Source organism: Saccharothrix sp. ALI-22-I (assembly GCF_001984175.1).
Taxonomy (GTDB): domain Bacteria; phylum Actinomycetota; class Actinomycetes; order Mycobacteriales; family Pseudonocardiaceae; genus Actinosynnema.
This window is the reverse complement of sequence record NZ_MTQP01000028.1, coordinates 1-45,869: the sequence shown is the minus strand read 5'-3', so window position 1 is coordinate 45,869 and position 45,869 is coordinate 1. Positions and strand designations below refer to the sequence as shown.

General features: G+C 70.8%; 33 protein-coding genes and 3 pseudogenes. 23 read left to right on the top strand and 13 right to left on the bottom strand.

What is annotated here, in order from left to right:
* The first annotated feature begins 2 nt into the window (after positions 1–2).
* The 4 genes and pseudogenes from ALI22I_RS02110 to ALI22I_RS52795 all read left to right on the top strand — a co-directional run bounded on the left by ALI22I_RS02110 (position 3) and on the right by ALI22I_RS52795 (position 12,855).
* Positions 3–485, top strand: coding sequence for an integrase core domain-containing protein (locus ALI22I_RS02110; protein WP_143531897.1), 483 nt, complete (start codon positions 3–5; stop codon positions 483–485).
* Between the two features lie 718 nt (positions 486–1,203).
* Positions 1,204–11,694: a calcium-binding protein gene (locus ALI22I_RS02105; protein WP_083751349.1), complete on the top strand. Its 10,491-nt coding sequence runs from the start codon at positions 1,204–1,206 to the stop codon at positions 11,692–11,694.
* A 490-nt stretch (positions 11,695–12,184) separates the two neighbouring features.
* Positions 12,185–12,403: pseudogene (locus ALI22I_RS55280) on the top strand (transposase); the annotation flags it as partial.
* A gap of 62 nt (positions 12,404–12,465) precedes the next feature.
* Entirely contained in the window at positions 12,466–12,855 is a 390-nt protein-coding gene (locus tag ALI22I_RS52795; protein ID WP_238598017.1) for a transposase, read from the top strand.
* A 624-nt stretch (positions 12,856–13,479) separates the two neighbouring features.
* On the opposite strand, the gene ALI22I_RS02095 is transcribed toward ALI22I_RS52795, so the two are convergent.
* Both ALI22I_RS02095 and ALI22I_RS02090 read right to left on the bottom strand, forming a co-directional pair.
* Positions 13,480–13,671 (bottom strand): hypothetical protein, encoded by a 192-nt coding sequence (locus ALI22I_RS02095; protein WP_238598016.1) that lies wholly within the window; start codon positions 13,669–13,671, stop codon positions 13,480–13,482.
* Positions 13,672–13,807: 136 nt separating this feature from the next.
* The gene (locus tag ALI22I_RS02090; protein WP_077003875.1) at positions 13,808–14,035 is read right to left on the bottom strand and encodes a hypothetical protein; all 228 of its coding nucleotides are present in this window, start codon (positions 14,033–14,035) and stop codon (positions 13,808–13,810) included.
* A 206-nt stretch (positions 14,036–14,241) separates the two neighbouring features.
* Here ALI22I_RS02090 and ALI22I_RS02085 point away from each other — a divergent pair, with 206 nt between their 5' ends.
* Together ALI22I_RS02085 and ALI22I_RS02080 are read left to right on the top strand one after the other, a co-directional pair.
* A complete protein-coding gene (locus tag ALI22I_RS02085; RefSeq protein WP_077003874.1) occupies positions 14,242–14,622 on the top strand; it encodes a cupin domain-containing protein in 381 nt (126 codons plus the stop codon).
* 17 nt (positions 14,623–14,639) lie between these two features.
* Positions 14,640–15,374, top strand: a complete 735-nt coding sequence (locus tag ALI22I_RS02080) for an SDR family oxidoreductase (protein WP_077003873.1) — start codon at positions 14,640–14,642, stop codon at positions 15,372–15,374.
* A gap of 42 nt (positions 15,375–15,416) precedes the next feature.
* Here ALI22I_RS02080 and ALI22I_RS02075 read toward each other — a convergent pair whose 3' ends face one another.
* Both ALI22I_RS02075 and ALI22I_RS02070 read right to left on the bottom strand, forming a co-directional pair.
* Positions 15,417–15,773, bottom strand: a complete 357-nt coding sequence (locus ALI22I_RS02075; RefSeq protein ID WP_077003872.1) for a siderophore-interacting protein — start codon at positions 15,771–15,773, stop codon at positions 15,417–15,419.
* Between the two features lie 2 nt (positions 15,774–15,775).
* Entirely contained in the window at positions 15,776–16,729 is a 954-nt protein-coding gene (locus tag ALI22I_RS02070; RefSeq protein ID WP_077003871.1) for an RNA polymerase sigma-70 factor, read from the bottom strand.
* Positions 16,730–16,921: 192 nt separating this feature from the next.
* Between ALI22I_RS02070 and ALI22I_RS02065 the strand changes: the two genes are divergently transcribed.
* Entirely contained in the window at positions 16,922–18,094 is a 1,173-nt protein-coding gene (locus tag ALI22I_RS02065) for a low temperature requirement protein A (RefSeq protein WP_083751347.1), read from the top strand.
* A gap of 3 nt (positions 18,095–18,097) precedes the next feature.
* Here ALI22I_RS02065 and ALI22I_RS47205 read toward each other — a convergent pair whose 3' ends face one another.
* Positions 18,098–19,846, bottom strand: a complete 1,749-nt coding sequence (locus ALI22I_RS47205) for a ferritin-like domain-containing protein (protein ID WP_083751346.1) — start codon at positions 19,844–19,846, stop codon at positions 18,098–18,100.
* A gap of 156 nt (positions 19,847–20,002) precedes the next feature.
* Between ALI22I_RS47205 and ALI22I_RS02045 the strand changes: the two genes are divergently transcribed.
* The 5 genes from ALI22I_RS02045 to ALI22I_RS02025 all read left to right on the top strand — a co-directional run bounded on the left by ALI22I_RS02045 (position 20,003) and on the right by ALI22I_RS02025 (position 28,016).
* Complete coding sequence (locus ALI22I_RS02045; RefSeq protein WP_077003869.1) at positions 20,003–20,761, top strand: SDR family oxidoreductase; 759 nt, start codon at positions 20,003–20,005, stop codon at positions 20,759–20,761.
* Positions 20,762–20,768: 7 nt separating this feature from the next.
* Positions 20,769–22,499, top strand: a complete 1,731-nt coding sequence (locus ALI22I_RS02040; protein WP_077003868.1) for an L-aspartate oxidase — start codon at positions 20,769–20,771, stop codon at positions 22,497–22,499.
* Positions 22,500–23,030: 531 nt separating this feature from the next.
* Positions 23,031–23,918 (top strand): IS5 family transposase, encoded by an 888-nt coding sequence (locus ALI22I_RS02035; RefSeq protein WP_274522734.1) that lies wholly within the window; start codon positions 23,031–23,033, stop codon positions 23,916–23,918.
* Between the two features lie 450 nt (positions 23,919–24,368).
* Complete coding sequence (locus ALI22I_RS02030) at positions 24,369–27,107, top strand: AAA family ATPase (protein WP_077003867.1); 2,739 nt, start codon at positions 24,369–24,371, stop codon at positions 27,105–27,107.
* A 126-nt stretch (positions 27,108–27,233) separates the two neighbouring features.
* A complete protein-coding gene (locus ALI22I_RS02025) occupies positions 27,234–28,016 on the top strand; it encodes an SDR family oxidoreductase (RefSeq protein ID WP_077003866.1) in 783 nt (260 codons plus the stop codon).
* A gap of 134 nt (positions 28,017–28,150) precedes the next feature.
* Here ALI22I_RS02025 and ALI22I_RS02020 read toward each other — a convergent pair whose 3' ends face one another.
* The 3 genes from ALI22I_RS02020 to ALI22I_RS02010 all read right to left on the bottom strand — a co-directional run bounded on the left by ALI22I_RS02020 (position 28,151) and on the right by ALI22I_RS02010 (position 33,040).
* Positions 28,151–29,194, bottom strand: coding sequence for a ferritin-like domain-containing protein (locus tag ALI22I_RS02020; protein ID WP_077003865.1), 1,044 nt, complete (start codon positions 29,192–29,194; stop codon positions 28,151–28,153).
* A 95-nt stretch (positions 29,195–29,289) separates the two neighbouring features.
* Positions 29,290–30,192: a universal stress protein gene (locus tag ALI22I_RS02015; protein ID WP_077003864.1), complete on the bottom strand. Its 903-nt coding sequence runs from the start codon at positions 30,190–30,192 to the stop codon at positions 29,290–29,292.
* A gap of 88 nt (positions 30,193–30,280) precedes the next feature.
* Positions 30,281–33,040 (bottom strand): helix-turn-helix transcriptional regulator, encoded by a 2,760-nt coding sequence (locus ALI22I_RS02010; protein ID WP_083751351.1) that lies wholly within the window; start codon positions 33,038–33,040, stop codon positions 30,281–30,283.
* A gap of 385 nt (positions 33,041–33,425) precedes the next feature.
* On the opposite strand from ALI22I_RS02010, the gene ALI22I_RS02005 reads away from it, so the two are divergent.
* The 3 genes from ALI22I_RS02005 (at position 33,426) to ALI22I_RS01995 (ending at position 35,858) form a co-directional block, all read left to right on the top strand.
* Positions 33,426–34,091, top strand: coding sequence for a sigma-70 family RNA polymerase sigma factor (locus ALI22I_RS02005; RefSeq protein ID WP_077003863.1), 666 nt, complete (start codon positions 33,426–33,428; stop codon positions 34,089–34,091).
* 75 nt (positions 34,092–34,166) lie between these two features.
* Positions 34,167–35,114 carry an alpha/beta hydrolase gene (locus tag ALI22I_RS02000; protein WP_077003862.1) on the top strand — a complete coding sequence of 316 codons (948 nt, stop codon included), beginning with the start codon at positions 34,167–34,169 and terminating at the stop codon, positions 35,112–35,114.
* A 21-nt stretch (positions 35,115–35,135) separates the two neighbouring features.
* Complete coding sequence (locus ALI22I_RS01995; protein ID WP_077003861.1) at positions 35,136–35,858, top strand: alpha/beta fold hydrolase; 723 nt, start codon at positions 35,136–35,138, stop codon at positions 35,856–35,858.
* Between the two features lie 125 nt (positions 35,859–35,983).
* Here the strand turns inward: ALI22I_RS01995 and ALI22I_RS01990 are convergent, their stop codons facing one another.
* Positions 35,984–36,709, bottom strand: coding sequence for an SDR family NAD(P)-dependent oxidoreductase (locus ALI22I_RS01990; RefSeq protein ID WP_077003860.1), 726 nt, complete (start codon positions 36,707–36,709; stop codon positions 35,984–35,986).
* A gap of 86 nt (positions 36,710–36,795) precedes the next feature.
* On the opposite strand from ALI22I_RS01990, the gene ALI22I_RS01985 reads away from it, so the two are divergent.
* From ALI22I_RS01985 to ALI22I_RS01970, 4 genes are all read left to right on the top strand, one after another.
* Entirely contained in the window at positions 36,796–37,347 is a 552-nt protein-coding gene (locus tag ALI22I_RS01985) for a TetR/AcrR family transcriptional regulator (protein ID WP_077003859.1), read from the top strand.
* Between the two features lie 468 nt (positions 37,348–37,815).
* Positions 37,816–38,124 (top strand): type VII secretion target, encoded by a 309-nt coding sequence (locus ALI22I_RS01980; protein ID WP_077003858.1) that lies wholly within the window; start codon positions 37,816–37,818, stop codon positions 38,122–38,124.
* Positions 38,125–38,129: 5 nt separating this feature from the next.
* Positions 38,130–38,603, top strand: a complete 474-nt coding sequence (locus ALI22I_RS01975) for a YbaB/EbfC family nucleoid-associated protein (protein WP_238598018.1) — start codon at positions 38,130–38,132, stop codon at positions 38,601–38,603.
* Positions 38,597–43,033 carry a putative adhesin gene (locus tag ALI22I_RS01970; protein WP_077003856.1) on the top strand — a complete coding sequence of 1,479 codons (4,437 nt, stop codon included), beginning with the start codon at positions 38,597–38,599 and terminating at the stop codon, positions 43,031–43,033. Before ALI22I_RS01975 ends, ALI22I_RS01970 begins: the two co-directional genes overlap by 7 nt.
* Positions 43,034–43,103: 70 nt before the next feature.
* Here the strand turns inward: ALI22I_RS01970 and ALI22I_RS01965 are convergent, their stop codons facing one another.
* On the bottom strand, positions 43,104–43,487 hold the full coding sequence (locus ALI22I_RS01965; protein WP_077003855.1) for an SDR family NAD(P)-dependent oxidoreductase: 384 nt from the start codon (positions 43,485–43,487) through the stop codon (positions 43,104–43,106).
* Here ALI22I_RS01965 and ALI22I_RS55275 point away from each other — a divergent pair.
* Together ALI22I_RS55275 and ALI22I_RS55270 are read left to right on the top strand one after the other, a co-directional pair.
* Positions 43,484–43,567: pseudogene (locus ALI22I_RS55275) on the top strand (IS5/IS1182 family transposase); the annotation flags it as partial. The gene ALI22I_RS01965 and the pseudogene ALI22I_RS55275 overlap by 4 nt on opposite strands.
* On the top strand, positions 43,559–43,741 hold the full coding sequence (locus ALI22I_RS55270) for a hypothetical protein (protein WP_179118060.1): 183 nt from the start codon (positions 43,559–43,561) through the stop codon (positions 43,739–43,741). The pseudogene ALI22I_RS55275 and the gene ALI22I_RS55270, both read left to right, overlap by 9 nt.
* 56 nt (positions 43,742–43,797) lie before the next feature.
* On the opposite strand, the gene ALI22I_RS52785 is transcribed toward ALI22I_RS55270, so the two are convergent.
* Together ALI22I_RS52785 and ALI22I_RS55265 are read right to left on the bottom strand one after the other, a co-directional pair.
* The gene (locus tag ALI22I_RS52785) at positions 43,798–44,178 is read right to left on the bottom strand and encodes a VOC family protein (protein WP_077003877.1); all 381 of its coding nucleotides are present in this window, start codon (positions 44,176–44,178) and stop codon (positions 43,798–43,800) included.
* A gap of 401 nt (positions 44,179–44,579) precedes the next feature.
* Positions 44,580–45,452: a zinc ribbon domain-containing protein gene (locus tag ALI22I_RS55265; protein ID WP_077003854.1), complete on the bottom strand. Its 873-nt coding sequence runs from the start codon at positions 45,450–45,452 to the stop codon at positions 44,580–44,582.
* Between ALI22I_RS55265 and ALI22I_RS50280 the strand changes: the two genes are divergently transcribed.
* Positions 45,430–45,585, top strand: a complete 156-nt coding sequence (locus ALI22I_RS50280) for a hypothetical protein (RefSeq protein WP_179118059.1) — start codon at positions 45,430–45,432, stop codon at positions 45,583–45,585. The two genes, ALI22I_RS55265 and ALI22I_RS50280, sit on opposite strands and share 23 nt — an antisense overlap.
* A gap of 58 nt (positions 45,586–45,643) precedes the next feature.
* Here the strand turns inward: ALI22I_RS50280 and ALI22I_RS55260 are convergent.
* Positions 45,644–45,757 (bottom strand): annotated as a pseudogene (locus tag ALI22I_RS55260) (recombinase family protein); the annotation flags it as partial.
* Between ALI22I_RS55260 and ALI22I_RS50275 the strand changes: the two are divergent.
* Positions 45,708–45,857 carry a hypothetical protein gene (locus ALI22I_RS50275; protein WP_179118058.1) on the top strand — a complete coding sequence of 50 codons (150 nt, stop codon included), beginning with the start codon at positions 45,708–45,710 and terminating at the stop codon, positions 45,855–45,857. The pseudogene ALI22I_RS55260 and the gene ALI22I_RS50275 sit on opposite strands and share 50 nt — an antisense overlap.
* Positions 45,858–45,869 lie beyond the last annotated feature (12 nt).

The window sequence follows — 45,869 nt, the reverse complement described above, 5'->3', positions numbered from 1 at the left end:
TGATGGAGGTCGCCACCCGCTACGTCCACATCCTCGGCACCACCACCAACCCCGACGCAGCATGGACCACCCAACAAGCCCGCAACCCGCTCACGGACCCCGGCGACCGGGCAGGCGACTTCCGGTTCCCCATCCGCGACCGGGCCGGCCAGTTCACCGCATCCTTCGACGCCGTCCTCGCCGACACCGACATCCAGATCGTGAAGATCCCACCACGGTGTCCGCGAGCCAACTGCTACGCCGAGCGGTTCGTCGGAACCGTCAGACGCGAAGCCACCGACCGCCTGCTCATCATCAACGAACACCACCTTCGGGCGGTACTCGACCGCTATGTGACGCACTACAACCACCGCCGACCCCACCGGGCGCTACAGCTCGCACCACCGCGACCGGATCATCCGGTCCCACAGCCAGCCCACACGTCGATACGACGCCGACCAGTCCTCGACGGCCTAATCAACGAGTACGAACCCACCGCCGCCTAACCGCAGGTCAGACCACGTGGCCGACTTCTGGCACCCCACAGGGGACGGCAGCGGCGAAACCGATCGGCGCCTGCTGGACGGGCACGTCACAACCGACGAGCCGGGTGAACGATGTCGTGAACCTCACGGCGCGGTTCCTCACGTCGGATCGTCCCGGGGCTGGTGACAGTGTCCGTCCCCCGGACCGGCTCAGCGCGTCGAACCCGGCAGTGGTGCACGACCGGGTGTGCACACCCGGTCGGCGGTGCCCTGACACCCGTGGTGCTCGTGCCGGTTCGGCGTGGTCGAGTCACGGACGGAGTTCACCGACCGCTTCGACCACCACGACCACTGCGGGATGACCGCGTCCATCTCCCCCGGTGGTGCGGGTGCGGGCCAGCGCCCGCGTCGAGCACCGCAAGCAGGGTCCGGGTGCCCCAAGAGGGGGATGTCCGCATGTGAACTGGTCCCCGAACAGGCCCTACACCGGCAGACCAGATCAAATCGTCTTTTCGGGTGAAAGCGCCAACCCGGCTTCACAGGGACGTAACGCGGGCCGCAACGGCGTCGACTCTCCCGTTGTCGGTGCGACCCCCTGCGGGCCGGGCCGTGCTCCACGGACATCACACCCGTTCCGGCGCATGGCATCGGGGGCCATCCGCCGTCGAGAGGCGGTCTGGTCATGGGGTCGTACCCTTCAATCCGACGCTGCGCGCGTACAGGTCGGCGGATCACCGCCGTGTTCACCAGCCTGGCGCTGGCCCTGGTCGGGCTCGTGGTGGTCACGCCGCCCGCGAGCGCCCAGGACCCCGACGTGCAGAAGATCGTCGCGGGGCTGGGCTCGTTCGCCGACTTCAGCAGGTCGTTGGGCACGGTGGGCAGGCTCGGCGAGGCCGTGCCGCTGCTCGGTGTCAGCCCCGGCTCGGCACTGGGCTTCCAGGACCTCATCGCCACGACGGTACGAGATCCGTTGAAGGACAAGAACTCCTTCGCCGACCTCGCCGGCACCTACCCCCTCGGCGGCGACCGGCCGGGCACCCTCACCGTGCAGACCAGCCAGAACGGCAGCGTGCAGCGGGTCGACGCGACCCTGCACGTCACGAAGGTCGCCGACCAGCAGCCGGTGAGCGTTGCGAGCTCCTCGCCCGCGATCACGTTCACCACCTCCGGCGCGGTCGACGCCACCCTCACCCTCGACGCCACCCTGCGCTTCGCCTACGACTCCGCCAAGGACTGGTTCTACCTGGTCAAGGACGACGCCTCGCCGAGGATGACGGTGGGTGTCAAGGCGGAGCTGGACCAGGGCGCGAGCCCGACCGCGGGCTTCGGCATCCTCGGCGTGAACCTGGACAAGGCGGGCTCGCACGTCACCGTCGAGGCGAACATCGCCGCGACCGCCGACGACCCCGACGGTGACGGCCGGCTCGCCGTCACCCCGCCCGGTTCGGGCGCAGGCACGGCCGAACTGGCCGCGTCCGGCGCGGCGGCCGGGCTGTTCCACATCGGGCTCGCCTCCCCCGCCGGCGAGGTGGACGCCGAGCTGACCTTCACCGCGCAACCGCTGGCCGGGACCGCCGTCGGCGGCATCACCGGCAAGGTGAAGGTGCAGTGGCCGGACATCGCCACCGGCTCGCCCGCGGTCGACGTCGACGCGACCGACCTCCAGCAGCTCACCCGGTTCACCACGCTCACCCCGCGCGACCTCGTCGAAGGGCTGAGCCACCTGGTCAACTCAATCGAGGCCGTGCAGCGCGCCCAGTGGGGCGACCCGGCCAAGCCGCTGGGCAACGTGAACCTGCCGTTCATGCGCGGCACGCTGGCCGACGCCGTGAAGGCGGGCTCCGTGCTGGCGAAGTTCGTGGACGACAACGTGCACAACCCCGACAAGGGCGACGACCCGGCCAAGGCGGGCCTGCCGAAGTTCAGCTCCGTGCAGGAGATGTTCGGCAAGCTCAACACCGGCCCGATCGCCGTGTCCGGCGTGGATTTCGACAACACCAGCAAGAAGCTCGCGTTCACGCTGACGATGACGCAGAACGCGCCGAACACCGGCACCGCGCTGGACGTGGTCGCCGAGCTGACCTCGGGCCAGGGCGAGGACGTCGAATACGAGGCCACGAAGCTGACGCACACCGACAAGACCACGCCGTGGGAGCCCAACGCCTTCAAGGGCCGCCTGGTGTCCGCGGGCACCTCCCAGGGCGTGGTGAAAGAGAACACCGCCGACGTGATCACGTTGGAGGAGCCCTGGAGCGGCGGCGTCCCCGCCTCCGGCGCCGCCTACAAGGTGAACTCGCCCGACCCGATGACCGGCCAGGTCACGTTCGGCGACACGTTCGTGTCGAAGGGCTTGCGCGACGCCAACGCCCTCAACGCGACCGCGACCGTCAAGCCGGGCTACGTCGCCACCGCGACGCTCGTGCTCGACCTGCGCGACCCGATCACCGGTGACGCCTGCAAGCCGCTGGACCCCGACGCCGCCGCCACCGGCTGCCCGTTCGCGGACAAGAACCCCGACGGCACCACGACCCTCGTGACGAGCCTGCCCCGCACGCCCGACCGGTTCCTGCTGCGCACCGGCGGCGACCTGGTGAAGGCCGACGCGCCGGTGGACACGAAGGTGGACGTCAACGGCAGCGTGGGCTACCTGAAGGTCCACCTGTCCGGCGACCTGACGATGTCCAAGAAGGACGGCTCGGCGAACATGCTGTCCGTGGGGCTCAAGAAGGTCGGTGACGCCGACGGGGACCTGCCGCTGTCGCAGGTGTTCGCGAAGGTCGTCGACGACCTGGGCACGCCGGCCAAGGAGCCCGAGGACCTGCTCACCGTCTCGGTCGGCGCGAAGGCCACCGCGACGGTGAAGCTCGACGTCCCGGGCATCACCGACTTCTTCGGCGGACCGGTGAGCGTGGGCGCGACCATGCCCGACATCACCGACCCGTCGAACGTGCAGTTCACCGGGCTCGACGCGCTGGACAAGGCCAAGGCGTTCGACTTCGACCCGGACAACCCGCGCGCCATGTTCGGCCAGATCCTCAAGGCGCTCCAGGTGCTCAACGCCTCGCTGAAGACCGTGGACGGCGACGGCGAGGTGAAGTCCGCGCTCACCACCCCGCTGCCCGTGGTCGGCAAGTCGCTGAGCGACCTGCTCGGCAGCGCCGACGCCGGTTCCGGCCCGAGCGTCGAGTACGGCAACGTCGACATCAACGGTCGGACGTTCGGCTACATCAAGGACGGCAACCGGACCGGGGACACCGCGTTCGGCGACGACCACGAGCGCCGCGCCGTGCTGGTCGGCACGCAGGTCGTCATCGTGGAACTCGCCGACCCGAACGAAAAGCGGCTGCTGCTGACCGAGCCGTGGGCGCAGGCGCCCGCGAAGGGTACGGCGTACGCGTTCCGCAGCCCGCTGGAGGACGCGGTCGACAAGCTCACCGCCGCGCCGCCGGACTACCTCCAGGACATGGTGGCCACGCTCAACGACGCGCTGCCCGACGGCAGCGGGATCTCCTTCGCCTACAAGGAGGTCGACGGCAAGCCGTCCATCGTGCTCAACGTCGACATGAACCGCAGGGTCGCCACCGCTCAGCCGGTCCGGTTCTCCTTCACCGACGAGAAGGGCACCGGGCGCTCGCTGGTCGCCGCCGAGGGCGAGGCCACCGCGAACCTCGCCCTGACCGGGTCCACCAAGGTCGGGTTCGTGCTGCCGCTCGCGGCGGGCGAGGGCCCGGCGGACGCCGCCGCGCTCAAGGTGCTGCCGACGTCCACCGTGGACATCACGGCGCACGGCGGCGTCACCGGTGTGGTGAAGTCGTCGATCGGTCCGCTGTCCATCGCGCTGGGCAACCCCGGCGGGGCCGAGCGGGCCGTGGTGAACGCGCACTACAACGCCCACCTCGGCTACGGCCCCGGCGGCACCGCCCCGGTCCCGCTGTCCGACTTCGTCAAGAACGTCTCGCTCTCGCTCAACGGCGACAACCAGCCCGTGACGTGCCCCGGCGACCCGGTGGCCGGCACGGACCTGGCGCTGTGCGCGGTCATGCCGGTGTTCGTCAGCTCCGACAACGCCAACTGGTCCAAGCTCGCCGCGCCGGACGACTCGTTCGTCGTGCGCCTGCCGCGCGAGGTGTCGGACCTCGGTCAGGCGTTCTCGTTCAGCCCCGACCTGCCGGGCGGCGTCAAGCGGTTCGAGATGCCGTCCGACATCGGCCAGAAGATCCTCGACGCGCTGCTGGACTTCTCCCAGTTCGGCGACGGCATCGAGAAGTACCTGGCGATGATCGAGCGGGCGCTGCGCACCGCCGCGTTCGACGGCAAGCTACCGCTGGTCGGCGACGACCTCCAGCAGGGAGCCGACAGGTTCGGCCAGCTGCGCGCCAAGATCCAGCAGGCGATGGCGCAGATGCCCGGCGGCGGTCGGGTGAACAACACCGGCGAGCTGACCGACTGGGTCAACAACCACCTCAAGCCCGCCGTTGGCAGCGCCGTCACCGTCGGCTTCGCCTGTGAAGCCACGCTCCAGCCCGCGACGTCGCCGACCGCGGCGGCCCAGGGCGCCAAGGGCACGACCAAGTACGTCTACGGCATCGTGGCCTCGGCGCAGGGCAAGGACGCACCGCCCGCGATCGTCGAGGTGGCCGACGGCAACGCCGCCCTCGACGGCGACAACTTCAACCAGCTCGGCTGGACGAAGTCGGCTTACGCCACCAGCTACAAGATCATCCGCAAGACCCACCCCGACGATCCCGACGACAACGAGTGGAAGGTGCTCGTCGAGGGCCTCGGCGCGGACACCGTGGCGTACCCGGACGACGGCGCCGCCCTCGGCGCGGTCTACGTGCCGAAGGACACCAACCCGAAGCTGTCGGACTGCCCGGACTCGGCGGCGTTGCAGGACATCACCGGGGCCACGTTCAGCTTCGACCTGTGCGACGGCAAGGTCGACCCGAGCGACACCTGCGCCACGAACGAGCTGAGCCTGAACCGCCCGTTGGACCTGGGCATCCCCGGCCTGTCGCTGCGCGAGGCCGCGGACCCGGCCAAGCGCAAGGGCGTCACGGCGGGACTGTCCTACCGGCTGCACGTCAAGGTCGGCGTCGACAAGAGCACCGGCTTCTACGTGGCCACGCAGGACATCGACCGCCCGGAGCTTGGCCTGAAGCTCGGCTTCAAGCTCCCCGACAACATGAAGGCGCAGCTGGCCTTCCTGGAGGTCGGCCTCAAGCCGACCGAGGGCGGTGCGACCGACCTGTTCGCGGGCACGTTCTACGTGGACCTGCACAAGAAGGGCCAGGACGCCTGCTTCACCGGCTGCGCGGTCGACAACGACGCCCGCATCGCGTTGGCCGACCTCGCCGACGTGGACCAGGTCGCGGACGTGTCGCTGTCGGCCAAGGTCGGCATCGACTGGGACTTCGAGGTCACCGCCGGTCCGCTGCCGGGCATCTCCGGCTCGTTCCACCTGAAGTGGGAGTGGAGCCTCGGGCAGAAACCCGGTGACGGCACACCGGAGATCGCGTTCAACCACGTGATGCTGAACGCCGGGAAGTTCCTCGGCGAGGTGCTCAAGCCGATCGTGGACAAGGTCGCGCTGTTCACCAAGCCGATCCAGCCGATCCTCGACCAGCTGTACGCGCCGATCCCGGTGCTGTCCGACCTGTCCCGTGCGGTCGGCGGCGGTGACGTCAACCTGGTCACCATCGCCAAGTCGTTCAGCACCATCGCGGGCGGGCCGGACCTGGAGTTCGTGGACAAGGTCCTGCGCACGCTCCAGTTGGTCAGCCAGATCACCGACGACGGCGGGGCCATCGAGATCGGCAGCTTCAACGTGCTCGGCAAGGCCGCGCTGGAGACGGAGAACTCCCCCGACACCGCCGCGCGCCTCATCGACGAGGACTCGATCGACCCCGAGCCGACCGACCTGCGCGCCGCGATCGACGCGCAGAACGGCCAGGAGATCGTGTCCGAGGGCAAGGCCGGCGACGCGGCGGGCTTCAGCTTCCCGATCCTCGAAAACCCGGCCCAGCTGTTCGGCCTGCTCATGGGCCAGGACGTGGACCTGGTCAAGTTCGACTCCGGCCCGCTGCGGCTGGCGTTCTCCTACAGCCAGTCCTTCGGTCCGGTGTACGCCCCGCCGCCGGTCCTGGTGTCCATCTCCGGCAGCGCCTCGGTCGAGGCGCGGTTCCGGGCGGGCTTCGACACCTACGGCATCCGCAAGGCGATCGAGCACGAGAACGTCGCCGACATCCTCGACAGCATCTACCTGGAGACCACCGACGACGACGGCAAGCCGCTGCCCGTGGTGACCTTCCGCGGCGAGCTGGCCGCGGGCGCCGCGGTGAGCGTGGTGCTCATCGAGGTCGGCATCAAGGGCGGTGTGGCGCTGACCATCAACCTGTCCTGGGCGGACCCGAACAACGACGGCAAGTTCCGGTTCTTCGAGTTCAGCAAGGTGGCGCTGAAGAACCCGATGTGCCTGTTCAACATGGACGGCAGGCTCAGCCTGTTCCTGAAGGTCTACATCACCATCGGGTTCTCGCCGTTCAGCGTGTCGTTCGACTTCACGCTGGCCGACATCACCCTGCTCGACTTCTCGGTGAAAGCCAACTGCGAGCCACCACCACCGGTGTTGGCGCACGCGGACGGCACGACGCTCGTGCTGCACGTCGGCGACGGGCACACCGGGGCGCGCGGCGACTCGGCGTGGACCGCGCGCGACAACGAGGAGAAGTGGACCGTCACCCAGCTGGTGAACGAGGACGGCGGTTTCGAGGGCTTCGCCGTGAGCGCCCTCGGGTTCCGCGAGGAGCACCGCGACAAGAACCTGGCCAAGGTGTCCGCCGACGCCACCAACGACACCGGCAAGCGGGTGTTCGTCTTCCAGGGCGACGGTGACAAGAGCGGCGCGGGCGAGGACGAGGCGTCCGAGGCCAAGCCGTTCGACAAGGCGGTCGACGTGACCGGCGGCAAGGGCGACGACTCGGTCAAGACCGGCATCGGCCCGTCCACCGTCGAGGGCGGTCCGGGTAACGACCAGATCACCGCCGGTGACCTCGCGGCGGCGTTCGGCGGCAAGGGCACCGCGACCGTGGACGGCGGCGAGGGCGACGACGCCATCACCGTGGGCGGCGCGGGCGACACCGTCACCGGCGGCACGGGCAACGACCGCATCGCCGCGGGCCTGGGCGCCAACACGATCGACGGCGGTGACGGCGACGACACCATCGGCATCGGCTCCGACAGCCCGCTGGCGGAGAACAACCCGGGCAAGGCCGAGTACGTGGCGCAGCACAACGTCCTGGTCGGCGGGCACGGCAGCGACCGGATCTCCGGCGGCTCCGGCCCCGACTCGGTCTACACGTCCTTCCGCGCCGGCGACCCCGCCGACGAGACCGGGGTGGACGAGCCGGGTTGGCCGGACAAGGCGGTCGTGAACGGCGAGACCGTGGACGCGACCAACACCGTGGACACGGGTACCGGCTCCGACACCGTGTACGGCAGCCAGGGCGTGGACATGGTCACCGGCCGCTCGAAGGGCGACCAGGTGGACGACATCCGCGGCGGCGGCAACAACGACGTCCTGACCGGCGGGTTCGGCGCGGACAAGGTGTACGGCGGCCCCGGTGACGACTACGTGATCGCCGAGCCGTCCGACGTCGGCGGCCAGACCGGTTCCGGCGACTTCGGCCCGGTCCGCTCGGTCGGCCACCGGCCGCTTCCGGCGGGCACCTCACCCTCTGCCAAGCTGCTGGTCGGCGGTTACGGCAACGACCACGTCATCGGTGGCGACGGCGGCGCCGAGATCTTCGGCGACAAGCACGCCAACCCGTGCACGCCGCCCGGTGACCCGGCGTCGAAGGCGCCCGCCGAGCCCGCGGACGCCGCCGACGGGCGCGACCTGATCACCGGTGGCACCGGGGTCGAGGTGGTCGCGGCCGGTGGCGCGGCGGACAACGTGGACCTCAGGGCCGCGGCGGACCGCGCGTGCGGTCAGCTCGGCGACGACGTGATCGCCGGCGGCAACGACGACGACACGCTCTACGGCGGTGGCGGCGCCGACCTGGCCTACGGCGACGCGGGCAAGGACTCGGTGTACGGCAACAACGACAACGACACCCTCTACGGCGGCGCGAACGACGACGTGGTCGAGGGCAACAACGGCGCGGACACCGCGTTCGGCGGCGCGGACGCCGACCTGGTGATCGGCGGCACGCGCAAGGCCGGTGAGCCGGACGTCGGCGACACCCTGTACGGCGACTCGGGCACCGACCTGGTGATCGGTGACAACGGCGACGGTTCCGCCGCCGCGGGCACCGGTGGACCGTTCGACCTGGACGGCGCGAACGCAGCGGCCGGTGGTCCGGACTTCGGGTTCGGCGGCGACGCGGACGACCGGGCGTTCGGCGGTCTCGCGCACGACGAGCTGTCCGGTGGCCAGAGCGACGACTACCTGGAGGGCAACAACGCCGACGACGTCGTGCACGGCGACGGCGGCGAGGACCGGGTGGTCGGCGGTGGTGCCGAGGTTGCGTCCACTGTGGACGGGCACCAGGTCGGCCGGCCGGACACCGGCGACAAGCTGTTCGGCGACGCCGGTCCCGACGTCGTGGCAGGCGACAACGCGGTGCTGTCCCTCGGCGACGCCTCCCCGGTGACGCTGGGCCGGCAGTTCACGAAGTCGCATCGGATCACCCTGCTCGACCTCGGCTACTCCCCCACCGCGGGCACGTCCGGTGACGACGTGATCAGCGGCGGCGGCGAGCAGGACGTGCTGACCGCCCAGGGCGGCGCGGACACCGTCACCGGTGACGACGGCGACGACTACGCCGAGGGCGGCCCCGGCCACGACACCATCTCGGGCAACGAGGGCCAGGACGACCTGGTCGGCGGCAGCTCCACCGAGGAGGCCGCCGGTGTCGGGCAGCCCGACGTCGGCGACTCGGTCCACGGCGACAACGGCCAGGACGTCGCCATCGGCGACAACGGCTCGCTGCTGCGGACCGGGACGCCGAGCAGGCTCACGCAGGAACGCGGCATGACCCCGCGCGGGATCGTGCCGCTCGACCTGGGCCTGTCCCCGCACGCCGACTCGTCCGGCGCGGACGAGGTGTGGGGCGACGACGCCGCCGACGTGCTGCTCGGTCAAGGCGGTCCCGACCGCCTGAAGGGCAACGCGGCCGACGACTACGTCGAGGGCGACCAGGGTGTGGACTGGATCGAGGGCAACGACGGCAACGATGACCTCGTCGGTGGCAGCAGCACGCCGCTGACCGGGACGTCCGGGCAGCCCGACGCGGCCGATGCGGTCTTCGGCGGCAACGGCGACGACGTCGGCATCGGCGACAACGGCACCGTGCAGCGGCCCGCAGCCGGCGAGACCCCGACCCGGGCGACGAAGCGGCTGGCCACCTCGGGCGGCAATCCGATCACCGGGCGGATCGTCGTCGAGCACGACCTCGACAACGGCGGCGTGCTCAACGCGCCCCCGGCCGACCGGTTCGGCGACGACCGGATGTCCGGCGGCTCGGGCGTGGACGTGCTGTGGGGTCAGGACGGCGGCGACTTCCTGTCCGGCGGCGGCCAGGCCGACTACCTGGAGGGCAACGGCGGCGTGGACGTGCTGCGCGGTGACCTCGGGCTCGGCGAGGCCTCCACCGAGACGACCGTCGTGCCGCTGCCCGACCCGGGTTGGCCCGGCGCCGCGAGCGGTCCGGTCGACCTGGAGGGCGCCGACCCGTCACACGGTCAGGACGACATGATCGGCGGCAGCGCGGCGGCCGGGTTCCGCGACGGCGGCGACGTCTTCGAGGGCAACGGTGCCGACGACGTCCAGCTCGGCGACAACGGCTCGCTCGTGCGGACCGTGGAGGGCCAGCCGGGGTCGATGAAGGAGAAGGTCTACGCCCAGCGGTACGCCACCGGCCTGGTGCCGGACAACGCGACCGTGTCCCGCACGCACGACCCGGACCTGCCGGGACCGGCCACGCGCTTCTGCACCACCGCGCAGGCCACGTGTGAACCCGTGGGCGCGTTCGGCGACGACACCATGTTCGGTGACGACGGCAACGACGGGATGTGGGGCCAGGACGGCAACGACACCATGACCGGCTCCACCGGTGACGACGACATGTTCGGCGAGCTGGGCGACGACACGATGTTCGGCAACGACGGCGAGGACGCCATGCTCGGCGACCGCGGCGGCGTCGTGGACGAGCGCCTCAACCCCGACGACGTGGCGGCGCGAGGGTTCACCGTCCAGCTCAACTCGGTGCCGCAGGAGTCCTACACCGGGTTCCGGGCGGGTGCCTATGACCGGCGGGTGGACCTGCTGCACGACGTGGACGGTGACGCATTCATCGGTGGCTCGACCTCCCAGGCCATGCCGCACGACGGTATCGCCGAGGGCGGTGACGACCGCATCCGCGGCGGCAACGGCAGCGACAACATCCACGCCGGGTTCGGCGACGACATGGCCAACGGCGACAGCGGCGGCGACCAGGTGTTCGGCGGCGACGGCGCGGACGCGCTGTGGGGCGGCAAGGGCTGCGACCCGACCGCGCCCACCCCGGACTGCCTCACCAACGGCGTGTTCAACCCGGACGCGCGTGGTGACGACGACCGGTACGTCGACCACGTCTTCGGCGGTGTCGGCGGCACCTCGGCGGCGTCGCAGGCCGGTGCCCTCGGGTCGGACGTGATCGACTTCAACCCGCGCGGCACTTACTCCGGCGGCTGCGCGGCCGGTGCCTGGCCCGAGTCGCTGGGCAGCGGTTCCGTCGACCCGTGCCGGTGGTTCGAGATGACGAACAAGACCAACGACACGGCCGACCCGGCGACCCAGGCGGACAACCAGCACCACCAGGGCACCGACTGGATCTACGGCGGCTGGGACCGCGACGTCGTGCAGGGCGACGTGGCGGGCAACGGCCCCAACCCCGGTGACCGCCTGATCGACTGGTCGGGCGCGTACAACCTGTACACGCACTGCAACGCGGCCTACGGCGGGTACAACGACATCCGCCAGCGCAGCCCGGGCATCCAGGACTTCCTCCAGAAGCTGGCCTGGGGCACCGGCGCGGGCCAGGTGGCCTCCGACGCGACCACGTCGGGCACGTCCGCGTTCCGCGAACTGGCCCTGGTGTACCCGTCGGACAACAACGGCCACGGCACCGGTCAGGCCTACCCGACCACACCGGGCCACTTCGACAACCCCGTGTCCTGCACCGACTGACCGCTTGATCGCCGGTCGCCCCACTGCGGTGAGGCGACCGGCACCTTTCGCCACCCGAACCGTGCGCCGGTCGTGGAAGCACCGGGGTCACGGCAACCGCGCCAACTTACGAGCGAGGCGCCGGCCCCACACACGGTCCAGCTCGCGGTATCGAACAGGACGGGTACGCGATCACCTCAGATCAGCGGCCCAACGCGGAGTTCTGACCCCTCGTGTTTCGCACTTTTTGACGATCTTGACGGTGATCGCTCTGCGACACGCCGATGGTTGGGGTTTGTGGATCTTGGGGTGTAACGACGGAAGCATCGACGGTGTCTGCACCACCCTCGTGAGAGTGATCCGTCGATGCTTCCCGATGGCACCATACCGGGCTCGCTGGCCGACCTGCTGGCGGTCTTCCGGTCCTGTTTCACCACACCGACATTCAGCACCTTCCGGAGTCTGGTCCTCGGCTTGATCGCCCAGACCCGCCGACGAACCATCTGCGGGGATGCTGCTGGGCGCCGGACTGGAACGCCTCTGGCACCACAGCCGGGCGCACCGGTTCTTCGCCGCTGCCCGCTGGAGTGTCGACCAAGTCGGGTTGGCCCTGGCCGATCTGATCGTCGCCCGGCTGCTGCCCACCGGTGCGCCGATCACCATCGCGGTCGATGACACCCTCGTCAAGCGCTCGGGTAAGAGAGTGTTCGGCGTGGCCTGGCACCACGACGGCGCCGCGAAAGGCCCAAGCCGATCGGGTTCGGCAACTGCCGGGTCGTCGCCGGAATCATCGTGCAACTTCCGTTCCTGTCCCGACCGGTCCGCCTACCGGTGTTGGCCCGATCATGGCAGCCCCGCCGCACCGGAAAGCTCGCCTACGCACGGGAAATGGCCGAACTCATCGCCACCCGCCACCCCGACCGCACCGTGCATGTCGTCGGCGACGCCGCCTATGTCGGTGAGCACCTGCGTGGCCTGGCCACGCAGATCACCTGGACGTCCCGGCTGAAGGTCAGCTCGGTGCTGTATGCACTCGCCCCACCCCACAACGGCAAGCTGGGACGGCCACGGACCAAAGGCGTCCGGCTGGGCACCCAACCGATCTCGCGACCACCGCGACGTGGCGCACCACGCGAGTCCGCCGCTACGGACGCACCGATACCGTGCGCATCGCCGAGGTGATCTGCCTGTGGTACGGGACGTTTCACACCCGCACCGTGCGCGTTGTCCTGGTTCGTGACGACAAGCCACGCACCACCGACCGCGACGATCGCGGCTACGGACTTCCGGTGGTCACCACCGATCTCGAATCCACTCCCGAAGATCCGGTGGCCCGTTACGCGTCCCGGTGGGGCATCGAGCAGGCATTCGCCGACGCCCGCCAGGTCATCGGCGTCGGCGAGGCCCGCAACCGGCTACGCCGCGCCGTTGAGCGCACCGTGCCCTTCGGGCTGACCTGTCTGAGCGTGGTCACCGTCTGGTACGCCCTGCACGGACATGCCCCGAAGACGCCGCCGAACACCGCGCCCGGGCTCGCTGGTACACCACGAAGACCGAACCGTCCTACGACGACATGGTCATCAAGCTCCGGCGCGTCATCATCGCCGCAAGATTTCGCGGCCCATGCACTGAGCCGGCCACACCCGAACAAACCCAGGCCGTCCTCGCAGCCTGGGCCGCTGCCGGAACCTAACCAACCAGAACCGCGAAACACGAGGGGTCCACCTCCTCACAACCAGGCGCCGATGCCCTCGCAGGGACGGTGCCCCGTGTCACCAACCGGTGTCCGCGCAGCAGACGAGGGAGTCAGCGCACCAGTGCGACGAGCACCGCGCGGTCGGCCCAGTCCATGCGCGGACGTGGACTGGTGCGACGCAGTACGGCGACCTCGTGCCGCAGCACCAGCAGTTCGACATCCTTGGCCGCGGAGAAACGGCCGAGCAGAACCAACCATCCGACGAGCCGGACGAAGATCAGGTACAGCAGTCGTAACGCCACGCCTGACGATCATGCTCCTGTGCTCGGTAGTGTGCGATCGCCGCAGGTCGGCGACCCATTGCGGAGTTCAGGCACCCCACAGGTCCGGGAACATGCCACCCCTGACGGGCTGGCCCACGACGGGAACCCGGCTGAGTCACTGGTCGCGGGGTTGGGAGCCCTCTTCCACAGCTTCGACCGCGTCGAGAAGGCCGCGGAGGCCGACTTCGTAGCGCTGGACCTCCGTCGGATCGGACAGCCACTCCTCTACCGGCACGCCGACGGCTTCCTCTTCCGACCGGCCGGCCTCGGTCTCGGCGAGCTCTGCCCTGACGGTGAGCTCCAGGTCGTGCAGGAAGGCGTTGTCGCCGGTCGGGGTGCTCACTCGTGCCCCCTTGCGACCCTGGTCACGACGATCTTCACGACGACCTCCTGTCCGCCGGGGCCACCCGTCGCGGTCCCGGCGTCAACTGAGACAGGACAGGCCCACGACCTGTGACAAGCCCGCGCGAAATTTCTCGTGTCACAACCCGTGGGGGGTGTCCGGTCTTAGCTGGCGGATTCCATCCCATCCCTCAAGGAGGCCTTCCCATGTCCTTCACCGTGGTACAGGAGGCGAAGCCGCCCTTCATCCCGCCGGGTGCGCACGCGATGACCGTCGTCGTCGAGTACCCGCCCGGCGACCCCGGCACCCTGCCGCACCGGCACCCCGGACCGGCCTTCGGCTACGTGCTGGAGGGCGAGATGGTGTTCGAACTCGAAGGTGAGCCGGCGCGTGTCGTGCGGGCCGGCGAGGCATTCTGGGAGCCGGGTGGCGATGTCATCCACTACCAGGACGGCAACAACCGCGACGACATCCCGGTGCGCTTCACCGTCACCATGCTCTGCGAACCGGGCAAGCCCATGATCGACCTCGTGGACTCCGAAGAACTCGCCCAGCGCGAGAACCGCCGCGCCCCGCGCACGAACTGACCAGGAAGGTCGAGGAAATGAAGATCGCTGTCATCGGCGGGACCGGGCTCATCGGATCGCGCGTGGTCGAGATCCTGAACGCGAGCGGGCACGAGGCGGTGCCGCACTCGACGTCCACCGGCCTGGACCTGCTCAGCGGGCAGGGTCTGCCCGAGGCGCTGGAAGGGGCCGACGTCGTCGTCAACCTGACGAACTCGCCGACCTTCGACGACGCCTCGCCCGCCTTCTTCCAGAAGACCATGGACAACCTGCTGGCCGCCGCCGGTGCCGCCGGCGTCGGCCACGCGGTCATCCTCTCGATCGTGGGCGTCGACCGGGTTCCGGACCTGGTGTACTACCGCGCCAAGGTGCTCCAGGAGGACATCCTCAAGGCCGGCCCCGTGCCGTACTCGATCGTCCGCGCCACGCAGTTCTTCGAGTTCGTCGACGCGATGCTGTCCTGGACCGCCGACGAGAACACCGTCCGCCTGCCCACCACGCCCGTCCAGCCCATCGCCGCGGCCGATGTCGCCCAGGCGGTGGCCGACGTCAGCGTGGGCGCCCCGCTGCGGGGCATCCGCGAGGTCGCGGGTCCTGAGGTCTTCCCGCTCGACGAGTTGGGCCGGATCACCCTCGCCGCCCGCGGTGACCAGCGCACCGTCATCACCGACGACAGCGCCGGCATGTTCGCCGCCGTCCAGGGCGACGTCCTCACCGCCGAGGACGGGGCCGTCATCGCGGGGACCGCCTATCGGGACTGGCTCGTACGCTGATGGGGCCGGGGCCCGCACGGCGGATGTCGTGCGGGCCGGGCGTCAACGGCGGTGCCAGCCACCCAGCTTGGCCGGGTTGAGCACGATCCACAGGCCGGTGACCCTGGCACCGGCCTGTCGCACGCCGACCACCGCGATGGCACGGCCCGCGCGGCGCAGTGCCAGCCCGGCGCGGCCGTTGACCGACTCGACGGTCAACTCGGTGTCCGGACGCCCGCACAGCAGGGCCGTGACCAGCCGGGAGACGTCCTCCTCGCCGTGGATGGCACCCGTCGCGGCGGGCACCCGCCCGATGCCGTCGCACACGGCGACGGCATCGGGGTCTAGTGCGGCCCGGACCGCGGCGACGTCGCCCAGCCGGCACGCCTCGGCGAACCCGCGCACGACGTCGTCGAGCACGCTCAACCCTTCCGCAGTCGCCGACCGCGACCGGGCACCACGGCGATCTTCGACATGGGTGACTGGAACGCGGTGGACACCGCCGTGATCTTCTCGGGGTTGAGCAGCCACAGCACCTGGTCGATGCCCTCGGTCGTGGCGCTGACCGTGAGCACGCCGAACTCGGCGCCGTTGCGCCGCAGCACGGCGGAGGTCTGCCCGTTCGCGCTCACCCAACGCACGTCGAGGTCGTCCCAGAACCAGGTGGAGATCGCGTCCATGAACTGGGCCACGGCCGGCACGCCCACGACCGGCCGGCGGGCGACGCGCATCCTGCCGTTGCCATCGGAGAGGCTGGTCACGTCCGCCGCGAAGAGCCGTTCCAACGCGGCCATGTCGCCAGTGCGGGCGGCCGCGATGAACCTGGTCAGCAGCTCCCGCTGCGCGGCGGCGGTCGCCGGGGTGCGCCGTTCACCCGTCATGTGCTTGCGCGCCCGGCTGACCAGCTGCCGCACCGCGGGCTCGGTCGACCGGAGGATGTCGGCGATCTGCGCGTACGCGTAGTCGAAGGCCTCCCGCAGCACGTACGCGGCGCGCTCGTTGGGTGTCAGCTTCTCCATCAGCATCAGCGCCGCGAACTCCAGCGCCTCGCCCCGTTCGGCGCCCAGGTACGGGTCCGCGCTGGTGTCCACGGGTTCGGGCAGCCACGGCCCCACGTACGTCTCGCGCCGCACCCGCGCCGACTGGAGCGCGTTGATGGCCAGCCGGGTCATGGTCGTCGCCAGGAACGCGTCCGGGTTGACCACCTGGGCGCGGTCACACGTCTGCCACCGCAGCCAGACGTCCTGCACCAGGTCCTCGGCCTCGGTGGCGCTGCCGAGCATGCGGTACGCGATCCCGAACAGACGTGGCCGCACGTTCGTGAAGATCGCCGCGGCCTGCTCCAGGTCGTCCGTGTCCTCCGGCTCGGGAGTCACACCGGAATCCGTCAACCGTCGCCTCCGTAGCCGTTCGTGCCGCTTCCCGCAGTTTCCGAACGTACCCCTCCATCCCGCGGACGGCCGTCGGCCCGCGTCCGATCTTCGTCACAACCGGGCGGCCTGTCCGGTCTCACGGAGTGACCCGAGAGAACAGAGGACAGCATGAGGACCGTCGACATCCGTGTCCGTATGAGCGCACGCTCGATCGAGGAGCCCAACCGCGTCTCCAGCCGGTTGGAGTTGTTGTTCGACCTGACGTTCGTCATAGCGGTGGCGAGTGCCGTCAGCCAGTTGGCGCACACGATCGAGGCCGGTCACGCGTCGTCGGGCGTGATGCCCTTCCTCCAGGTGTTCTTCGCGATCTGGTGGGCGTGGATGAACTTCACGTGGTTCGCCTCGCCCTACGACACCGACGACGTCGTCTACCGGTTGATGACCATGCTCCAGATGGCCGGTGTGCTCGTCCTCGCCGCCGGGGTGCCCGCGGCCACCGAAGGCGATCTCCGGACGGTGACGCTGGGCTACCTTCTTATGCGGATGGCGCTCGTCGCGCAGTGGGTGCGAGTGGCGATCGAGGACCCGGCGAGCAGGCGTACGGCGCTGCGGTACGCGGTGGGCATCTCCGTCGCGCAGGCCGGCTGGCTGGCGCGGCTGGTGCTGGTGGAGTCCGGTGTGCTCACCGGCGACTGGCTGCTGCCCGCCTTCATCGCGCTCGCGCTGGTCGAGCTGGCGGTGCCGCCGTGGGCGGAGCGGAGGGGACGGACGACCTGGCATCCGCACCACATCGCGGAGCGGTACAGCCTGTTCACGATCATCCTTTTCGGCGAGAGCGTGCTCGCCGCGTCGACCGGTGTCGACGCCGCGGTGCGGAAGGGGTGGACGTGGTCGCTGACCGCGGTCTCGGGATCAGGGCTGGTGTTGATGTACGCGCTGTGGTGGCTGTACTCGCTGGAGCCGGGCGGCGAGGCGCTGGCCGCGCTGCGGCACCGTTCGTACCTGTGGGGCTACGGCCATTTCGGGCTATTCGCCGCACTCGCCGCCCTCGGCGCCGGGCTTGAGGTCGCCGTGGCGCAAGCCGGACACCACACCGCAATCCCGCCGGTCACAGCGGGTTACGCGGTGGCGGCACCGGTCGCCGGGTTCCTGGTGCTGATGTGGGTGGTGCACGCACCGTTCATCCGGCGGTCGGTCGTCCGGCATACCGGCCCGCTGGTCGGTGCCGTGGCCGTCGTGCTCGCGCCTCCGGCGGCGCCGGCCGTGGGGTTGGCCGGCACCGTGGCCCTGATCGCGGCGGTCTGCGTCGTCGTCACCGCGTGGACCGTCGTGTCCCATCAGCGGCGGGAGGTGGAGCTGAGGGCGTAGTGCTCATTCGTGGAACCCGATCGACCGGTGCGTCCCGTCGCACAACGGCTTGTTGGACGAGTGGCCGCACCGGCACAGCGTCATGCGGTTGCGGGCCTCGACGGACCGCCCGTCGGCGCGTTCGACGGACAGCCGGCCGGTGACCCAGAGAGCACTGGCGAGGCCGTTCTCCTCCTCCAGGACCGAGATCGCGGGTTGGAGGTCCGGTTCGATGGTCTCGGTGGTCCGGCTGAGGCTGTAGGAGTACGAGCCGGACGGGCAGTGGTCGATCAGGCCCATAATGTGCGACCGGACGTCGGGGTCGCCGGAGTCGTCCAGCATCTTGGCGATCGGTCGGGTGCGGCCGATGCAGAACGCGGCGTGGACGCAGAGTTCGCCGACCCGGTGCGCCAAGATCTCCACGCCGTCGTGGACGTGCTGGAGTTCGGCGTAAGGGCGCATGGGCGGAGCTTCACCGCCGTCGAAGGGCTTTCTACCCGGGCCCGGTCGGGCGTGGCTGCCGTCGCAGAACGGCTTGGCGCCGGAGCGTCCACACCGGCACAGCGCGTACGTTTCCTCGGTGGGGATGTCCTCATGGGTCTGCCAGGTCAGGGACTGGCCATCCTCGGAGAGGATCTTCTTCTTGCGCCGCAGGGGAATCTGCCCGTGCACCAGGTAGGGGCCGTTCTCCAGCACGGTGATTCGCCGGGAATCCCCAGTGCTCCAACGTCGCCGCTCGGGTGGTACGTACTCGAAGGTCGGGCCTGCGGTCGTGTGCCCGTCGCCGGTGGGCATCTTCATGAGAGCGAGGGCCTGTGCCCGCAGGGCGTACATCATGCCCGTGGCGACGCGCATCAGGGACGGACTGCCGTTGAAGGCCCGCTCAAGCAGGTGGAGCAGAGTGCTGTAGGTGTGGTTGAACTCCTCCTGTGCGATGCGGATGGGGCTGTCTTCCGGGTAGTCGGCGGTCCTCGGGTTGTGCCGCATCGGCAGGACCCCGTCGAAGTCGACCGTGATCTCCTCGCCGGTCGGCCCGGACTGCGGTGTGCCGCCGATGTGGTACCGGCGACCGAGCCGCAGCTCCTGGAAACGGTAGTAATGCGCGACCTCGTCACGCTCGGGGTGGAAGACGTCGCGATCGCCGTCCCACACGTCAGTGCGCGCGGCCCCCTCGCCCTGCTCGACGATCTCCGCCAAGGCGGCCAGCGCCGACTTCAGGTCGTGGACGGCGATGGTCCGGCCACCTCCGCCCCTGAGGTGGAACTCGCCGATCTGCCGTGCCGGCGCGCCGCGGAAGACCTCGGTTTCGCCGAGCTCGTCGCACAGTCCGCGGATGCCGGCCTCGATCGCGGCGTAGAACTGCCCGATCGTCCGGTACTCGTTGGACTGGGGCGGTGCGTCCGCCGACGCGGGCTGCTCGATACGCAGGAACAGCTCGAGGGCTTCGGCACCGAACGGCGCCAGGTGGACTTCCACGGACCGGTCGCCGTGGGGCAGTGGATGCGGATACGGCGGCAGGAGCGCGGGTGTGTCGAGCTCGGGCCTGCCTCCCACCGCGTTGAGCAGGTTCGCGGCCAGTGCCAGGTGCAGCATCTCCTCGGCGAGCACGCTGCCGACCACGTGCACGGCCTCGGGATTGAGGCCGGGGTCCAATGAGTACAACGCGCACAGGTACGGGGGAATGGTCGCGTGCTCGAGCTCGATCGCCCACTGGAGGTGGCGACGGAGATCATCCAGGGTGTCGATCGCGTGAGCGCCGCGGGTGTCCGTCATGGCACCTCGATTCGTCAGGTCGGTTTCGGCAGCTATGACAAGACGCCGCGACGGTTTGTGACGCGCGCCGCCTGTCACAACGGGAAGGGCTGTCCGGTCTCAGCTGTCGACCGAGGTTCCCGGGCTGGCCGGGTACCGCAGACGGAAAGGCTCGTCATGAAGATCGTCGTCATCGGTGGTACCGGCCTGATCGGCTCGAAACTCGTGCGCAAGCTGGGCGAACACGGCCACGAGGCCGTTCCCGCGTCGCCTGACTCCGGGGTGGACACGCTGACCGGCGAGGGCCTGGACGAGGTGCTGGCGGGCGCTCAGGTCGTGGTCGACGTCTCGAACTCGCCGTCGTTCGCCGACGAGGCCGTGATGGACTTCTTCCGCACGTCCACTGGCAACCTGCTCGCCGCCGAGGAGAAGGCGGGCGTGGGCCACCACGTGGCGTTGTCGGTGGTGGGCACCGAGCGGCTCGCCGAGAGCGGGTACTTCCGGGCGAAGATCGCGCAGGAGCAGCTCATCAGGGACTCGGGACGGCCGTACTCGATCGTGCACGCGACCCAGTTCTTCGAGTTCGTGCGGAGCATCGCCCAAGCGGCCACCGACGGGAACACCGTGCGCCTGTCCGGCGCCCTGATCCAGCCGATCGCGGGCGAGGACGTGGCCGGCGCGGTCGGCCGCACCGCCGTGGGCGCACCGCTCAACGGCATCGTCGAGGTGGCCGGCCCGGAGCAGTTCGGCCTCGACGATCTGATCCGCAAGGGGCTGGCGTTCCAGGGCGACCCGCGCGAGGTCGTGGCCGATCCGGACGCACGGTACTTCGGCGCCCTGCTGGAGAAGGACACGCTGCTGCCGGGTGCCGACGCGCGGCTGTCGACCACCCGGTTCGAGGAGTGGCTGCCGCTGAACCCGCCTCCGGCGAAGTAGGCGACTCGTGAACCACACCGAACACCAGATCGCGACGTCCGTCCTCGTCATCGGCACGGGCGGGGCAGGGCTGCGCGCCGCCATCGAACTCGCGGAGCGTGGTGTCGACGTGCTCGCGGTCGGCAAACGGCCCAAGTCGGACGCGCACACGACGCTCGCCGCCGGTGGCATCAACGCGGCGCTGGCGACGATGGACCCGGAGGACTCGTGGCAGCTGCACGCGGCGGACACGCTCAGGGAGAGCTATCTGCTGGCCGATCCCGAGACCGTGCGGATCGTGACCGAGAACGCCGCCCGGGGCATCGGCGACCTCGAACGCTACGGGATGCCCTTCGCACGCGAGGCCGACGGGAAGATCTCGCAGCGGTTCTTCGGCGCCCACACCTACCGCCGCACCGCGTTCGCCGGTGACTACACCGGACTGGAGATCCAACGCACACTGGTCAACCGGGCGGCACAGCTCGACATCCCGATCCTGGACACGGTCTACATCACACGGATCCTGGTGCGTGACAACGTCGTTTTCGGTGCTTACGGATTCGATCTGGAGGACGGCAAGCGGTACGTGATCCACGCCGACGCGGTGATCCTGGCGGCGGGTGGGCACACTCGCATCTGGCGCCGCACGTCGTCCCGGCGGGATGAGAACACCGGGGACTCGTTCCGGCTCGCGGTGCTGGCCGGTGGCCGCATCCGGGACGCCGAACTCGTCCAGTTCCACCCGTCGGGTCTCATCGCGCCGGAGAACGCGGCGGGCACGCTCGTCTCGGAGGCGGCACGCGGCGAAGGCGGGGTGCTGCGCAACGCGCTGGGAGAGCGGTTCATGTCCCGGTACGACCCCGAACGGATGGAGCTGTCCACCCGCGACCGGGTGGCGCTGGCGGCGTACACCGAGATCAAGGAGGGACGGGGCACACCCGCCGGTGGCGTGTGGCTCGACGTCTCGCACCTGCCCAGGGAGACGATCATGCGCCGGCTTCCCCGGGTCTACCAGACCCTGCTCGAACTCCAGATGCTCGACATCACCCGGGAACCGGTCGAGATCGCGCCCACCGCGCATTACTCGATGGGCGGTGTCCGGGTGCGGTCGGAGGACCACGGCACCGGTGTCGACGGCCTGTACGCCGTCGGCGAGGCTGCGAGCGGACTGCACGGCGCGAACCGGCTCGGCGGGAACTCGTTGATCGAGTTGCTGGTCTACGGCCGCATCGTCGGTGAGGCCGCCGCGCGCTACTCACGCGATCTGGGAGCGCAGCAGCGGTCGTCGTCGGCAACGGCGGAGGCGCGCACCGAGGTTGACGAAGTGCTGGCGGCCGACGGTTCGGAGAACGTGCGCGCACTGCAGCGCACGTTGCGAAACACCATGACCGAGCACGCCGGCGTGGTGCGTGACGAGACCGGCTTGCGGAAGGGACTGTCCGAACTCGACGATCTCGAGAACCGCATGAGGGACGTGGGCGTGCATCCCGACCTCGCGGGCTTCCAGGACCTGGCGCACGCGTTCGACCTCAAGGCCGCGGTCCTGGCCGCACGCGCCACCCTCGAATCGGCACTCGAACGTCGCGAGACCCGCGGATGCCACAACCGTTCCGACCACCCGGAGCCCGACGAGTCGCTCCGGGTGAACCTGGTCTGGTCGGGGCCGAGACAGATCGAACGCGAAGGGCTGCCCCCGATCCCGGGCGAGATCGCCACGCTCATGCGCGAGGTGTCCACTGTCGGCAAGCTCGTCGAATGAACCGCTGATACTCCGTCACACAGGTGAGGCCCCCGGCAGCGTCGCCGGGGGCCTCGTCCGTGCCGCCTGCCCGGCGTCGAGCCCGAGACGGTAATCGCCGCCCGCGTAAGGTGTCAGGACTCTGCACCAAGCTGCTGACCTGCGGTGATCGTGCACTGTCCGAGCACAGGGGCATGATCGGCTGTGGGATGACCGGGGCTGGGCACCCCTTGACGGGATCAACTCGAAGTGGCGGGTCGGTCGGCGGAGACAAAGACCGGACAGCGACCGCGGTTGTGACAGACGCCGTGCGGCAAGTGTCACAAGCAGTTGCTACGGCCTGTCCCGACAATCGGGCCGACCTGGCGAACCAAGGTCCACGATGGACTCCAACCGAACGCACACCCATGCCGCCGAGCCCGTCTCGTCTCCAGACCTGGCCGGCGTAAGTGGCCGTTTCCGAGCTTGGACGGGTGGAGGGCCTTTGGTGCGCAGACAGGGAACTCCTGGTAGATCGGACGTTGTCGAAGCGCCGCTCTGCCAGGGGTTCCGTTGTTATCGTGCCCGATCCCCGCGGGCGGTGTCACCGCGGGTGCCCCGTGCTGTCGTCTGTCCGCCTCCCACGAGCCCGCCCGACGGACGGCTCGGTATCCCACCGACGTCACCGATGCCCAGTGGGCCGAGTTGGATCCGTTGTTGTCCGATCCGGCGTGTCTCGCGGGTCGGGGCGGGCGGTGGGAGAAGCACTGCCGGCGGGTGATCGTGGACGCGATCCTGTACGTGGTCGACAACGGCATCAAGTGGCGCGCCCTGCCCGCGGACTTCCCGCCGTGGCCCACGGTCTACAAGCGTTTCGCCGCCTGGGAGAAGGTTGGTGCCACGCAGCGGTTGCTCGATGGGCTGCGCGACCGCGCCCGCCTGGCGGAGGGCCGGGTGGCGGCACCGTCGGCGGCGGTCGTGGACTCGCAGTCGGTGCGCGCCGCCGAGACCGTCGGCAGGGCTACGCGGGGGTGGGACGGCGGGAAGAAGGTCGCGGGCCGCAAGCGACACATCGTCGTGGACACCGTCGGATTGCTGTTGGCGGTGTTGGTGACCCCGGCCTCGACGCAGGACCGGGTCGCCGCCCGCAGCCTGCTGAGGCGGATGCGCGACACCGCCGGCGGGTGGGTGGCGTTGGTGTGGGCCGACGGCGCCTACACCGGCACCCTGCTCGGCTGGGCCCGAAAGACACTGCGCCTGGTGGTGGAGATCGTCCAACGTCCACAAGTTCCGTACTTCACCGTGTTGCCCAGAAGGTGGGTGGTGGAGAGGTCCCTGGCCTGGATCACCGGACACCGCCGCTGCGTCCGCGACTACGAACGCCTACCCCGTCATCACGAGGCCATGGTCCGCTGGGCCATGATCCGCATCACCAGCCGCCGACTCACCCAACACCAATAGCTCGGAAACAGCTACTAAGCCTCGCCAGCGATCCACAATAATGCGAGGTCCGAAAACAACGCGGTCCAAGTATTGTTGCAGCGAGCCTATCCACGCCCAATTTTCATAAATGAAACCAGACCAAAAATTGACGGGAAAATGGAGTCGAACATGTGGTGCCCACCGCCGCGGCAGGACCTGAGGGACGGGTCGCTCCGGCAGGTGCGCACCCGACGACCACCGGTTCCGGGTGGCGCTCCTCGCCACCCGGACGGCGGGATGGACATGGTGCGCTACACCGCACGGTTCGAACCCGTGGCCTCGATGGACATCGAGGCCGTGCCACGTCGCGTCCACGCACAGGTGGACCTCGCACATCTGCGCTCCTGGTACCGTCCGGAGTAAACGGCCGGGGGACCGTCGGGTCGGCCTCTTGTCCGGCCAGAACAGGTCTACCGCGGCGAGGCAACAGTGGCGTTTCGAGGGCATGTCGGACTGGTCGGGCGGGAATCGGAATGCGCTCTCCTCGATCAGACCGTGGCGGCCGTCCGCACGGGTGAGAGCCGCGTACTCGTGGTGCACGGCGCGCCCGGGGTCGGGAAGTCGGCGCTGCTCGAGCACGTGGAAAGTTCGGCGACGGGCATGCGGGCACTGCGGGCGGTCGGTGTCGAGTCCGAGATGGAGTTGGCGTTCGCCACCTTGCACCAGTTGTGCGCGCCGCTGCTGGATCGGCTGAATAACCTCCCCGCGCTCCAGCGCGACGCGCTCGAAACGGTGTTCGGGATGCGGGCGGGTGCCCCTCCGGAACGCTTCCTGGTCGGGCTGGCGGTGCTGAGCCTGCTGTCGGACGCCTCCGAGGAGAGTCCCGTGCTGTGCGTGGTCGACGACACGCAGTGGATGGACCGGGCCTCGGCGCAGGTCCTCGGCTTCGTGGCCCGCCGGCTGCTGGCGGAGTCGGTCGCTCTCGTCCTCGCGACCCGCGTACGGGGTCAGGACCTGCTCGGACTGCCGGAGCTGGAGGTCACCGGGCTGCGCAACGCCGATGCCCACGCCCTGCTGAACTCGGCCACCCCCACCGGGCTCGACCAGCACATCCGGGATCGGATCGTGGCCGAGGCCAGGGGCAATCCGCTCGCTCTGCTGGAGCTGCCGCGCGAGCTCACCGTCACGCAGTTGGCGGGCGGGCTCGGCCTGCTGCACGCCGACACTCTGCCGAGCCTGATCGAGCAGAGTTTCCTGGCGCGGATTGAGGGGGTGTCCGGGCAGAGCCGGCTGCTCCTGCTGGTCGCCGCCGCCGAGCCGATCGGCGATCCCACCCTGGTGCGGCGCGCCGCCGAACGGCTCGGCGTCACGCCCGCGACGGCCCTCGACGACGAGACGGGCGGCCTGCTGTCGTTCGACGTGCGCGTGGTCTTCCGCCACCCGCTCGTGCGGTCGGCCGTGTACCGGTCGGCCGACGAGGAGGACCGCCGCGCGGTGCACCTGGCGTTGGCGGAGGTCACCGACCCGCGGGTCGACCCGGACCGCCGTGCCTGGCACCTGGCGTCCGCCGCCGCCGGACCGGACGAGACCGTTGCCGCGGAACTCGAGCGGTCCGCCGACCGTGCGCAGGCACGTGGTGGGCTGGCCGCCGCGGCCGCCTTCCTGCAACGGTCCGTGGCGCTGACCCTCGACGCCTCGCGGCGCGCCGAACGTGCCGTGGCGGCCGCGGACGCCAGTGTCCGGGCGGGTGACCTCGCGGCCGCACGGAGGCTCGTCGACATCGCGGAGCTCGATGCGCAAAGCGAGTTCCTCCGCGTGCGGGCCGGCCTGGTACGGGGTCGCATCGCGTTCGCGGCCGGGTTCAACAACGAGGCGCCGCCCATGCTGCTCGCGGCGGCGCGGCGGCTGGAGCTCTTCGACTCCGATCTCGCGCGGGAGACCTACCTGCTCGCCTGGGGTGCTGCGGCGTGGGGTTCCGCGGACGGCGAGAGCCTCGCGGCGATCTCCCGTGCGATCGGGGAACTTCCTCCGCCGGAGGGTGGTCCGCGCCCCATCGACCTGGTGCTCGCGGGCTGTGCGCTGCTCGTCACCGAAGGCGGTGGCGCCGCGATCACCGCACTGCGCCGGGCGATGACCGCGCTCGTGGACCTCCCCGTGCCGGACCTGCTGAAGTGGGGCTGGGCGGCCTGTGGCGTGAGTCCGGCCGTCTGGGACGAGCAGGTCATGTACGAGACGTACGCCAGGGCGGCCGAGTTGGTGCGCACGGCCGGCATCCTGACCGAACTCCCCCTCTACCTGGCCTCGTTGGGCGCGGCGACCTCGTTGATCGGGGACTTCGCCTCCGCGGCGGGGATCGTCGCCGAAGCCGACGCGGTCGCCGCCGCCACGGGTGTCCCGCTCGCGCCGTACACCACGCTCATCCTGACCGCGATGCAGGGCAAGGAAGCCGAGGCGTCGGCGGTGATCACCGCCACGATCGAGCGGACCGGCACGGACGGCCAGTTGACCGGCGTCACGACCGCCAACTGGGCGGCCGCGGTCCTGTACAACGGGCTCGCGCGGTACGAGGAAGCGCTGTCGGCGGCCCGGGCCAGCACCCGGATCGCCCAGCTGATCGTCTCGGTGTGGGTGCTGCCCGAGCTCATCGAGGCGGCGGTGCGCGTGGGAGAGGACAAGACCGCTCACGACGGGCTCGAACGTCTGGCGGACGAGGCGGAGGCGTGCGACACGGATTGGGCGCAGGGGATCATGGCCCGGTGCCGGGCCCTGCTGAGTGACGGGACGGCGGCGGACGGCCTGTACCGCGAGGCGATCGAGCGGTTGGGCCGGACGTTGTTGCGCCCGGACCTGGCGCGTGCCCACCTGCTGTACGGCGAGTGGCTGCGCCGGCAGTCACGGCGCGTCGATGCGCGCCACCAGTTGCGCACCGCGTACGACATGTTCGTCTCGATCGGCATGGCGGCGTTCGCCGAGCGTGCCCGCCGCGAGCTGCTCGCCTGCGGGGAGAAGGTACAGAAGCGCACCGTCGAAGCGTCGTCGAGCGACGAGCTGACGCCGCAGGAGAGGCAGATCGCCTTGCTCGTCCGGGAAGGCCTGTCCAACCCGGAAGTGGGCGCGCGGCTCTTCCTCAGCCCGCGGACGGTCGAGTGGCACCTGCGCAAGATCTTCACCAAGCTCGCGATCACCTCCCGGCGGCAGCTCCGCGAGGCCCTGCCGCGCAACGACTGAACCCGTGACCCGTCCCTGGTCCCCGTGAACCAGGGACATTCCCTGGGGCCACTCGGCAGCCCGACGCGCGAGCCTGAACACGTCGGCATCCCGTGCCGTCCTCGACCCCAGGGAAGTGAGGCAGTCATGTCCGATCAGCCGCTGGACGGAGCCGTCGCGCTCGTCACCGGCACCGGCAGCGGTATCGGCGCCGCGACCGCGCGCCGCCTCGCCCGTGAGGGTGCGGCGGTCGCTCTGGTCGCGCGTCACCGCGATCGCCTGGAGCAGATCGTGGACGCCATCATCGCCCTGGGCGGTCGCGCCATCGCGGTGGCGGCCGACATCACCGAGCCGGCGCTCGCCTGCCAAGCGGTGGAGGAGGCGCACGACCGGCTCGGACGCCTGGACGTCCTGGTCAACAACGCCGGCATCGTGCGGCTCGATTCGGCGCTGCACACGCCGGTCGAGGAGTGGGACCGGATGATCTCGCTCAACGTGTCGGCGCTCCTGCACGTCACACACGCCGCCGTCCCGTACCTGATCGACGCGGCCGCGACGTCGTCGCGGCAGGTGGCGGATCTGGTGAACGTCAGCTCGACGGCGGGGCGGGTCGCCCGGCCGGGCGGCAGCGTGTACAACCTGACCAAGTTCGGCCTCAACGGGTTCACCGAGTCGCTCCGCCAGGAACTGCTTCCCGAACGCGTGCGGGTCAGCGTGGTGGAGCCCGGTGTGGTGGAGCCCGGCGTCGTGGACGCTGCGCTGGTGGGCCACCTCGGTGCGGCCGCCCGGGACTCGGCCCGCCTGCACGTCGGCGGGATCGAGGCGCTGCGGCCGGAGGACGTCGCGGACGCGATCGCCTACGTCGTCACGCGGGAGAGGCGGGTGGCCGTCAACGAGTTGGTGGTTCGCGCGGGCGGGCAAACCTGGTAGCCGGCCCGTCGAGGCGTGCGCGGGCCCGCCGCCGGCAGGAGGGTGTTGCCGGCGGCGGGCGGGGTACTGGGTGGGCGCGGATCGCGACGGCCGCCCGGCGGGCTGGTGATCACGGCCGGTCGCGCCGCTCGACGTCACCCGATGCGGTGGCGCCGCTGTTGCTTCGGCACGTACTCGAAGGTCGGGCCCGCCGTCGTCCGTCCGTCGCCGCTGGGCATCCGCATCAGCGCACGCGCCTGCTCGCGCAGCGCGTACATCGTCCCGACGGAGGCCCCGAGCTGCGCCGGGTTGCCGGTGAACGCCTCCTCCAGCACGCGCAGCAGCTCGCAGTAGGTGTCGTTGAACTCCTCCTGCGCGAGCCGGACGGGGCTGCCGGGCGCGTGGTCGGCCGTGCGCGGGTTCGGCCGCATCGGCGACACACCGCCGAGGTCCACGCCCAGTGCCTCGCCCGTGGGGCCGGACTGCGGCGTGTCCCCCGCCCGGAACCGCCTGCCCTCCTTCAGCTCCACGAACCGGTAGTAGTGCGCGACCTCCTCGCGGTCCGGGTGGAACACGTCCCGGTCGCCGTCCCAGATCTCCGTGCGGGCCGCACCCTCGCCCTGCTCGACGATCTCGACGAGCGCTTCGAGCGCCGACGCGAGGTCCACCACGCCGATCGCCTTGCCGCCTCCCCGGCGCAGGTGGAAGTCGCCGACCTGCCGGTCGGGGTCGCCGCTGAACACGGCCTCTTCGCCGAGCGAGGCGCACAGGGTGCGCAGACCGTCCTCGATCGCCGCGTAGAACTGGCCGATCGTGGCGTAGCCGTCGGCCTGGGCCGGCGCGTCGGCTCGGGCGGGCTGCTCGATGTGCAGGAACACCTCCAGCGCCTCCGGACCGAACGGGGCGAGCCCGACCAGCACGGACCCGTCGCTGTGCGGCAGCGGATGGGGGTAGGGCGGCAGCAGCTGCGGCGCGTCGAGCACCGGGTCGCCGCCGACGGCGTTGAGCAGGTTCGCCGCCAGCAGCAGGTGCAGCATCTCCTCGGCGAAGACGGAGCCGACGACCTCAGCGGCCTCGGCGTTCCGTTCGGGATCAAGGGAGTACAGGGCGCAGAGGTACGGCGGCAGTGTGGCGTGCTCCAGCTCGATCGCCCACTGCAAGTGCGTGCGGAGCTCCTCGATCGTGGTGATGCCGGTCATGGTTGTCACTCCTCGGAAAGCACGCGGGCGAACGACCCGCTACCGGAAAGACCGGACAGCGTCCGGATCGGTGACGTTCGGGGACTTGGCGGAGGTCACAGTCCCAGCGGGCTCGGGTTGGGCCGGACGACGGCGACCGGGCACGGTGAGTGGTGCAGCACCGCGTGGCTGGCGGAGCCGAGCACGAGACCGGCCGCGCTGCCCCGGCCGTGCGACCCGACGACCACGAGCTGGGCCGCGGTGCCGATTGCCTGCTCGATCAACGCGTGAGCGGGCCGGTCACGCACGACCACACGCCCCATCACGACGTCGGGATACTTCTCGCCCCACCTCGCCAGCCGCTCGGCGAGCAGCGCACGCTCGTCGGTCTCGACTGCGTCCCAGTCCACCAGCGGCACCATGGCAGCCTCGAGCACGCTGTCGGTCCAGGCGTGCACCGCGATCAAGGACACCTCGCGCGTATCCGCCGCCTCGAAGGCGAACGCCAGTGCCGCCTCGCTGATGTGCGAGCCGTCGATGCCGACCACGACCGGACCAGCGTCCCACGATCGTTCACCGCGCACGACGACGATCGGGCATTCCGCCCGAGCGGCCAGTCCTATCGCGACCGAACCAACCAGCAGAGAACTGAATCCGCCAAGACCGCGATCACCGATGACGACCAGTCCCGCGTGACGCGACGCGCCAACCAGCAGCGGCACCGGAAAGCCGTCGAGGACGTGCTCGGTGATCTCGATGCCCGGCGCGGCCTTTGCGGCTGTCTCGGCGGCGGCCGAGACAGCGTCCCGGGTGCTTTTCACCATCGCCGTGCGGTAGGCACCGCCGAGTCCGAGGTCCCCGGTGTGCCTTGAGTCGAACCAGCTGAAGGCGCTGATCAACTGCACCGCGGTCCCACGGCGCGCGGCTTCGCGTGCCGCCCATCGGACGGCGTCGAGCGCCGACGACGACCCGTCGATGCCCACAACGACCGGCAGGCTGCTCTCTCGTGCTGTTCCCATCTCGGGCTCCTGTCGCAGATTCGCGGCCCACCGCCAGGCGGGCACGTGCGACAACCAGGACCGAGCCGAGCGCCGTCTTGTGACACCCTCAGTTGTCGGCCAGCGCTCCGCGGAGCTCGTTGCGCGAGTTGATGCCGAGCTTGGTGAACACCTTGCGCAGGTGCCATTCGACCGTGCGCGGGCTGATGAACAACTCGGCGCCGATCTCGGGGTTCGTCCTGCCGTCCCCGGCGAGCCGGGCGATCTGGGCTTCCTGCGCGGTAAGCGCCTCACGTGCCTCGACCGCGCGTTGGCGCACCGACTCGCCGGCGGCCAGGAGTTCGCGACGGGCACGCTCGGCGAAGGCGTGCGCGCCAAAGCGGTGCAGCATCTCGTAGGCGGTCCGCAGTTGCTCACGCGCGTCGATGCGCCGGTTCTCGCGCCGGAGCCACTCGCCGTACACCAGGTGGGTGCGCGCGAGGTAGACGGCGATCCGGGTGCGACCCAGTCGCTCGATGGCCTCGCGGTAGAGCAGGTCGGCGGCGGGGCCGTCGCTGAGCAGCGCTCTCGACCGGGCGAGCAGACCGAGGGCCCACTCCGTGCCGCTGGCGGTGGCCCGTTCTTCGAGTCGCCGCAGTGCGTCCGCAGCCGCATCGGGGGCATCGCCGCGGACACCCGCCTCGACCAGCTCCACGAGGGAAAAACCGAAGACACCCAGATCCTCGTGCTCGCACGCCCGTTCCGCACTTGCCAGGGCGGCCTGGTACTGACCGAAGCCGTTGTGCAGCACCGCGGTCAGGAGGTCGCCCAAGCCGAGCGCCCGCCCCTCTCCCCATGTGGTCGCCCATCGGGCCTTGTCCTGGATCAACGTCGCCGCCTGGGTGTCCTCGCCGCGCCAGGCGACGAGCAGCAGCATGGCGTACCCGAGGGGCGAGTTGCCGGTCGCCGCGGTGATCGCGTCCGACTCCTTGATCAATGCCGAGGCCAAGTCGAACTCCCCGGCGTGCACGTGCACGGCGGCGCGGTAGGCGAGGGCCAGGGGCAGGAAGTTGAGCGCGCCGGTCTCGCGGGCCGTCCGGACCGCGTGCGTGGCCAGTTCGTGCCACGTCTCGTCGTCCCACAGGTCGCCGGCGGCCGGCCACACCAGCCAGAGCCAGCGCATGACGTCGTCCCCGTTGCGCCCGGCGTCCCGGCGGAACTCCCGCAGGGCGTGCTTCACCAGCGACGCGCCCCCGACATACCCGTCGGCGAACCACGTCGCCAGGCCATCGAGGAACGCGTCCACCAGCCGTGGTGGACGAGGTCCCTGGGGTGCGGCACGGGCGGCCTCGGCCACCTCCCGCACGCCACCGCGTCCGTCGAGGCGGCCGGCGAAGACCGCGGCTCCGACGGCTTCCAGGTACGCCTCACGCGCCTGTCCGTCGTCGAGGAGTTCCAGTCGGCCTGCCGCGTCGAGCAGCAACGGCAGGGCTTCACCGCCACGTCTGCGCGCGAAGACGATCTGGCCGCGGAGCCGGGCCAGCCGCCCGCGCCGGAGTTCGTCCAACGGGCCCATCTCCGCGGCGGCGACGAGTTCGAGCGCCGCATCGGGATCCCCGGCCTCGAAGGCGGCCTGCGCCGCGGACAGCGCCCTCGCTCCGCGCCTGGCCGGATCAGGCGTCAGCCCGGTCGCGCGCCGCAGGAACGCGGCGGCCGCCGCGATACCGCCCCTGGCCTGGGCCCGGGCGGCTGAGCGCTCCAGCTCGCCCGCCACGGCCTCGTCCGGTTCGACCGCCGCGTGCGCGCGGTGCCAGGCCCGGCGATCCGGGTCGGACTCGGGATCGGTCGCCTCGGCCAGCGCGCGGTGCACGTCCCGGCGTTCCGCGGGGTCCGCCGCGCGGTACGCCGCCGAGCGCACCAGCGGATGGCGGAATCGCACCCGCGCACCGAACTCGATCAACCCCGCCGCCTCGGCCGCCGCCGCGTCCATCCCGATGCCGAGCCGCTCGGCCGCTCGCCTGAGCAACGCCACGTCACCCACCGGCTCGGCGGCCGCCACCAGCAGCAGCCGTTGCGTCGTGCCCGGAAGCGATTCGATGCGCCGCAGGAAACTCCGCTCGATCTGGCTCGCCAACGGCCGCGCGTCGGGACGACCGAACCCACCGGCCAGCTCCGCCGCCGTCAAGTCCCGGGGCAACTCCAGCAGCGCCAGCGGGTTGCCGCCGGCTTCGGCCACTATCCGGTCCCTGACGCGCTCATCGACGCGTCCCAGAACCACCGAATCCAGGAGCGCACGCGCGTCCCCGTCGTCCAGACCGCGGACCACGAACTCCGACAGCCCGGCCAACGGGTCGTCGCCCGCACCGAGCGCCGGTCCGCGCACCGCGAACACCAACGCCACCCGCTCCGCCAGCAGCCGACGCGCGACGAAGGCCAGCGTCTGCGCGGACACCCGGTCAAGCCACTGGGCGTCGTCCACCACGCACACCAGCGGCTGCTCCGCGGCCACCTCGGACAGCAGGCTGAGCACCGCCAACCCGACCAGGAAACGGTCCGGCGGGCTCCCGGTGCCCAGACCGAACGCGACGGTCAACGCGTCACGCTGCGGGCCGGGAATGCGATCGACGTGCCCCATCATCGGCGCGCACAGCTGGTGGAGCCCGGCGAACGCCAGCTCCATCTCGGACTCGACGCCGGCAACCCGCGCGATCCGGCCGCCCGCCGCGTTCCCGACCAGGTACTCCAGCAACGCGGACTTGCCGATCCCCGCCTCGCCGCGCAGGACCAGCACCTGGCTCCGACCGGACCTGGCGGCCCCGAGCAACCGATCCAGGACCTCGCGCTCACGGCGCCTGCCACGCAGCGTCCACCGAGGGTCGCTGCTCGACATCACCACCACCACGCGGGCCTGAGAAGCCCGACTCCGGTCAGCGCGGGCCGCCTCATCATGGCACTCCCCCTGGCGTGGCCCGGACGGTCACTCGGGTGGTGTGCGCCACAGCCGCCACGACGAGGGTTCCGGAGCTGTTGGCGGCCACTGACCGGCCCGGTGCCGACACCTCGTTGACCTGCGGTCAAGCCCCGCCGAGACGGCCCCGGCGCGGCCTGCCGACGTGCGTCCGCACCCGGTACCCGGGGGCCGGGCACGTGTCCCTGGTCGCACCGGCCCAGGGACTTGCCCGGGTGTTCCAAGGGCGCGATCCGGACCCGAGCCGGACGACGGTGGACATGCCACCGCCCACGCCGCCTTGAGGCCACGACGCAGAGGACGCTCCATGCGCTTGACGGACATCGACACCGCGCCCACGTCAGACTCGTCGCGGATGAGCACGGAGGCGGCGGACTTCCAGAGCGTTCGTCCGCGTCTGTTCGGGATCGCCTACCAGCTGCTCGGCCGGGCGGCCGACGCAGAGGACGTCGTCCAGGACGTCTGGCTCCGCTGGCAGGGCGCGGACCGGACCGTGGTGCGCAACCGGATCGCGTTCCTCGTGACGGTCACCACGCGGGTCGCGCTCAACGTCGCCGGTTCGGCCCGCGCTCGCCGCGAGATCCCCGTCGACCGCTGGCTGCCGGGGCAGGTCCCGCTCTCCGAGGACCCGACACTGGCGACCGAACGGTCGGCGGACCTCGAGCGGGCCGTCCTGCTCCTGCTCCAGCGGTTGTCCCCGACCGAACGCGCCGTCTTCGTGCTCCGCGAGGCGTTCGACTACCCGTTCCGCGACATCGCCGAGAGGCTCGGGATCGGCGAGGCCAACGCGCGCCAGCTCGGACGACGGGCGCGCGCTCGCCTCGCCGGGCCGCGGGACGAGCCGGTTCACCGGGCGGCCCGCGACCGGTTGCTGACGGCCTTCCTCGACGCGGCGCAGGTCGGTGCCGTGGCGCACCTCGAACACCTGCTCGCCGATGACGTCCTCGGTCAGGGCCGAGGACGGGCCGGGTAGGCGTTCGTGCCGTCCCGTCACAAATCCCCAGAGCCGCACTGTCTTCCCGGACGACCCGACACGGAGGTAGCCGACATGGCCAAGCACATCCTCGAACCGGCGGCACAGGCGTTCGCGGACGCCGCCGCCCAACCACCCTTCCTGTACGAACTGGGGCCCGATCGCGCCCGCGAGGTGCTCGACGAGATCCAGGCCGGGCCGGTCGACAAGCCCCCGGTCCAGGAGAAGTGGATCACCGTCCCGGCGGAGGTCGGCGACGTGCGGGTGCGCATCGTCAAGCCGGTCGGCGCCGACGGTGAGTCGCTGCCGGTCATCCTGTACGTCCACGGCGGCGGCTGGATCCTCGGCGACGCCGGCACCCACGACCGGCTCGTGCGCGAGCTGGCCGTCGGTGTGGACGCCGCGGTCGTGTTCGTCGAGTACAACCGCTCGCCCGAGGCCCGCTACCCGGTCGCGATCGAGCAGGCGTACGCCACCGCGCGGTGGATCACCGAGCGCGGGACCGACGAGGGCCTCGACGCCTCCCGGCTGGCGGTGGCAGGCGACTCCGTCGGCGGCAACATGACCGCCGCGCTCACCCTGCTGGCCAAGCGGCGCGGCGACGTGCGGTTCACGCACCAGTCGCTGTACTACCCGGTCACCGACGCCGGCCAGGACACCGACAGCTACCGCGAGTTCGCCGACGGCCCACACCTGACCGCCAAGGCCATGGCGTGGTTCTGGGACGCCTACCTGCCCGAGACGGACAAGCGCGAGGAGATCACCGCTTCGCCGCTGCGGGCGACCGTGGACGAACTCGCCGGGCTGCCCGACGCCTTCCTGATCGTGGCCGAGAACGACGTCCTGCGTGACGAGGGCGAGGCCTATGGCCGCAAGCTCACCGAGGCCGGCGTGCGCACCACCAGCGCCCGCTACAACGGCACCCTGCACGACTTCATGATGCTCAACCCCGTACGCAGGACCGCCGCCTCCACCGCCGCGATCTCGCAGGCGATCCACGTCCTCCGTATCGCACTCGGCTGACCCTACGAGAGAAGAGACAACATGAAGAAGCACAACCCGACCGTCGTCCTCATACACGGCGCCTTCGCCGAATCCGCGAGCTGGTCCGGCGTCATCGAGCGACTACACGACCGGTCCCTCGACGTCGTCGCGGTCGCCAACCCGCTGCGCAGCCTGCCGGGCGACGCCGCCTACCTCCGCGATGTGCTCGCCGGCATCAGAGGTCCCGTGGTGCTCGTCGGCCACTCCTACGGCGGCATGGTGATCACCGAGGCCGCCGGCGGCGGCGACAACGTGGCCGCCCTCGTCTACGTCTGCGCGTTCGCACCCGAACAGGGCGAGTCCGCGCTCGAACTGTCGGGCAAGTTCCCTGGGAGCACCCTCGGCCAGGCACTCAGCGCGTACCCGGTCACCAGCGGCGGCGACGAGTTCGCCATCCGCCCGGACGCCTTCCACCACCAGTTCGCCGCCGACGTGACCCGCGCCCAGGCCGCCATGATGAGCGCGACCCAACGCCCGGTCACGGAAATCGCCCTCACCGCGGGACTTCCGACGGACACCCCGGCGTGGCGGACGATCCCGTCCTGGTTCGTCTACAGCGACGAGGACCTCAACATTCCGGTCACCCTGCACCGCTTCATGGCCGACCGCGCCGGTGCGAAAGGAACCCTCGAAGTATCCGGTGCGTCCCACGCCCTCAGCGTCTCCCGGCCCGACGCGGTGACCGCGTCGATCCTCGACGCCGTGCACGCGGTCGCGTCGTAACCCAGGTGTGGGTCCCCGCCCAACGCGGCGGGGACCCACACGTACGAGCTGCTGAACGAAGCCGCCACGCATGATGTCGGTCGCCAAACCGGGCAGGCCGCCACAAAACAAGACCAGATGTCCTCTTAGCGCACCTGATCGGTGGGCCGCAGCAGGATCTCGTTCACGGCTACGTGATCGGGCTGGCCAACCGCGTACAGCACGGCGGCGGCGACGTCCTCGGCGCGCAGCGTGCGCATCGAACCGGCCATCTTCTTGGCCATGTCACGGATGTTGTCGTCGCCGATGTGGTCGACGAGCTCGGTGTCGACCATGCCGGGCTCGATCGTCACCACGCGCATGCCCCGCTCGGTGACCTCCTGCCGGAGCGACTCGGTGAAGGCGTTCACGCCGAACTTGGTGGCCGCGTAGACGCCGCCCATGGCGGACGCGATACGGCCGGAGGTGGACGAGATCTGTACCAGGGTTCCCTTGCGTGACAGCAGGTGCGGCAGTGCGGCGTGCGTGACGTAGAGCGTCCCGAGCAGGTTGGTCCGCACCATCCGGTCCCACTCCGCGGTGTCGGCGCCGACGATCGGGCCGCTCAACATCACGCCTGCGTTGTTCACGACGATGTCCAGCCCGCCGAAGTGGTCGACTGCGGTGGCGACGGCCTCGCGCACCGACTGCTGGTCGGCGACGTCCAGCTCCAGTGGGAGTACCTCGCCGTCGGCCGCCGCGGCCAACTCCTTGAGCCGATCGACCCGGCGCGCGCCGGCGACGACCTTGACACCGGTCGCCGCCATGGCGCCCGCGATGGCGGCGCCGATGCCCGACGAAGCGCCGGTGACCAGGGCGATCTTTCCGTTCACAAAGCCCCTTAACTAACCGGACCAGATGGTCACATTCACTCTAGCATGAAACGGACCGAGCGGTCAGGTTGCGCTAGGATGAGGAGGTGAGAGCCGACGCGTTGCGCACCCGCAAGCGGCTGCTGGACGCCGCCGCCGAGATGTTTGCCGAGCACGGCGCGGAGGTCTCCGTGGCGGAGATCGCGGAGCGAGCCGGCATCGGCAAGGGCACCGTGTTCCGGCATTTCGCGACCAAGGAGGACTTGATCGCGGCGATCGTCGGTGGCCTGCTCGACGACCTGATCGCGGCGGCTGTCGCCCGGTGTGGCGCGACCGATCCCACAGCGGCGCTGCGGGAGTTCATGACCTACGGCGTCGACCGGCTGGCGGACAACCAAGCGCTGTGTGACGTCGCGAGCGGCTCGGTGCGGCATCCGGACGTGCAGGCCGGCGTCGCACGGCTGGGAGAGGCCGCTCAGGCACTGGTCGACAGGGCGTGCGTACGTGCCGACGTCACCGGACGAGACGTGGTGCTGCTGATGACCGGTGTGTATCAGGCGGCCGCGCCGCTGCGGGATGTCGAGCCCGAGCTGTGGCGGCGCTACCTGGGACTTCTGTTCGTTGGCCTGCTTGATCCGACGAACCCGTGCGCCGAATAGTCGAACACGAGTTCGCGAGGTGCGCGCATGGGTCGGAACAAACCGCCGACCGGTGACGCGACCTCGAACGTGCCCTCTCCGGCCGGGCGTGATCCCGGATAGCGGCGACGCACCGGGCTGCCGTCGCAACGGATCGTGAGGAACCGGCAACGTCGGCTCACCGATGTGGACGAAATCCTCATGGCGGCTGGTCCCGGCCGGCCTCGGTCATGGCGCCAGGGCGGTGAGCCGGGCAAGGCATTTCGTGCCGTCCTGTCACGAACCCGAGAGCTGCGTTGTCTTCCCGAGTGGCACGACAGAGAGGCAGTCGCGTGAGAAAGCACGTCCTCGAACCGGCGGCGTGGGAGTTCGCCGCGGCCGCCGCCGGCCACGACAAGGTGGCCGGCCTTGTCCCAGTGGTTTCCACTGGTGCCCCGGTGTCGTCCTCCGGCCGGGGTGTGGGCAGGCATGGCGAAGAGGGGAAGAACCTTGTCCTTTGAAGTGGAACCGGCCGAGCTGCGCGCGCACGCGAGCCACCTGGACGGGCTGACCGACCGGCTCACCGCCGCGGTCGACGCCGCGAACACCGTCCTGTTCGGCGACTCCGCCTACGGGGTCGTCTGCTCGTTCCTGCCGCCGCTGCTCAACACGACCTTGCGCGAGGCCGCCGAGACCCTGCGCGCCTCGGTGGAGGGCATGGCGGCGACGGCGGACGACCTGCGTGCGACGGCACTGACCTATGACGAGCAGGACGAGGCGAACGCCGTGCCGTTCCGGACCGGGATGGTGTCCTCGTGACCGGGATGCCGGGACTGGGCGGCCTCATGCGCGACCCCGACGAGGCCGCCGCGCGGATGCGGGAGTGGGCGCAGGGCATCGCCCGCAAGGCCGAACGCTACGAGGCGTTCGGGCAACGCACCAAGGAGATCCGGCTCAGTGCCGAGGGTGCGGGCGGCGCGGTGCGGGTCACGATCGGCGCGGACGGCGCCGTGACCGACCTGGTGCTGACCGAACGGGTCCGCGCGATCGCGCCGGACGAGCTGGCCGCGCAGATCCTGGCGGCGATGCGACGGGCGCAGGCCGGGCTGGCCGACCGGGTGGCGGCGGTGGCCGCCGAGGAGGTCTGCGCCGAGGACCCACACACCGCGGCGCTGCTGGTGGACACCCTGCGCGCCCGCTTCCCCGACCCCGAGCAGGTCGACGACGAGACCGACGAGGCCGACGGTCGCCGTGCGGCCCCCGCAGGTGAGGACGACGAGGAGAACGCTCCGTGGTGAACCCCCTGGTGGCCCGGGAGGAGGGCTCGACCACCGCAGTCTCCGGGATCGCCCTGCTGGAGGGTGCGCAGGCGCTGCGCGAGAGCATCGAGAGCGGCGACTGGGCGTCGGTGGTGCTCGGCGCGGGCGGCGCGGGCTTGGACGCCCTGGGTGTCGTCCTGGACCCGTTCGGCTCGATCCTCACTGCCGGCGTGGCCTGGCTGCTGGAGCACGTGGGTCCGCTCAAAGACGCCCTCGACGCGCTGGCGGGCGACCCCGACGCGGTCCGCGCGCACGCCCAGACCTGGCGTGACATCGCCGTCGAACTCGGCGAGGTCTCGGCCGAACTCGGCGCGCGCGTCGAAGCCGACCTGGTGAGCTGGGGCGGTGAGGCAGCCGACACCTACCGGCGGCACGCCCGGGGCGTGGCCGAGCTGATCGGCGCGACCGAGGAGGCCGGGGCGGGCATCGCCGCCGGTATCGAGACCTCGGGCGAGGTCGTCGCCGCAGTCCGGTCCCTGGTGCGCGACACCATCGCCGAGGTCGTCAGCCGCCTGGTCAGCTGGGCCCTGCAAGTCCTGTCCACCCTGGGGCTCGGGCTGCTCTGGGTCGTGCCGCAGGTGGCCAACCAGGTCCGCAAGACAGCGAACCGCATCGCCGATCTGGTCTTCCGGCTGGCCCAGGCGCTCAAAGCGCTGGGCGAGCTGCTGCGCGGGGCGGGTGCGATCTTCACCGAGACCACCGCCCGGCTGCGCCGAATCGAGTCGACGCCGGCAGCGAGGACCGTCGAGCAGGCCACGCTGACCTCGTCGGCGCGGCGCGTCGACCCGGTTCCCGGTGCGGACGGCGTCACCTCAACCTCCCGGGCCGCCCCGACGGGCGACCGGGTCGCCCCACCCCCGGAGCTGCCCGGGACGGCCCGGGAGGGTGCGGTGCGCCAGACCAGCGTGCCGGCCTGGTGGTACAAGCAGAACAATCAGCCCGTCCCCAGACCACCGGCCGACTACCAGGGGACGCTGCCGACCGACACACCCGCGCACCTGCGGCCGACCGTGTCCGACCCGGTGGACATCGCCACCGGTGAGGTGGTGCTCGTCCAGACCGACGTGGACCTGCCCGGCCTGCTGCCCTTGGTGCTGAGGCGCACGCACCTGTCGAGCCACCGCGTGGGCCGCGGCTTCGGCCGCTCCTGGGCCTCCGCGCTGGACCAGCGGCTGTGGCTGGGCGGCGACCGCGCCGTGCTCGTCACCGATGACGGCATGCATCTGTCCTACCCGCTGCCCTTGGACGACACGCCGGTGCTGCCGCGCAGCGGGCCACGCCGGCCACTGGCCCGGACCGCAGCGGGCACGTGGACGGTCACCGACCCGTTGCGCCGCCAGATGTTCACGTTCGCGCCGGTCGAGGGCGATCCGCGCACGCTGCCGCTGGTCTCGGTCACCGGGGACGGGGGCGGGTGGCTGACCGTCGACCGGACGTCGGACGGCACGCCCGCGGCCGTGCGCCACCACGGCGGCTACGCGCTGCGGGTCGAGACCGAGGAGGGCCGGGTCACCGGCCTGTGGGCGCTGGGGCACGGCGACAACCCCGAAGTGCGGATCGTGACGTACCGCTACGACGCCGCGGGCGACCTGGTCGAGGTGGTCAACTCATCCGGTGTCCCGATGCGGTTCTCCTACGACGACGTCGGCCGGATCACGCGGTGGGTCGCACGCACCGGCATGTGGTACGAGTACGTCTACGACGACTCCGGGCGCTGCGTGCGGACCATCGGCGCGGGCGGCTACCTGAGCGGGACCTTCCAGTACGACACGGAGAACCGGGTCTCCCGCTACACGGATTCGCTGGGCCACACCCGCACCTACCACTTGGACGCCGCCCACCGGCTGGTCGCCGAGGTGGACCCGTTGGGCAACACGACCCGCTACGAGCGCGACGCGCTGGGCAACCCGGTAGCCACCACCGACCCGTTGGGCAACACCACGCGCCGCGAATACGGCGGCCACGGCGAACTCGTCGCGGTGGTGCTCCCCGACGGCGCGCGCACCACGTTCACCTACGACGGCCGCTGGCGGCCGCTGGCCACGACCCACCCCGACGGGACGGCGTCGCGCAACGAGTACGACGCGGACGGGCGACTGGTCGCCACCGTGGACCAGGCGGGCGAGCGCACCGCCTACGCCTACGACGAGGAGGGCGGGCTCGCCTCGGTCACCGACCCGCTGGGCGGGGTGACCGCCGTGCGGACCAACGCCGCCGGGCTGCCGACCTGGGTTCGGGACCCGGCGGGCGCGGTCACCCGCTACGCCTACGACCGGTTCGGCCGCACCGATTCGGTCGTCGACGCGGCGGGCGGCACGACCCGCTACACGTGGACGGTGGAGGGGCTGCCGCTCTCGGTGACCGCGCCGGACCGCACGACCCGGAGCTGGCGGCACAGCGCGGACGGGGTCGTGCAGGAGGCGGTGGACGTCGCAGGTCGCTCGACGGTGCTCGCCCACGGGCACTTCGACCTGCTCACCGGCGAGGTGTCCCCCGACGGCAGCCGGCTGGCCTACCGCCACGACACCGAGCTGCGGCTGATCTCGGTCACCAACCAGCTCGGCCTGGTGTGGCGCTACGAACACGACGCGGCGGGGCGGCTGGTGCGGGAGGTCGACTTCGACGGCCGCGAGCAGCGCTACCGCTACGACGCCGCCGGGCGGCTCGTCGAGCGGGTCAACGCCGAGGGCCAGGTCGTGCGGATCGAGTGGGACGTCCGGGGCCGGATGACGCGGCGCGTGACGCCTGACGGTGTGGTGGAGTTCGCCTACGACGCGGTGGGCCGCCTGGTGCGGGCGCGCAACACCGACGCCGACGTGGTGCTCGAATACGACGTGTGCGGGCGAGTGGTGGCCGAGGCGGTCAACGGCCACCGCGTGGTCTCCCGTTACGACGCCCTGGGCCGCCGCACCCACCGCAGGACGCCCACGGGCGCCGAGAGCACGTGGGTCTACGACGGGTCCGACCTGCCCGCCGAGCTGCGCGCCGCGGGCGAGACCACCCGGTTCACCCACGACCCGGTGGGGCGGGAGGTGGAACGCCGCATCGGCACGGGGGTGCTGCTGGCCCAGCAGTGGCACACCGGCGGGCGGCTGGTCGCGCAGACCGTCGTCGGCGGCGGGGAGGTGGTGCAGCGCAGGACCTTCACCCACCACCCCGACGACTCCCCTGCCGAGGTGCACGACCTGCTGTCCGGCACGCGCCACTACGGCGTGGACGCGTTGGGCCGGGTCACCGCGGTGGACTGGCGGTCCGCCGGCGTGTCCGAGCGCTACGGCTACGACCCGGCGGGCACCGTGGTCGCCGCCCGGCCGGGCTTGGCGGCGCACGACGCCACCACGGGGCCACGCCTGGTCGTGGGCACCCTGGTGCGGCAAGCTGGCGGATTGCGCTACGAGCACGACCGCGAGGGACGGGTGGTACTGCGCGAGCGGCGTTCGGCGGGGCGCGTGGACACCTGGCGCTACCGCTGGGACGCCGAGAACAGGCTCGCGGCCGTGTCCACACCGGACGGTCAGCGGTGGCGCTACGCCTACGACCCGTTCGGGCGTCGGATCGGCAAGCACCGCACGGGTCCCGCCGGCGCGGTCGCGGAGTCGGTGCGGTTCGCCTGGGACGGCGACACAGTGGTGGAACAGGTGCGCGACGAGACCGCGGCGACGGTGTGGGACTGGGCGCCGGGCACCTACCGCGTGGTCGCCCAGACCGAACGCGCACGACGGCCGGGGGCGGACTGGGTGGACCGGGAGTTCTGCACGGTCGTCACCGACCGGATCGGCACCCCGACCGAGCTGGTGACCCCGAGCGGGGAACTGGTCTGGCACGCCCGGTGGACGCTGTGGGGCCTGCCCGTCGACACGCACCAGGACGCGACACCGTTGCGCTTCCCCGGCCAGTACCACGACCGGGAGACCGGCCTGCACTTCAACCTGCACCGCTACTACGACCCGGCGATCGGCCAGTATCTCAGCCACGACCCGCTCGGCCTGGCCCCCGGCCCGCACCCCCGCCACTACGTGTCGAACCCGTTGGTGTGGGCCGACCCGCTGGGCCTGGACCCGATCACCCACGGCCGCCCGGACAAGCAGGTGGTGCTCAGCGGCCACGGCGGGATCACGCCGGGCAGCACGGAGAAGGTCACCGTCCCGGAGGGCACGTTGCTGCACTTCTACTCGCAGCGCCGCCAAGAGATCACCGACCGACTGGGCAACGCCGTGGAGCTGGGCTACGCCACGCCCGCGTACACCTACGGGCCGGGCTCGGTGGTACCGAATTACCAACTGTCCCCACCCCACGGGCTGAAGATCCTCGGTGCGCCGAAAACCGTCTCCGAGGCCAAGCACCTGTCGGAGCTGTTACGGCCGGGAATGGGCGAGGTGCACTGGGCGGCTTGCCGGATGGGGGGATGACGTGTCTCCCCGCCGGAGCGTGATGCGGGACTCGGATGTCACTTCCGTTGTGTCAGTAGTGCCGAGTACGTCAGGCATGGCCGGTGGCCGCGACGAGCCCCGCGAGGTTGTCCTCGTGGGTCAGGTAGCGGCCGGTGAGCGCGTTGGCCTCGCCCCGGATCAGCCGTCCGGTGTCGCGGTTGCGGACGCCCCGAGACCGACGTCCACGATCCCCCAGGTGGTAGCTGAATGCGGTGATCCCGTGCGGCAGCAATTCGATGGCCATGTTCCCGGTCAGCTTGTTCACCGCTGCCTTGGACACCGAGTACGCATTGACGTACGGCCAGCGGGCGCGCCCCGAGTGGCTGGAGATCGTAACGACCCGCCCCGGCAGCGTTCGATCATGCCGGGCAGCACGCCCGGCAGGCTGCCAGCGACCAAGTCCACCGCCTGGCCCTCGGCGCTGGCTTCTCACAGGCCACCGGCTACCGCTACCTGCACGAGGGCATCGATGTCCCCGCCGGGCGGTCGCCCGAGCTGCACGAGGTGCTCGAACGCTGCCGTGATCGAGCCGGTCGGTTCACCACCTCGTTCGACACCGTCCTCGCCGACGCCGGCATCCAGGTCGTGAAGACCCCGCCACGCTGCCCGAAAGCGAACTGCCACGCCGAACGGTTCGTCGACACCGTCAGACGCGAGGTCACCGACCGACCGCCGCCGACGACCTGACGGACACACCCTCACCCCATCGACGACGCGCTCGGGAGGACCATCCGGGCGACAGGTCAACGCAGGACACAGAACTCGTTGCCCTCCGGGTCGGCCATCCGCACCCAACCCTCGAACTCCCGCACCGCCACCGCGCCGAGACCCACCAGACGGGCGACCTCGGCGGCCGGGTCATCGGCGCCCAAGTCCAAGTGGACACGGTTCTTCGCCACCTTGCCCTCGGGCACCAGCACGAAGAAGTAACGCGGCAGGCCGGGACCGGCCTCCACCAGCACCGTGGGATCGTCCTCAGGATCATCGACCCCCTTCTCCCTCAGACGCCGCAACTCCGCCTCGTCGTACAGCGCCACGCGGTAACCGTCCAGGACCGCAGCCCAGAAACGGATCAGCGACGCCGGATGCCAACTGTCGAAGACAATGTCGCGAACACGGACCACCTCCTGCACCCCAACGCAAACGCTTGTCCGACAACGGCTTCCCGCCGCAACCCCGCTACAAAGACCTCGAACAGCCGACGAACCGCCTGCGGCGGGTACACCTCGACGGCCTACCTGATCAGCGCGTGCAGGCCGCCCCGGCGACGCTCCACCGCGAGCGTCAACCCTGAAGCCGGCCCGTCCGCCGCCCGACGAATCATCGACACCAGCAGAACGTCCAAGTGCTTCCCAGAACACCTGCGAGATCCGGCCGAGGACGAAGAGTCCCACCGAGCGGTCCGCACGCCCACCGACCGCCGAACCGATCCGACGAAGCTGCGCCACTGAAACCGACATGATCACTGTTCAAGATGGACAGATCCGAGTCGGACACATAATTTGCCCCGCGAGATAATTCCAGGTCAACTGGAAGGCTCGCGGGGCTTCGTGTTTCCCGGCGCTTCCAGCCTACCTGGTGGTCGCTGCTCGTGGGGTGTCTGCTGGCGTAAGGGCAGGAGCAGTGGGCGGCGTCCGGCTCGTCGTCCCAGGAACTCTCGACCGCAGTCACGGCCGTGTTCGCCCGACGGTGGGTACTCGGCTCGCCCGGCCCGGGATGCGTCCCGCGAACGGGTGGCACGGAGGGCGACGTGGAACCCGGTCTGCCGGTGCCGACGCTGAGGCGCTGCGGGGCGGATCGGTCGCCGGAAAGGCCGGCGCGTGGGACGAGTTCTGTGAGCCGGTGCATCGAGCTGGTCCGCGGGCGCGTCGGGCTGATCCGCCTCCGAGGCCGTCGCGCAGCTCAAGGTCAGCAGGAGTTGTTCGCCTGCCTTTCCACGACCTCCGGTCCCGGGCCTGCCATGGACAGGCTGCGGTGCCAGGCGTCTGCGTGGTGTGCGCGCTCGCCCGGTGGTGCCGCAGTCGAGGAGCGTGACGCCGATGGCATCACAACGGAAGGCGAGACCGAGTTCGTCGATCAGTCGCGCGGTCTGTGCGGGGTCGGGGTTGTCAGCGATGCCCGCGGCGGTCAAGTGTGTGGCGATGTGGGCCAGCAGGTGATCCTCACGCAGGTAGAGGTTGCGCGGCGCGCCTTCCGGTCGGGTACGGGCGGTGGTGTGGCCATGGCGGCAACGGTAGGCGGCACGGCTGTGAGAGCGGTGCGAGTCCATCCTCCGCCCGCACAACCCACACTGGAGCCTGCCCGCCAACCGGTAGACGTTCCCGTCGGCGTCGGAATGGCGGGCGCTCTGTCTGGTGGCCTGGATGGTCTGGGCGGTGACGAAGTCCTGCTCGGACACCAGCGGCGTGTGGGCGATGCGGGTCGAGATCGCCCAAGCGCGCTGTTCGTTGCGGACGCTGGTCCGGCGCCCGCTCGGTGAGCGGGTGGTGCGGTCGGCGCTCGTGCGGTTCCACACCTGGCGGCCGGTGTAGCGGGATTGCCCAGGATCTCCACCACCGTGCGCAGCGACCAACCCGGATCGCCCCGACGCCGGTCGCGTTCCGCGTCGGCGCTCGACGGGCTGGGCACGGTCTGCTCGTTGAGGTGGCGGGCGATGCCCGCGGCACTGTGTCCGGCCAGGCGTAAGGAGAAGATCAGCTTCACCACGGGTGCGGTGGACGGGTTCGGCACGAGCCGCTGCTGCCGCACACCGCGCCGCGCCAACGCCCGATTCGGGTGCGGGCCGGCGTCGACCAGCCGGTAACCGTAGGGCGGT

Coding starts and splice junctions, on each gene's coding strand:
- ALI22I_RS02020 (WP_077003865.1), bottom strand. CDS start 29,194: ATGACCGGCATCACCACGATCGAGGAGCTCCGCACGCACTTGCAGTGG.
- ALI22I_RS01975 (WP_238598018.1), top strand. CDS start 38,130: ATGCCGGGACTGGGCGGCCTCATGCGCGACCCCGACGAGGCCGCCGCG.
- ALI22I_RS50275 (WP_179118058.1), top strand. CDS start 45,708: ATGCCCGCGGCACTGTGTCCGGCCAGGCGTAAGGAGAAGATCAGCTTC.
- ALI22I_RS02045 (WP_077003869.1), top strand. CDS start 20,003: ATGAAGATCGTCGTCATCGGTGGTACCGGCCTGATCGGCTCGAAACTC.
- ALI22I_RS02025 (WP_077003866.1), top strand. CDS start 27,234: ATGTCCGATCAGCCGCTGGACGGAGCCGTCGCGCTCGTCACCGGCACC.
- ALI22I_RS02015 (WP_077003864.1), bottom strand. CDS start 30,192: ATGGGAACAGCACGAGAGAGCAGCCTGCCGGTCGTTGTGGGCATCGAC.
- ALI22I_RS02010 (WP_083751351.1), bottom strand. CDS start 33,040: ATGTCGAGCAGCGACCCTCGGTGGACGCTGCGTGGCAGGCGCCGTGAG.
- ALI22I_RS01995 (WP_077003861.1), top strand. CDS start 35,136: ATGAAGAAGCACAACCCGACCGTCGTCCTCATACACGGCGCCTTCGCC.
- ALI22I_RS47205 (WP_083751346.1), bottom strand. CDS start 19,846: ATGACGGACACCCGCGGCGCTCACGCGATCGACACCCTGGATGATCTC.
- ALI22I_RS02085 (WP_077003874.1), top strand. CDS start 14,242: ATGTCCTTCACCGTGGTACAGGAGGCGAAGCCGCCCTTCATCCCGCCG.
- ALI22I_RS02110 (WP_143531897.1), top strand. CDS start 3: ATGGAGGTCGCCACCCGCTACGTCCACATCCTCGGCACCACCACCAAC.
- ALI22I_RS02080 (WP_077003873.1), top strand. CDS start 14,640: ATGAAGATCGCTGTCATCGGCGGGACCGGGCTCATCGGATCGCGCGTG.
- ALI22I_RS02000 (WP_077003862.1), top strand. CDS start 34,167: ATGGCCAAGCACATCCTCGAACCGGCGGCACAGGCGTTCGCGGACGCC.
- ALI22I_RS02065 (WP_083751347.1), top strand. CDS start 16,922: ATGAGCGCACGCTCGATCGAGGAGCCCAACCGCGTCTCCAGCCGGTTG.
- ALI22I_RS02005 (WP_077003863.1), top strand. CDS start 33,426: ATGCGCTTGACGGACATCGACACCGCGCCCACGTCAGACTCGTCGCGG.